This window comes from Halomonas lysinitropha (assembly GCF_902500215.1).
GTDB lineage: Bacteria > Pseudomonadota > Gammaproteobacteria > Pseudomonadales > Halomonadaceae > Halomonas > Halomonas lysinitropha.
In genome coordinates this window covers 243,406-299,161 of record NZ_CABVOU010000027.1, presented here as the reverse complement: position 1 = coordinate 299,161, position 55,756 = coordinate 243,406, and the positions used below count along the sequence as shown (strand labels likewise).

Here is a 55,756-nt window from a genome sequence, read left to right as displayed (position 1 = left end):
ACCTATCCGACAGCGGGCACTTCTATGACTTCATTGTGGTAGTAGCCAACCGCAGCACCTTCAATGGACTGAGCGACGAGCAGCAACAGGCAGTTCTTGAATCCATGGACGAAGCCGTGGCCTGGCAGCGGCAGACCGCTGCAGAGGAGGATCAAGCTGCACGAGAAACCCTGATCGAACGAGGCATGGAGTTCACCCCCATCAGCGACGAGACCCGTGCCGAACTGCGCAAAGCCAGCCAAGTCGTGGTGGACGATCTGCGCGAGAAGATCGGTGCCGAGATCGTTGATCAGGTTCTCGAGGAGCAGGCGTCGTGACACCTGCATGGAACCGGCTGGGGGCAACCGCCTCCAGCCCCTTCAAGCGTTCTTTCCTGCGCGGACTGATAATCCTGGATCGCAGCTCGTACTACGCGATTCTTGTGGCGATGGGCATGATGACGCTGCTCGTGTCAGCCCAGGTATTCAGCCGCTATGTTCTGTCGAGTTCCATCGACTCTGCCGATGAGCTTTCGCGGCTGTTCTTCGTATGGGCGATCTTCCTGGCCATTCCCCACGGCATTAAGGTCGGTATCCACGTGGGCATCGATGCCCTGGTGACTCATTTTCCGGAGTTCCTTCAACGCCGGCTCGCACAGCTGATGTCCTGGGTAGGTGCCGCCATGATGGCCGCACTGTTCTGGATCAGCATCGGTGCCGTGGCCAGCAAGTGGCAGGAGATGATGCCGACCCTGCCGGTCACTGCCGCCCTCTTCTATATTGCTGTGCTGGTCTGCGCAGCACATAGCTGCCTGCATCTTGTGGCTCAGGCCCTGGGCCTGGAGCCGCTACCCAGCGCCCCGGAACGTCACGGAGGAACCCCGTCATGACGCCGGCCATCATCTTCACCTTCTTGAGCTTCGCGCTGTTGCGCATGCCCCTGGCCTTTGCACTGGGCGTCGCTTCTCTGGTCGGCCTCCATGTCGGCGGCTTGGACTTCTCGATACTGCCTCAGCGCATGATGCACTCGGTCAATAGCTTCCCGCTGATGGCCATCCCATTGTTCATGTTGGCAGGCGAGCTGATGGTGGCGGCGGGCATACTTCAGCGCCTGGTGGACTTTGCCAACTCACTGGTGGGCCGCGTGCACGGTGGGCTAGCCCACGTGGCTATCGTCGCCGGCATGGTGCTCGCAGCAGTGAGCGGGGCCGCCGTCGCCAGCGCCAGTGCCCTGGGCAGCTCGCTGGTGCCGTCCATGCGCCAGCAGTATGGCACCGGCTACAGCAGTGCGGTGGTAGCTTCGGCGGCAAACCTTGGCGCCATCATCCCGCCGAGTAATGCCATGATCGTCTACGCCCTGATGGCTGGCTCCTCAGTCTCGGTTGGTGGTCTGTTCATGGCAGGTGTGGTGCCGGGCATCATCCTGGCGCTTGGCTTCATGGGGCTGGCCACCTTTATCTCCATGCGGCGCCGATATCCACTGGTCGGCGGCGAGCTCGGTCTTAAGCATGTGCTGATTCAAACCTGGCGCGCTCTGCCGATACTCCTGATGCCCTTCGTGGTGGTCGGCGGCATTGTTGCCGGGGCCTTCACTCCTACCGAGGGAGCGGCGATCGCTGTGGTGTACGCCTTGCTCATAGGCTTCTTCGTGACACGCCAGTTGCGCCTCAGTGACCTGCCACGGGCAATGTTCAATGCCGCTGTCACCGCCGCCATGGTAGGCGCGCTGATAGCCTTTGCCTCGACCATGACCTTCGCTTTTACTCTCGACCTGATTCCCATGCAGTTGACTAGCTGGCTTCAGGACTTCACTCAAGATCCGCTGGTATTCCTGCTGCTAGTGATGGTGCTACTGATCGGGGTGGGGATGTTCATCGAGTCCAACGCAGCCTACATCATGCTGGTGCCGCTGCTTGCCCCAATCGCGCTCACCTACGGAATTGACCCGCTTCTGTTCGGCTTCCTGTTCGTGATGAACCTGGTAGTGGGCATGATGACGCCTCCGGTGGGGGTGCTGCTGTTCGTGATGTGCGGCATCTCCCGGATCAGCCTCAACGAGCTCATGAAGAGTGCATGGCCCTTCATCGCCTTCCAGTACGCCATGCTGTTTGCCTGCATCGCCTTCCCGGGCATCGTCACCTGGCTTCCCCGCGCCTTGGGCTATTGAGCCGACCTACATAATCATAACGATTGAAGGAAAACGCCATGAAACTCCTGGTCATCAACCCCAACATTTCAGGCGATGTGACCGATCTGATCGAGTCCGAGGCACGCCGTAGCATCCGATCGGGGACCGAACTGACCATGGCCACCGCTCCGTTCGGGGTGGCCTATATCGAGACGCGAGCCGAAGCACAGATCGGCGGCTATGCCGCCATGCAAATTGCCGCCGAGTGCCATGCTGACCACGACGCAGTGGTAGTCGCTGCCTTCGGCGACCCCGGCCTCTCCGCCTTGCGAGAGATCCTGAGGATTCCGGTCGTGGGAATGACCGAAGCAGCCCTGGTCAGTGCCTGCCAGGTCGGCAGCCGGTTCTCCGTCATTGCCATCTCCCAGCGCATTCAGGCCTGGTATCGGGAGACCATTGCAGCCTGCGGGTTCAGCGACCGCCTGGCCAGCATTCGTGCCCTGGACGAGCCGCTGGCGCACATAGGACGGATCCAGGAGGACCAGGGCGAGAGACTGGTTGCCCTGGCGGAACGCGCCGTACAGGATGATGGCGCCGATGTATTGATCCTCGCCGGTGCCCCGCTGGCGGGGCTGGCCCGCAGCGTAGCCAGCCGCCTGCCGGTACCCGCCCTTGACGGTGTCACCTGCGCCCTGCACCAGGCTCAGGCACTGGTTGACCTCGGCGCCGCCCCCCCCACCGCTGGCAGCTTCGCCCTGCCTCCCGAGAAACCCTGCAAGGGACTTCCCGTGGCGTTGGCACGCCTGGTCGGACGAGATATTGCCAGGTCTGTGACTCCGGTCGGCTGATTGTGTATTTACCAAGTGTTCGGAGACAATCACTGCGTCTCCCCAGCAAAGAAGAATGGATGACATGACGATGGAAGGAGCGGCCCTGCTCGGGCGAAGACGCATCACGACCCCCTCACTGGCCGAGGAGGCATACCAGGCGCTGCATGACCTGATCGTTCACGGGCGCCTGGCACCAGGTCAGCGGCTGATCGAGCCGGAACTGTGCGAACAACTCGGTATTTCCCGCACACCGCTGCGCGAAGCCCTGAAGATGCTGGCTACCGATGGCCTGGTGACTCTGAGGCGCAACCGCAACGCTCAGGTATCGCTGATCGACTCTCAGGAGCTGGAGCACCTCTTCGAGGTGGAAGCCGGTATCGAGAGCCTGGCAGCGAGCCTTGCCGCTCAACGCATGACGAATACCGAACTCAAGCGACTGGAGACACTGCAGGAGCGCCTGGAGCGCCTGCTGGAGAAAGGAGATCGGAATGCCTACTTCGAGCTCAACCAGCGAATTCACGGTCTGATCGTGGCCGGTGCCAAGAACCCAGTCCTCACAGAGACCCACCGAAGCCTGCTGGGGCGGCTAGAGCGAGCACGCTACCTGGCCCTGGATCGCCTTGGCCGCTGGAGCGAATCTACCCAGGAACATCGCCAAATCCTTGAGGCCCTCAAGGTCCGGGACAGTGACCAGGCACGACGCCTGCTGGCCGATCATGTGCAGCATACCGGCGATGCAATCGCCGCCATCAATCGACCGCTTCCCTGACCTCGCGGCAAGACGCCCTCCTTTATGGAGCGTACAAGATGCCAGCTCCTTGGGCCCTCGGCTTCCACCGATGGGCACTTATACCAGGGTCACGCGAACCGCCAGCGGATGCTCGTCGCAGTTGTTCCCTTCGCCGCCGCGGTCGACCACCAGGAACTCCCCTTTCCGCTCCAGCACCGACTGGATGGCGTGCCAGGTGCCGGCACGGTAGTTGACCCCCTGGCGACCGTCGGTGACGAAGGCGCGCACCTCGGCGGGATCAATCTTGTCGCCCGATGGTGCAACAACTACCACAAACCTTTCTTCATGGAGCGGCATAAAGGCCTGGCTGCCCAGCGGATGGCGCTCCAGGAAGTCTAGCTCCAGCGGTATCTCCACCGGCTGGCTGACGAAGATGCTGATCAGCGTCCGCGCGCCCTCCCCCAGGGTCTCGACCGTCGCCAGGTCGTGATAGCGCCGGGTGCGCCCGGCGTTGATGGGAAACCAGTCTGCCGTTCGCGTATCGATGACGTCGCCGAAGGGGGCGAAGGCCTCGGCGGTCAGCGGCTCGGCTTTCAGTTCCAGCATGTCGACCTCCTAGCGACCACCAAGGCGCAGCTTCGGGTGGCGATTGACGTCCTTGTAGAGCAGGTAGCGGAAGGGGCCCGGGCCACCGGCGTAGCAGGCCTGGGGGCAGAAGGCGCGCAACCACATGAAGTCACCAGCCTCGACCTCTACCCAGTCCTGGTTGAGGTGGTAGACCGCCTTGCCCTCCAGCACATAGAGGCCGTGCTCCATGACGTGGGTCTCGTCGAAGGGAATCACCGCGCCGGGCTGGAAGGTGACGATATTGACGTGCATGTCATGGCGCATGTCGGCCGGGTCGACGAAGCGGGTGGTGGCCCAGCGCCCCTCGGTGTCGGGCATCTCGTTGAGCGCGATATCATTCTCGTTGACCACGAAGGCCTCGGGCACCTCGATGCCTTCGACCCGCTCGTAGGCCTTGCGCACCCAGTGGAAGCGCACCGGGGAGTCGGCCTCGTTCCTGAGCTGCCAGTCACTGCCCGGCGGGAGGAAGGCGTAGCCACCGGGCTGCATCTGATAGCGCTCGCCGGCCACCGTCAGGGTCATCTCGCCCTCCACCACGAAGAGCACGCCCTCGGCCTCGGGGTCGGGCTCGGGGTGTTCGCTGCCGCCACCGGGGGCGACCTCCATGATGTACTGGGAGAAGGTCTCGGCGAAGCCGGAGAGCGGGCGTGCCAGCACCCACAGCCGGGTGCCCTCCCAGAACGGCAGATTGCTGGTGACGATGTCGCCGAAGACACCCTTGGGGATGACGGCATAGGCCTCGGTGAACACCGCCCGGTCGGAGAGCAGCTGGGTCTGGGGCGGATGGCCGCCGGCGGGGGCATAGTAGGTACGTTGGTTCATGGGGCGTCCTGAAAAACGTTGGGGCCGAAAGCCCGGATTTGTACGAGTGACCCGCAAAGGTCAGGGCGAGAGGCGCCGGGTGCAGGCTGAAGAGGGGGTCCTATGCCAGGGATGGCATCGGTAGCGCCCAGGGAGGGGTTCACAGCGCCCCCTCGCAAGCCTGTCGCCGGATCAGCCTCGAGCGGTACGGCTGCTCAAGGGAGTCAGCTACCCGGCGCCGGATGATGCTTCGCCCAATGGCGAGCGATATCCACACGGCGCGCCACCCAGACCCGGTCGTGGGCCTCGATATGGTCGAGGAAGCGCTGCAGGGCACGAAAGCGACCCGGCCGGCCCAGCAGGCGACAGTGCATGCCCACCGAGAGCATCTTCGGCGACTCCTCGCCTTCGGCATAGAGCACATCGAAGGCGTCGCGCAGGTAGGTGAAGAAGTGATCAGCAGTGTTGAACCCCTGGGGGGCGGCGAAGCGCATGTCATTGCTGTCCAGGGTATAGGGCACGATCAGATGATCATGCTCACGGCCCTGGCTGTCCGCCTGGCGGGTCCAGAACGGCAGGTCGTCGCCGTAATAGTCGCTATCGTAGAGGAAGCCGCCCTCATCGAGCACCAGCCGCCGAGTGTTGGGGCTGTCGCGACCGGTGTACCAGCCCAGCGGCTTTTCGCCATAGAGGCGCTGGAAGATCGCCATCGCCTTCTTAAGGTGCTCACGCTCGATCTCTTCTGGCACCTCCTGGTAGTGGATCCAGCGATAGCCGTGACAGGCGACCTCGTGGCCCAGCTCCCTGAAGGCATGGGCCACCTCGGGGTGGCGCTCCAGGGCCATGGCCACGCCGAACACCGTGAGCGGCAGGCCGCGGCGCTCGAACTCGCGCAGGATGCGCCACACTCCGGCCCGCGACCCGTACTCGTAGATCGACTCCATGCTCAGATGGCGATCGGGGAAGGCGGGGGCACCGATGATCTCGGAGAGGAACTGCTCGGAGCCCTCATCGCCATGCAGCACGCAGTTCTCGCCGCCTTCCTCATAATTGAGCACGAACTGCACGGCGATCCTCGCCCCACCCGGCCAGTTGGCGTGGGGCGGAGTGCGGCCGTAACCGACCAGGTCGCGGGGATAATCGGTCGAGGGAACGTGCGTCATGGCTGAGCTTCCTGATTGTTCTGGCGCCTTACACCGACGGAACGCCGGGACGTGGCATAACGTGTATACAATGAAAAGATAGAGTGTGCTCACTCAGTCCGCAACCCTCCAGCAAAGTCCAAGCCGACGTGGGTCAGGGTTGGGTCCTGGAAACCTCTTATTGTATACATTATTGATGGGTTTTTGTCTTCACTTGAGGTGGAATCGTGTGCCATTGCCGGTTGCTGCTTGCGGTGACATTTCTGAAGAATGCTCATGAAAACGCTAAATTATTAATTTTAAAGAATATTTTTTATATTCCAGGTTGTATTTCCGCACTTGCAGACTGTGCCCTCGGGAGCTATTTTGTGTACAAAGATAAAATTTATTGTCCACGAAGCTAACCTCCGAGAGCCCTCACCATGCATATCCGCGTCATCAACCCCAATACCACTGCCGGCATGACGGCCACGATCGGCGAGGCGGCGAGCCGCATCGCTTCCCCCGGCACCCGCATCTCTGCGCGCCATCCCGACCATGGGCCGGTCTCCATCGAGAGCCACTTCGACGAGGCCGTCAGTGCAGTCGGCGTGCTCGAGGAGGTGCTGGCCGGCGAGCGGGAGGGCGCGGATGCCTACGTGATCGCCTGTTTCGGCGACCCCGGTCTGCTGGCCGCTCGCGAGTTGACCCGCGCACCGGTGATCGGGATCGCCGAAGCCGCCTTCCATATGGCGACGCTGATCAGCACCCGCTTCTCCATCGTCACCACTCTGGGACGCACCGGCATCATCGCCGAGCACCTGCTGGAGCAATACGGTTTTCACCAGCACTGCCGGCGGGTGCGCGCCGCGGAGATCCCGGTGCTGGACCTGGAAGCGGATGATGACGCGGCCCTGAACCGCATCATTGACGAGTGCCGACAGGCCCGCGACGAGGACAACATCGGCGCCATCGTGCTGGGCTGCGGCGGCATGGCCGACCTGACCGACACCATCAGCCGCGAGGTCGGCCTGCCGGTGGTCGAGGGGGTAACCGCCGCCGTCAAGCTGGCCGAGGCCCTGGTCGGTCTGGGGCTTTGTACCAGCAAGCATGGCGACCTCGCCTTCCCCCGGCCCAAGCCCTTCACGGGGCGCTTCGAAGGCTTCTCCCAGTTGACGCCGCAGCGCTGAACGGCACGCTTCGTGCATCAATAGCCGTAACGAACAACCAGAACGCATCGCGCCACCGGCGCGTGCCACGCCGCAAGCCTTCCACGGCAGCCCCCTGCCGGAAGACAACCACAAGCACAGAAACGACTTGCGAGGACATCACCATGACTCATCCCACTCCCGACAGCACGACCGCGGCCGCGGGGATCGCCGCTGCCCCTTCGCCCACCAGCGACAAAAGCACCAAGGCTCCGGGTCAGGAGAGCCTGGCTCCCCAGCAGACCCGAATCATGGGCCGGCCCTCCTATTTCCTGGCCTGGTTCGGCGGCTGCGTCTCCATCGGCACCTTCGCCATGGGCTCCAGCGTGGTCGGCACCTTGAACCTGATCCAGGCCACCCTCGCCATCGCCATCGGCTGCTTTGTTATCGGCATTGCCCTGGCCATCAACGGGGCGGCCGGCTACAAGTACGGCATCCCCTTCATGGTCCAGGCGCGCAGCGCCTTCGGCTTTGCCGGCACGCGCATCCCCGGGCTGGTGAGGGCAGTGCCCGCGGTGGTCTGGTACGGCTTCCAGAGCTGGATCGGTGCCGGCGCCCTGAACATGGTCTCGGCCACCCTGTTCGGCTTCGACAACCTGGTGTTCTACTTCATCGCCTTCCAGTTCCTGCAGATCGGCCTGTCGGTGATGGGTTTTCAGGGCATCAAGTGGCTGGAGAACATCGGCAGCGCCTTCATCCTTGCCTCGCTGATGTACATGTTCTACGCCACGGTGCAGCGCTACGGTGACGAGCTCTCCGCCAGCCTGCTGACCATGGAAGGCTCCTGGGGCATGCCCTTCTGGGGCGCGACCATGCTGTTCTTGGGCATTTACAGCACCATGATGCTCAACGTCAGCGACTATTCCCGCGAGCACAAGCACGGCACCGGCCCAACGCTGCTGACCACCATCTACGCCATGTCGATCCTGCCCTGCACCCTCTTCATGGGCCTGATCGGCTACATGGTGTCCGAGGCCACCGGCACGGCTGACCCCATCCAGGTGTTCGCCAACGCCGTGGACAACACCCCGCTGCTGATGACCACCCTGCTGTTCATTGCCTTCGCCCAGGTCACAACCAACGTACTCAACAACGTGGTTCCGCCGACCTATGTGCTGATGGACGTGTTCAAGCTGAAGTTCCCGGTGGCCACAGTGATCGTCGGTCTGCTGGCCTTCGCCACCTTCCCCTGGAAGCTGGTGCAGCCCGAGTCCGCCGCCGGCCTGCAACTCTTCGTGCAGACCTACTCGGCCTTCCTCGGCCCGATCTTCGCCATCCTGGTGGTCGACTACTACATCATCCGTCGCCGCACCCTGGACATCGGCAAGCTGTATGACGAGACCGGCCCCTACCAGGGCGTCAACTACGCCGCATTGATCGCCACCCTTGTGGGCATCGCCGCTGCCCTATCGTTCTCGGCTGTTTCCTGGTACGCCAGCTTGATACCGGCCGGCCTGACCTATTTCCTGCTGATGAAGCACTGGACCCCCTGCCAGCGCTTCCGTCAGTAAGCCCGACACGAAGGCTCGACCGAAGCCGGTCGAGCCCCTTCCACAACAATGACAATGGTGACTTCGATGAAAGAGAGCGAGCTGGATATCCAGAACATCGACCCCACGCTCTATAACGAGGACCTGGCGCCGCTGAAGCACAGGGACCGCAGCTGGGGCGCCTTCGAGATCTTCAACGTCTGGTCCAACGACATCCAGAGTCTGTTCGGCTACACCCTGGCGGCCTCGCTGTTCCTGACCTACGGGCTGAACGGCTGGGCGGTGATGGCGGCCATCATCCTTGCCGGCGTGATCGTGATGTACCTGGTCAACCTGACCGGCAAGCCCAGCGTGAAGTACGGCATCCCCTTCCCGGTGATGGTGCGCGCCAGCATGGGGGTGCGCGGCGCCAATCTGCCGGCGATGCTGCGGGCCATCATCGGCATCTTCTGGTACGGCGTGCAGACCTACTTCGCCTCCACGGCCGTGGCCCTGCTGATCACCGCCTTCGTCGGTGACGGCGACGGCAGCACCTTCCTGGGCCTCTCCGCCGTGGCCTGGGTCTCGTTCGTGATCGTCTGGCTATTCCAGATCGCGATCTTCTGGCAGGGCATCGAGCGCATCAAGCACTTCCTCAACTGGGCCGGCCCACTGGTCTACGTGGTGATGGTGGTGCTGATGATCGTGGTGTGGTTCCAGGCCGGCAGCGAGCTGCTCCCCGCGGTGAGCACCATCTTCAGCGCCGATACCGAACGCTCCGGCAGCGCGGTGGGTGCCTTCCTCGCCATCGTCGGCACCATGGTCGCCTACTTCGCCGCGGTAGTGATCAACTTCGGCGACTTCACGCGCTTCGTGAAGACCGAACGCCAGATGAAGCTCGGCAACCTGCTTGGGCTGCCGCTCAACGTCGCCTTCTTCTCGTTCATCGCCCTGATCATCACCGCCGGCACCCTGGTGCTGTTCGGCGACGCCCTGACCAACCCGGCGGACATCGTCGAGAGGGTCGACTCCCTGCCGCTGACCATCGTCGCGGCGCTGACCTTCTTCGCTGCGACAGTGGGCATCAATCTGGTGGCCAACTTCATTCCCCCCGCCTATGACCTGGCCAATCTCTTTCCCAGCAAGATCAGCTTCAAGGTGGGTGGGCTGATCACCGCCGTACTGGCCTTCTTCGTCGGCGCCCTCTGGGTCTCGCTGATCAGCCAGATTGGCGTGCCCGGGTTCGTCAATGCTCTGGGTGCGGTCATCGCTCCCTTCTACGGCATCATCGTGGTGGACTACTACCTGGTGAAGCGCCAGCACCTGGACATGCAGGAGCTGTTCTCCTCCGCACCGGGCAGCGCCTACTACTACGTCAAGGGCTGGAACCGGCGCGCACTCATGGCCTTCGGCGGCGCCGCCCTGTTCTCGATTTCCACCGTGCTGGTGCCGGCGCTTTCCGGCCTCAATGGTTACGGCTGGATGATGGGGGCTGCTCTGGGCGGGCTCTTCTATTATGGCCTGATGTCGAGCCAGCGGTCGGTCAGCATAGCCCGCGACGCCTGAGACGCATCCGCCCTGACGACACGCCCCGAGCGATGGCCCGGGGCGTGTCGTTTCCTGCAATCTGCCGCTGTACTGGCGCATCTCCTCCGGGACCACCGGGTGTACCAGAGAGGCGAGAGAGGGACCCCCGCCTGGCCGGACATCGCCTCAGCCGGAGAAGATCCGATGGAGGTCCGGCGCCTCCGCTTCCTCCTCGACGATGGAAAGCGAGGCCTCGATGGCCTTGAGATGGCGTCCCATGAAGGCCTGGGCGCGTTCACCGTTGCCGGCCTCCAGGTGGCCGATCAGGTCGTCGTGATCATGGGACTCGCAGCCCAGGTGGCCGGGGTTGCCATAGACGGCCAGGATCAGCGAGGAGCGCGAGCAGAGCCGCTCGACGAAGTCGGCCAGAGTGGCATTGCCGGATATGCGCGCCAGGCGGGCGTGAAAGTCCGCGGAGAGCCGGATCGCCGTGCTCTGCTCACCGGACTTCAAGGCCTGGCGCTCGCGCCGGGCCATGTCGCGGAGCTCGCGCAGGTCCTCCTCGGTGATGCGCCGGGCGACCTCCGGCATCAGGCCGCACTCGACCATCTGGCGGGCGTCGAACACATCCTTGGCCTCGTCGGCCGTGGGCCGGGTCACGCTGGCCCCGCGGCGCGGCGTCAGCGTGACCAGCTGCTCCAGGGCCAGGCGCTGGAGGATCTTGCGGATGCCGGTACGGCTGATGCCGAAGACCTCGGCCAGGGCGTCCTCGCGCAGGCGTGCCCCGGGGCGCAGGCGATGCTCGATGATGGCGTCGCTGATCGAGCGGTGAATCTCATCGTGGCGCTCGGCACCGTCCCCGTTCTTGCCCGGTCGACTCGTGCCGCCGCGTTCGGCAACCGTCTGGCGCTGGTTCATCGAGTCACATCCTCCCCTGATCGTTACCGGCATGCATATTCATTGTATACATATCGGCGGCCTGCCGGCGACCGGTCGACTCACTCCTCCCAGGCAGCGATGATCGCGCGCTCCTCGTCGGTCATCCCGGTCATGTTGCCCAGCGGCATATAGCCACTCGCCACTACCTCCTTGATGTTCGCCTGCTGAGCTTCGAGCTGTTCAAGAGTGTCATAGGCCATGCCGGCCGGCGGCGCATTGAAGCCCGGCTGGGTCGGTTCACGGGAATGGCAGGTCACGCAGCGCGCCTCGATGATCTCGTGCACCTCCCCCAGTTCGGGGGCCACTGAGGCCGTGGAATTGGCCTGGCCACCGCCGGAGGGGGCCGCAATCCAGAAGGCCACCAGAAGCAGCGCCACCCCTGCCGCCGGATAGGCCGGACGCCTATGCCCGGCATGCATCAGCACAAAGTACTGGCGGATCAGGGCACCGGCAAAGATGAACAACGACATGATCACCCAGGCCAGCTCATGGGAGTAGGCGAAGGAGTAGTGGTTGCTGATCATCAGCAGCACCACCGGCAGGGTGAAGTAGGTGTTGTGCACCGAGCGCTGCTTGCCACGCTTGCCGTCCAGGGGATTCGGCGTCTCGCCGGCCTTCATCGCCTTCACCATGCGGCGCTGACCGGGAATGATCCAGAAGAAGACGTTGGCCGACATGGCGGTGGCCATCACCGCACCGGTAAGCAGGAAGGCGGCACGCCCCGAGAAGATCTGGCTGCTCAGGTAGGCCACCACCACCATCATCACCGCCACGGCGATGCTCAACAGGCCGTCGCGCTGCATGTCGGGGCTGATGCGCTTGCACAGCTCGTTATAGATCACCCAGCCGGCCAGCAGGAAGACCAGGGCCATGATGTTGGCCTGCCAGCCACTCATGTTCGCCGCCCAGGACCAGTCACTGCCCGGGTTCACCAGGTAGAAGCTCGGGTTGACCATGTAGAGGATGACGAACAGGCCAAAGCCGGTGAGCCAGGTGGTATAGGCCTTCCAGAACGACCAGTGAAGGTCCTCGGGCAGCTTGTCGGGAGCGCTGGCATACTTCTGGTTATGGTAGAAGCCGCCGCCGTGCACCGCCCACATCTCGCCGAAGACGCCCTTCTCCCGGTCCTCGATGGCCTTGGGCGTGCGCAGGCTGTTGTCCAGCATCACGAAGTAGATCGACTCGCCGATCCAGGCGATGGCGGCGATGACGTGCAGCCAGCGCAGCATGAAGTTGGTGAAATCCAGCAGGTAGGCTTGCATGAGGGCCTCGTCAAGCGTCTTGTTATGGGCGTATCGGGAGGGGAGGCCCCTCAGCTTCCACGGTAGGTGGAGTAGCCATAAGGCGAGAGCAGCAGCGGCACATGATAATGCTGGCCGGCATCGGCCACGCCGAAGCGCAGCGGGATCAGGTCGAGGAAGCGCGGCTCTTCGGCCTCGACGCCGCGTGCGCGCAAGTAATCACCGGCGTGGAAGAGCAGTTCGTACTCGCCGGTGGCGAAGTCCTCTCCCTCCAGGAGGGGGGCATCGCAGCGCCCGTCATCGTTGGTGACGAGCTCCTTGAGCCGGGTGCGATTCTCGCCCTCGAGGCGGAAGATCTCGATGCGGATGCCCTGGCCGGGGCGGCCCTCGGCGGTGTCCAGCACATGCGTGGTCAGGTATCCCATGGGGGTGCTCCTTTGCGTGTCGGTAGGTGCCTGGCGCTGCCCTTGGCGGGCAGGCATCATGAAATCCACACTGAAGACAGTTTTAGCCTCTATCGGACTACATTTCAAAGGTTTTTTGTATACACTTTGCGGTAAGGCACCGAAATCCCTCGATGCCCCCTCACGGCCTGCCCGCCGCTGCGTGCACCGTCAGGCCGCCACACCAAGCAGAGGAGTCTCCAGGATGACCGACAAGATCCTCATACCACGCCCCAGCCAGCTCGACCAGCAGGCCTTCGTGGCCCACTACGGCGACATCTACGAGCACTCTCCCTGGGTCGCCGAGCTCGCCTGGCAGCGCGGCCTGTCGCCCGCCGAGGACACGCCTCAGGGACTGGCCGAGGCGATGGGGGCCGTGCTGCGCGAGGCCAGCCCCGAACGCCAGCTCAAGGTGATCCGTGCCCACCCGGACCTCGCCGGCAAGGCGGCGGTTGCCGGCGAGCTGACCGACGACTCTACCCGCGAACAGGCCGGCGCCGGCCTCGACCAGTGCACGCCCGAGGAGATGGCCCGCTTCGAGCGCCTCAATGCCGCCTACAAGGCGAAGTTCGGCTTCCCCTTCGTGATGGCCGTCAAGGGCAGCGACCGCCATGCCATCCTCGCCGCCTTCGAGGCACGCCTGCCCAACGACCCGGCCGAGGAGCGCCGCACCGCCATCGAGCAGATCAACCGCATCGCCCGCTTCCGTCTCGAGGCACGTCTCGGCTGAGAGAAGCTCTTCCAGCACGATCGACATTCGCGCCGGACAGCCGTTTCGTACAGGCGGCGTGTCGATCTACACTTCAAGTGAATCTTTCCCGTCAGGAGAGCCATCATGTTCCGTGATCGCCTCGATGCTGCCGAGCGCATCGCCCAGCGACTCTCTCATCTGAAGGGGCAGGACCCCCTGATCCTGGCCATCCCGCGGGGCGCGGTACCCATGGGCCGGCTGATCGCCGATGCCCTGGAGGGTGATCTGGACGTGGTGCTGGTGCGCAAGATAGGAGCACCGGGCAACCCGGAATTTGCCGTCGGCGCGGTCAGCGAGGATGGCAGTGTGGCGCTGAAAGAGACGGCGCAACACTTCCGTGAGGAGGCGGTAACTCGCGAGACGCAGAAGCAGAAAGCGTTGCTCGAGGAGCGCCGCCAGCGCTACACCCCGGTTCGGGCACCTATCGACCCCAAGGGGCGTATCGTGGTGGTGGTAGATGATGGCAGCGCAACCGGGGCTACCATGGAGGCGGCCCTGAGCACACTTCACTCACGGAAGCCGCAGAAGCTGATAGCCGCCATGGGCGCGGCACCGCCCGATACGGTGGAACGGCTCGAATCCCTGGCCGATGAGGTGGTCTGTCTGGAGGTTGACCGGGACTTTCGTGCCGTGGGGCAGTTCTTTGCCGAGTTCGGACAAGTAGAAGAGGAAGAGGTTATTGAACTGCTCGGCAGTGAACACGGCTGAGCTGGCCGAAATGGTGTCCACCAAAAGAACACGGGCGCCACTCGAAAGTGACAACCCGTGAATGCCGGCCGCAGCCAGCGCTTGCCATGCTCGTTAGCCTGATGCCTTACTTGGCTGCCGTGGTGGCGGCCTTGACGCCTTCTTCAGCGAGCTTCTGGCTCTGCTGGACGTACTCCTGACTCAGACTCATGATCTTCTCGGCGTCGGCGCGCAGGCGCTCGCCCATGTCCTGGCCGGCCTTCTGCTGAGACTCGACGACCGCCTTGAGGCTGTCGGCATCGCGGACGTCCAGCAGGCCGCGAGCCTGAGCCATACCCATGTCGGCCAGGGCGCGGATCGCGTCGAACTGGGCGGCGACCAGCTTCTCGGTGTAATCGAGATTGAGGGCGCCAAGGTTGCGTGCGGGTGCCACGAACATGGACTCGAACTGTTCGGTAGCCTGTTGGGTGGTTGCCTTGCTCATGAAACACCTCCGTCTGTGGTAGAAACCGGGCCTATCGCCCGTGTTGCAATGCAACATAGCAGGCCTTTTTGTGCGGCGCAACATGCGGCGCATCAAAATCTCTACTGAGCGACAACGTAGCCCATGAACCGCGACGCCCGGCCGAAGCCGGGCGTCGCAAGGAACTGGCAAGACCGTTTCTCATAACGGTCCTGTTGGGTTTGGGCCCTTCACCTCAGCGATAGGCCCCCTCGATGTCGGTGATGCGCAGGGCCTTGCGCCCCAGGCCGCCGTGCTGATCAAGCATGCGCTCGATCCAGGCGTAAACAGGATCCGCATTGGAGACCAGGTCCGCACTGGAAACACAGCGCGCCCACATGAAGCTACCGAAGACCAGGTAGTCGGCACCGGCCGGGGTCTCACCGTCGAGGAACTCGGCATCCTTGAGTTGGCCACGCAATGGCGCCAGGGCGGCATCCAACTGGGCCAGCCCCTTGGCCGGCGAGTGGAACTCCTCGAGGGCCCGCCCGAAGCGCTTCTCGCGGGTCTCGCGGAAATAGGCTCGGTCGTCGGGATGGATGGCATTGAGCAGGTCCATGATGATGGTGCGCATCATCGCCGGGGCCAGAGCACGCTCGGCATAGTGCATGAAGAAGTGCCCGCGCGCCTCGGCGAACCCTTCGCCCAGCAGCGGCGCCTCGGGGTAGGTGTGATCGAGGTAGCGCAGGATCTCGTAGCTGTCGGTGACCACCTGGTCACCATCGACCAGCACGGGCACCTTGTCATGGTTGGCGAAGGCCAGGGCCTGCTTGTCGGAGAAGTGCCAGGGCTGTGTTTCCACTTCGAGCCCCTTGTGAGCCAGAGCATAGCGTACGCGCCAGCAGTAGGGAGAGAAGCGCAGCCCCTCATCGATACCGCAAAGATCATAGAGTACCCGTGTCATGCCAACTCCTGGTATCCGGTCATGGGTCTGCCCCGATAGTGCCAGCCTTTGCCGGACACCGCCACGCCATCGCCGGCGAATGGCCATACGCCTCGGCCTTGTCTATTGGTCTAACGATCCAAATTGACCGGAGAGGATCGAGTTTTCCTACTGGCCACGGAACCGCCTGAATCGTCAATCATTTCTGAAAACCTGACGCGTACCCGGCCCATTCATTTATTGGTAATACCAATTAACCAACAATGGTCAAGCTCTACACTTGCGCTTAAGGTGCTGAGCTTCCACTTGCCCCGTTGGCGAGAAGGGAAATTCCGTGACCGAACGTTCCCAACCGAAAGGAACCCATTCATGAACGAAACAATACTCGCGCTGATTGCTTTCGTGCCCCTGTTGCTAGCCGGGGTGCTGCTGATCGGCTTTCGCATGCCCGCCAGGACTGCCATGCCGGTGGTCTTCGTGGTCACCGCACTCATCGGCCTGCTCGCCTGGGAGATGACCTTCACTCGGGTCCTGGCCTCGACCCTCCAGGGCCTGATCCTGACGATCGCGATCCTGTGGATCATCTTCGGCGCCATCCTGCTGCTCAACACCTTGAAGCACTCAGGTGGAATCAAGGCCATCCGTAACGGCTTCTCGGGAATCAGCCCGGACCGCCGCGTCCAGGCCATCATCGTTGCCTGGCTGTTCGGCTGTTTCATCGAGGGCGCCTCCGGCTTCGGCACGCCCGCCGCCGTGGCCGCTCCGCTGATGGTGGCCTTGGGCTTCCCGGCCCTGGCCGCCGTGGTGGTCGGCATGATGATCCAGTCCACCCCGGTCTCCTTCGGCGCAGTCGGCACCCCGATCGTGGTGGGTGTCTCCGGTGGCCTGGACCGTGTCGGTATCACCGAGACGCTTGAAGCCGGCGGCGGCACCTGGATGGAGTACTTCCGCCTGATCGCCGGTGAGGTTGCAGTGATCCACGGCATCGTCGGCATCCTGATGCCGCTGATCATGGTGGTGATCATGGTGCGTTTCTTCGGCGCCAACCGCTCCTGGCGGGAGGGGCTCTCCATCACGCCTTTCGCCATCTTCGCTGGTATCTCTTTCTCGGTCCCCTACATGCTGGCCGGTGTACTGCTGGGGCCAGAGTTTCCGTCGATGATCGGCGCCATGGTCGGCCTGGCCATCGTCGTACCGGCGGCACGCAAGGGCTTCCTGATACCCAAGGACACCTGGGACTTTCCTGAGAGCACGTCCTGGCCCGACTCATGGATCGGCAAGCTCGAGATCAAGCTGGATGACGTCACCGGCAAGGCGCCGATCTCCACCCTGATGGGCTGGGTGCCCTATGTGCTGCTGGCGGTGATTCTGGTCGCCTCGCGCACCATCGAGCCCTTCAAGAATGCACTGACTTCCTTCGCCCTGGGATGGAGCAACATCCTGGGCGAGACGGGTATTTCCGGCGCCATCCAGCCGCTCTACCTGCCGGGGGGCATCCTGCTGATGGTGGTGCTGCTCACCGCACTGCTGCACCGCATGCGCATCGGGAAACTCAAGGCGGCCTTCAGCGAGTCCACCCGCACCATCTTCGGCGCCGGCTTCGTGCTGATCTTCACCATTCCCATGGTGCGGATCCTGATCAACTCCGGCGTCAACGCCGCCGACCTGGTGTCAATGCCGGTGGCCATGGCTCAGTTGGTGGCCGACGGAGTGGGCGGGGTCTACCCGTTCTTCGCCCCGGCCGTGGGTGCCCTGGGCGCCTTCATCGCCGGCTCCAACACCGTCTCCAACCTGATGCTCTCTGACTTTCAGTTCAACGTCGCCCAGCAGCTTGGCCTCTCCACCGCCTTGATGGTGTCACTGCAGGCCGTGGGCGCCGCGGCGGGCAACATGATCGCTATCCACAACGTGGTAGCCGCCTCGGCCACCGTGGGCCTGCTGGGCCGAGAAGGCGAGACCATCCGCAAGACCATCCTGCCGACGATCTACTACCTGGTTGCCTCCGGGATCATCGGGCTGGTGGCCATCTACCTGCTGGGCATCGGCGATCCGCTGCTCCGCCTGGGCTGAACGCCGCCACCCGCTACAGTGACAACAGCCCCCACGGTCCTGCCGTGGGGGCTGCGCCCTTTGGCCCGGGGGGATTTCATCCCACAACACAAGAGTATATATTGGAAATACTTTCCATTATTATATCAGCAATTGGTCTGACCAGAAGCCCACGGTCTGGACACGCCCGACAAGAAAGCACAGATTGGGAACCACAACCGGTCATCTGCCCGGCCCAGGGAGGCCATGGGCTACCAGCGAGGAAGCCATATGAACATCCTCTATGACGAGCGGCTCGACGGCGAGCTGCCGGCAACCGACAAGGCCGACGTACTGGCCGACCTGCAGCAGGCGGCGCCCGGGCTCACCCTGCTGTACCGCGAGGAGGACCTGCGTCCCTTCGAGTGTGACGGGCTCGCCGCCTACCGCGTGCTGCCCATGCTGGTCGCCCTGCCCGAGACCCTCGAGCAGGTCGAGACACTGATGAAGCGCTGCCGCGCCCTGGGCGTGCCGGTGGTGACCCGCGGCGCCGGCACCGGCCTCTCCGGTGGCGCCCTGCCCCTGGAGAAGGGCGTGCTGCTGGTGATGTCCCGCTTTGACCGCATCCTCGATGTGGATCCGGACGCCCGCATCGCCCGGCTCCAGCCCGGCGTGCGCAATCTTGCCATCTCCGAGGCGGCGGCCCCCTATGGCCTCTACTATGCCCCGGACCCCTCCTCGCAGATCGCCTGCTCCATCGGCGGCAACGTGGCCGAGAATGCCGGCGGGGTTCACTGCCTGAAGTACGGGCTGACCGTGCACAACGTCATGAAGGTGGAGGTCATCACCATCGAGGGTGAGCGCATGACCCTGGGCAGCGAGGCGCTGGATGCCCAGGGCCTCGATCTGCTCGCCCTGTTCAACGGTTCCGAGGGCATGCTCGGCGTGGTCACCGAGATCACGGTCAAGCTGCTGCCCAAGCCCGAGACCGCCAAGGTGCTGATGGCCAGCTTCGACGACGTCGAGAAAGCCGGGCGCGCGGTGGGCGACATCATCGCCGCCGGCATCATCCCCGGTGGGCTCGAGATGATGGACAAGCTTGCCATCCGCGCTGCAGAAGACTTCGTCAAGGCGGGCTACCCGGTGGAAGCCGAGGCCATCCTGCTCTGCGAGCTGGATGGGGTGGAAGCCGATGTCGACGACGACTGCGCCACCGTGCGCAAGGTGCTCGAGAAGGCCGGCGCCACCGGCATCCAGCAAGCCCGCGACGAGGCCGAGCGCGCCACCTTCTGGGCCGGGCGCAAGAACGCCTTCCCGGCGGTGGGGCGCATGTCCCCCGACTACTACTGCATGGACGGCACCATCCCGCGCCGCGAGCTGCCGCGGGTGCTCAAGGGCATCGCCGACTTCTCCGAGGAGTATGGCCTGCGGGTCGCCAACGTCTTTCACGCCGGCGACGGCAACATGCACCCGCTGATCCTCTTCGATGCCAATCGTCCCGGCGAGCTGGAGCAGGCCGAGGAACTCGGCGGCAAGATCCTCGAGCTGTGCGTGGAGGTCGGCGGCTCGATTACCGGCGAGCACGGCGTGGGCCGCGAGAAGATCAACCAGATGTGCGCCCAGTTCAACCCGGGCGAACTGACCACCTTCCATGCGGTGAAAGCGGCCTTCGACCCCGACCGCCTGCTCAACCCGGGCAAGAACATTCCCACCCTCGCCCGGTGCGCCGAGTTCGGTGCCATGCATGTGCACAACAACGAACTTCCGCACCCCGAGCTGCCCCGATTCTGAGGATTCCCCATGGCCCAGACACGACCCCAACCGACCGACCAGGACATCAGCGAGGCCCTCGGCGACCGCGTTCGCCGGGCCACGGCCGAGGGCAGCCTGCTGCGCATCGCCGGGGGCGATACCAAGGCCTTCTATGGCCGCCCCGTCGACGGCGAGACCCTGTCCACCCGCGAGCACCGCGGCATCACCTACTACGACCCGGTGGAGCTGATCGTCTCGGTGCGCAGCGGCACGCCGCTGGCCGAGCTCGAGGCCACCCTGGCCGGCAACGGCCAGATGCTCGGCTGCGAGCCGCCCCACTTCGGCGCCAACGCCACCGTGGGCGGCATGGTCGCCACCGGCCTCTCCGGCCCCCGGCGGCCCTGGGCCGGCAGCGTACGCGACTTCGTGCTGGGCACTAGAGTGATCAACCACGAGGGTTACCAGCAGCGCTTCGGTGGCGAGGTGATGAAGAACGTCGCCGGGTACGACCTGTCGCGGCTGATGGTCGGCGCCCAGGGGACCCTGGGGCTGATCACCGAGGTCTCGCTCAAGGTGCTTCCCCGGCCCGGCGCCAGCCACAGCCTGCGCCTCGAGATACCGCTGGCGGATGCCCAGGCGAAACTCGCCGAGTGGGGGCGCCAGCCGCTGCCCATCACCGCCGCCGCCTGGCACGCCGGCGCCCTGCACCTGCGCCTGGAGGGCGGGCCCAGCTCGGTCGCCGCCACTCGCGAGCGCCTCGGCGGCGACGAGCTGGACGCGGGCTTCTGGACGGCGCTACGTGAGCAGACGCTGGACTTCTTCTCCCGGGACGACGCCCGCCCCCTGTGGCGCCTGTCGCTGCCCCACAACACGCCCTCGCTGGCGCTTTCCGGCGTCGAGGAGGCGGACCTGCTCCACGACTGGGCCGGCACCCAGCGCTGGCTGCGCAGCGACCTGGCCGCCGACACCATTCGCGAGGCCTGCGCCCGCGCAGGCGGCCACGCCACCTGCCTCGGGTCCCGCGAGGGACCGGGCCAGCCCGACCCCTTCATGCCGCTGGAACCGGTGGTAGCGAAGTACCATCGAAACCTGAAGGCCCAGCTGGATCCCAAGGGCATCTTCAATCCGGGACGACTCTACGCGGAGCTCTGAGATGCAGACGCACTTTACCGAGGAAGACCTCAAGAAGCCGCATATCCGCGAGGCCGATCGCGTCCTGCGCAGCTGCGTGCACTGCGGCTTCTGCAATGCCACCTGCCCTACCTACCAGCTGCTGGGAGACGAGCGCGACGGGCCGCGCGGACGTATCTACCTGATGAAGGAGATGCTCGAGAGCCCGGAAGACGACACCCAGGTCACCGAAGAGACGCGGCTGCACCTCGACCGCTGCCTTACCTGCCGCAACTGCGAGACCACCTGCCCCTCCGGCGTGGAATATCACAAGCTGCTCGATATCGGCCGCGCCGAGATCGAACGGCGGGTGCCGCGCAAACCCGCCGACCGTGCGCTGCGCTACGGGCTGCGCAAGGCGCTGGTGGAGCCCAGGCGCTTCAAGGCGCTGCTCAAGCTGGGCCAGACCTTCCGGCCGCTGGTACCCGGGGCCCTCAGGGACAAGATGCCCCCGACGCCGGTGGATGCAGGCACTCGCCCCGAGGGCAAGCGCCAGGCGCGCCAGATGCTGATCCTCGAGGGCTGCGTGCAGCCCGGGCTCTCGCCCAACACCAACGCCGCCACCGCGCGCGTGCTGGACCGCCTCGGCATCGGCCTGACGCCAGCACCGGAAGCCGGCTGCTGCGGCGCCATCGACTTCCACCTCAACGCCCAGGACGATGGCCGCGACCGCATCCGCGCCAATATCGACGCCTGGTGGCCCCAAGTGGAGGCCGGTTGTGAGGCCATCGTGCAGACCGCCAGTGGCTGCGGCGCCTTCGTCAAGGAGTATGGCGAGATGCTCGCCGACGACCCCGACTATGCCCACAAGGCCGAGCGCATCAGCGCGCTCGCCAAGGATCTGGTGGAGGTGCTGCGCGATGAGGACCTCGCAGCCCTGCAGGTGCAGGAGCGCCGCCGGCTCGCCTTCCACTGCCCCTGCACCCTGCAGCACGCCCAGAAGCTCGGCGGCGCCGTGGAGCAGGTGCTCGGCCGGCTCGGCTTCGCCCTCACCCCGGTGCAGGACGCCCACCTCTGCTGCGGCTCGGCGGGCACCTATTCCATCACCCAGCCGGAACTCGCCACCCAATTACGCAACAACAAGCTCGACAACCTCGAGGCCGGCAATCCGGAGGTCATCGTCACGGCCAATATCGGCTGCCAGACCCACCTGGCCGGCGCCAACCGCACTCCGGTGAGGCACTGGATCGAGATCGTCGACGAAGCACTATCCCCCTAAGGAGAACACCATGCAGACCAAGCCCGTACTGACCCTGGATGACGTCAACGCCATCCTCGATGCCGCCCAGCAGGAAGCCCAGACCAACGGCTGGGCCGTGACCGTGGCCGTGGCCGACGACGGCGGCCACCTGCTCGGCCTGCGCCGCCTCGACGGTGCCCCGCCCTTCAGCGCCGACGTCGCCACCGAGAAGGCGCGCAACGCCGCCATCGGGCGCAAGGAGACCCAGGTCTTCGAGGACATGATCAACAACGGTCGGACCGCTTTCGTGACGGCCCCGATGCAGGCCCTGCTGGCCGGTGGTGTCCCGGTGCTCGTCGATGGCCAGGTGGCCGGCAGCGTCGGCATCTCCGGCGTCAAGCCTGACCAGGACGTCCAGGTCGCCAAGGCCGGCGTCGCCGCTATCGCCTGATTCCGACGGGTACGATACGCTGTAAAGCCCCCGCCACGTGCGGGGGTTTTCATTGGTTCAAGGGTCCCTCGATGCCGCTACTGTATTTCCTGCCCCCGCTGGGTGCCGTGCTGATCTGGTCGGGCAACATGACCATCAACCAGCTGACCGTGGGCACCATCGCCCCCAGCAGCATCGCCTTCCTGCGCTGGTTGCTGGCGCTGGCACTGCTTACCCCCTTCCTGGCGCCCGCCGCCTGGAAGCATCGCGCCACGATTCGCCGAGAGTGGCCGAAGCTGGCCTCGCTCGGCCTGCTTGGCATGGGGTTATGGCAAGGGCTGGCCTATGTCGCCGCGGAGACCACCTCGGCCACCAACATGGGCATCCTGGCGGCCATGGTGCCGCTGCTGACGGTGCTGCTCAGCGCGCTTATCCTGCGCGAAGCCCCGAGCCTCGGCGGCATCCTGGGCGGCATACTGGCACTGGTCGGGGTATCGGTGCTGCTGGGGCACGGCGACCCGCGGTCGCTGCTGGAGCTGACGGTCGCCAGGGGGGATGCGCTGATGCTGGTGGCCGCCACCTGCTACGCCCTCTACGGGGTGATGCTCAAGCGTTGGCCCATTGCCCTGCCCCCCTGGGTGCTGCTCTACGCCCAGGTGATCTTCGCCGTGCTCTTCCTGCTGCCACCCTACCTGATAGGGCCCATGACGCCGGTGGATGGCAGCAACATCGGGCTGATCCTCTACGCCGGCATCCCGGCCTCGATCATCACCACCTTCCTGTGGATGCTGGCGATACGCCAGATCGGTGCCAGCCAGGCCAGCATCTTCATCAACCTGATGCCGCTGTTCAGTGCGCTGATCGCCATGGCCTTCCTCGGCGAGCGGATCGCCCTCTTCCACCTGATCGGCGGGGCCCTGGTGCTGAGCGGGGTCATGATGGCTCAGACCCTGACACGACCGCTTGTCCGGCGCGTTTCAGCGAGACCCTCAGAATGAGACTCCCCCATCCCGGCGTAGCCGATCGTCCTCGCTACCTCAGCTTTCCGCGAAGACCCGACCTTCCGCCATCGTCATCCTGTTCCCTGCGGATGACGCCGCTGCGCCAGACTCAGCGAATCCCCGCGCGCAGGAAGGACTGCACGAACTGGCGCTGGAAGAGCAGGAAGGCAACAAGCAGGGGGGCGATGCTGAGCAGGGTGGCGGCGCTGACAGTGGCCCAGTTTACGCCGGTCTCCGGGGCCGAAAAGACGCCCAGGCCCACCGTGAGCGGACGGCTCTCCACCGAATTGGTGACCACCAGCGGCCACAGGAAGTTGTTCCAGTGGTGGCTGATGGAGACCAGGCCGTAGGCCAGGTAAGTGGGCTTGGCCAACGGCACATAGACCTTGAGCAGAATCGCCATCCAGCCACAGCCCTCGACCCGGGCGGCATCCTCCAGTTCCCGGGGAATCGTCTTGAAGGTCTGTCGCAGCAGGAAGATGCCGAAGGCGCTCGCCACGTAGGGCAGGCCGATACCGGCGATGGTATCGACCAGTCCGAGGCCGCTGGCGATACGGTAGTTCTCGACGATCAACACCTCGGGAAAGACGAACAGCTGAATCAGCACCAGCATGAAGAGCACGTCCTTGCCGGGAACCGGGAAGCGCGCGAAGGCGAAGCCGGCCAGGGTACAGACCACGAACTGCGCCAGCACCACGCCGGTCACCAGCACGAAGGTGTTCAAGTAGTAGCGGGCAAAGGGCGCCTGCTCCCAGGCATCGGCGAAGTTCTCCAGGGTCAACGGCGCCAGCAGGTCGAAGCGCACCATGAACTCCGAGGGATGGAAGGCCGCCCAGAAGGCGTAGAGCAGCGGAAAGATCCAGATGATCGCCAACAGCCAGGCGGCAATGGTTTCCAGGCGCGGCAAGGAAAATCGACGACTCGCCCGCGCCGGGGAGGCAGTGGAAGTGTTCATTGATAATGCGTCCTGCGGTCGAGCACCGTGAACTTCACCGTGGCGACCACCGCCAGCACCAGCAGGATCACTACCGTGATGGTGGCCGCGTAGGTGCGGTCGAAGAAGGAGAAGGCATTCTCGTAGACATAATAGAGCAGCAGGTTGGTGGCGTTGTTGGGACCGCCCTTGGTCATGATGAACAGATGGTCGACAACCCGTACCGCATTGATCAAGGCATTGATCAGCACGAACAGGGTGGTCGGCATCAATAGCGGGAAGGTCACCCGCCAGAAGAAGCTCCAGCGACTGGTGCCCTCCAGGTTCGAAGCTTCCTCGAGCTCCGGGGGGATGCCCTGCAGCGCCGCCAGATAGAAGATCATGAAAAAGCCGGCCTCCTTCCAGACCGTCATCACGATTACCGAGGAAAGCGCTACGGCAGGGTCGCCCAGCCAGTTGACACCGGGTACGCCGATCCCCTCGAGAAGGGTGTTGAACAGACCGATCTGGGGGGCGTAGAAGAACATCCAGATATTGGCCGCCGCGATCATCGGCAGGATGGTGGGCGTGAAGTAGGCCATGCGCACGAAGCCGCGCCCCGGCAGCCGGGCGTTGACGAAGAGCGCCATGCCCAGCGCCAGGGCGATGGAGGTGGGAATCGTGCCGACGGCGTAGAAGAGGTTGTTGCGCGCCACCTGCCAGAAGGTATCGTCCTCGATCAGCAGCGCATAATTCTCAAGCCCGACGAAGGAGGCGGGCTCACCGCGAAAGCCGGGCAGGAAGAGGCTGTTGATCAGGGTGGCGATGGTGGGGAGATAGGCGAAGGTGGCCAGCAGCACGGCCGCCGGCAACATCAGCAGCGCACCATAGATCTGCATGCGCCGATCGGGATTCAGGCTGGCCATGCCCGCTCCTCGCAATCAGTGTGAAGTGGCTTTCGTGATGCCCTGCCACCCGGGCGGGATATAGCACTGTCCGGGTGGCAGGATCCATTTCAGCGCGCGTAGCGCCTCAGGGCTGCATCCGCCTCGCGCTGGGCCTGGGCCAGGGCCTCGGCGGGTGTCATCTGGCCGGTCAGGGCCGCCTGGACGGCATTGTCCAGCGCACGGCGCACGCGGCCCCCCTGGTAGGTGGCGAGTTCGGCGGTGCTGTGTTCCAGCTGATCACGCGCCACGGCCGCGGGCGGGAAGGTCTCGATGTAGTCCCGCAGCGCCTCGGTCTCGTAGGCCGCGGGACTCACCCCCATGTAGCCGGTCTCGATGGACCAGGCGGCGGCGCGCTCCGGGGCGGTCATCCAGCGGATGAAGGTCATGGCGGCCTGCTTCTCTTCCGCGGAGGTGTCCTTGAAGACATAGAAGTTGCCGCCGCCCGTGGGGCTGCCGCGCTGGGTCTTCATGGGCAGCATGGCCACGCCGAAATCGAACTCCGCGGCATTGCGCACGGCCGTGAGGTTACCGGTGCTGTGCCAGATCATGGCCGTGGACTGCTCGAGAAAGTTCTGACGCAGCGTTCCCCACTCGATGGTGCCATCGGGCATGGCCTCGTGCTCCTCGGCCAGCGACACCCAGTATTCCAGTGCCTCGACGGCCGCCGGATCGTCGAAGTAGACCTCGGTACCGTCCTCGCTCATCAGGCGATGGCCGTTCTGGAAGGCAAAGGCCTGGAACATCCAGTAGGGATAGCCGGTGGAAGGCACCATCACGCCCCACTGCTCGCCGTCGGTGGCCTCATGCACGGCGGCGCCCATGGCGGCCATCTCCTCCCAGGTCTCGGGTGGCTGGTCGGGGTCGAGGCCCGCCGCCTCGAAGGCGTCCCTGTTCCAGTAGAGCACGATGGTCGAGCGCTGGAAGGGAATGCCGTAGGTCTTGCCATCGAGACGGCCATTCTCCATCAGCCCCGGGTAGAAGCTGTCGAGCCAGGCCTGCTCTGCCTCGGTCTCGACCAGGTCGTCGAAGGGCACGATGACGTCCTGCTCGATGAGATCGAACAGATCGATGGAGAACATCACCGAGAGCTGCGGCGCCTCGCCGGCCTCGATGGCCGACATGGCACGCACCCGGGTATCGTCGTAGTTGCCGGCATAGATGGCCTCGACATCGATGTCGGGGTGCTCGGCCTCGAAGTCCTCGACCAGGTCGTCGACAACATCGGTAAGGGCACCACCAACGGCGACCGGGTAATACATGGTCAACTGGACGGGATCTTGAGACGCGTCCTGGGCGAGGGCCTGGCCGGCACTCAACAGCCCGGCGGTCGCGAGCAGGCCAATATGCAGGGGGAGACGGGGCTTCATGGAGAGACTCCTGGATCAGAGGTGGCGACTCGGGGGTTGCCTGGTGGATTGCCGGCCTTGGACGCCGCCCTTGAGCCAGCGTCACTGCCGTGCGGGGTCTCGCTTGCCGTGAAGGCGAGCAGCGACAGATCATCGCGACGTTCGCCATCGGCGTCGAAAAGGTGGGCCTTGTCCAGAGGCCAGGAGAGCCGACAGGGCGAGCCTCGCGTCACCTCCGGCCTGCCGGGGAGGCGCGCCCGCAGCACCTGATTGCCTACGGCCAGCCGCAGGATGGTGTCGGCACCCAGGTACTCTTCGTCGAGCACTTCGGCAGACACTCCCGAGGCACCTGCGTGCACCTCGATCTCCTCGGGACGAATGCCCAGCAGACCGCCCCCCGCGGCACTCTCCGCCACCGGGACTCGAGGCTCGCCCTCGATGACGGCGCCCTCCTCCGCGGCGACCAGACGCACCAGGTTCATGGCGGGGCTGCCAATGAAACTGGCGGCGAAGGCCGAGGCGGGGCGCTCATAGAGTTCGTCGGGGGTACCGTCCTGCACGATTCGGCCGGCCTGCATCAGGATCACGCGATCGCCCATGCTCATGGCCTCGACCTGATCATGGGTGACATAGATCACCGTCATGCCCAGGCGCTCCTGCAAGGCCTTGATCTCGCGTCGCATCTCGCCGCGCAGGCGGGCATCCAGGTTGGAGAGCGGCTCATCCATGAGGCAGATGGGATGCTCGGAAATGATCGCCCTGGCCAGCGCCACCCGCTGGCGCTGGCCACCGGAGAGCTGGGCGGGCTTGCGATCGAGATAGGCCTCGAGATCGACCAGGTTCGCGACCAGGTTCAGGCGCTCGCGTCGCTCCGGCTTCGGCACCTTGCGGCTGCGCAAGCCGAAGACGATGTTGTCGGCCACGCTGAGGTGGGGGAACAGCGCGTAGGACTGGAAGACCATGCTGATGCCGCGATCCCCGGGAGGCAGCCAGGTGACGTCGCGATCACCGATAAGGATGTTTCCACTGCTGGCCTGCTCGAGCCCGGCGATCATTCGCAGCGTGGTCGACTTGCCGCAGCCGGAGGGGCCGAGCAGGATCACGAACTGCCCCGGCGAGACATCGAAGGATATCCCGTCCACCGCGGGCGGGTCGTCCCAGCGCTTGGTGACCGTCTCGAGGCGGATGCGCTTGTCGAGATCCCCTTCGTCCCGCTCGCTGTCCTTTTCGTGGGCGCCGTCAAGATTCATAGCATGCCTGTTGCCGTGTCTCGTGAACCGTTCATGCCTGACGAGAGCGTAGCTCGTGTTTCGACTCTTTGGGGTCATCCTTACCGGAAAGGATGACAGGGACATGACATTGACTCGACGTCGTGAGGGGCAACGCCCTCACCGGAGCTCATGCTAGACTTGGCCATTCATACTGATCGGGAACCGACGCTTCATGTCCCTCGACGACCTGCACCTCAACCTGCGCAACCTGACGCCTGACGACTACCCGCAGCTCCAGACGCTGATGGATCGGGTCTATGACGACATCGGCGGCGCCTGGCCGAAACCCACCATCGACAAGCTGATCAATGAGTTCCCCGATGGACAGATCGTCATCGAGGATGACCAGACCATCGTCGGCGTGGCCCTGACCGCGCTGGTCGACTACGACACCTTCTCCAACCCTCACCGCTACGATGACCTCATCGGCAAGCGCGAGACCATCCTCAACGAACCCGATGGCGACGCCATGTACGGGCTCGATGTGCTGATCCATCCGGACTATCGCGGCTACCGGCTGGGTCGGCGCCTCTACGAGGCGCGCAAGGAGCTGTGCCGCTCCATGAACCTCAGGGCGATACTGGCCGGCGGGCGCATCCCCCAGTATCACGAGCATGCCCATGAGCTCTCCCCGGCCGAGTACCTCGACAAGGTAGCCCGCAAGGAGATTCACGATCCCATCCTCTCCTTCCAGCTGGCCAACGATTTCCAGGTCAAGCGCCTGCTACGCAAGTACCTGCCGGAAGACGAGAAGTCTCAGGGCTACGCCACCCTGCTGGAGTGGAACAACATCCTCTTCGAGCCGGCGGAACGGGTGCTGGAAAATCGTCCCACCCAGGTGCGGGTCGGTGCGGTTCAGTGGCAGATGCGCGAGTTCGACTCGGTGGAAGCGGTGCTGCAGCAGGTGGAATATTTTGTCGACGCGCTCTCCGACTACAAGAGCGATTTCGCGATCTTCCCGGAGCTGTTCAACGCCCCGCTGATGGGGCTGCAGGACCGCGCCGCCCAGCAGGACCAGATGGCCGCCATCCGCTTCCTGGCCGGCTTCACCGAGCGGTTCAAGACCGAGCTGTCGCGCATGGCAGTCTCCTACAACATCAACATCATCGCCGGCTCGATGATCGAGATGGGCGAGGACGACCTCCTCTACAACATCGCCTACCTGTGTCATCGCGACGGCACCATCGAGCGCCAGGCCAAGCTGCATATCACGCCTCAGGAGCGTCGCGACTGGGTGATCGAGGGCGGCGACGAACTGCTGGTGTTCCAGACCGATGCCGGCCGGGTGGGCATCCAGATCTGCTACGACGTGGAATTTCCGGAGCTCTCGCGCCTGCTCGCCGACCAGGAGATGGATATCCTCTTCGTACCCTTCTGGACCGATACCAAGAACGGCTACCTGCGGGTACGCCACTGCGCCCAGGCCCGGGCCATCGAGAACGAGTGCTACGTGGTGCTGTGCGGCAGCGTCGGCAACGTGCCCTCCGTCGAGAACATGGAGATTCAGTACGCCCAGTCGTCGGTCTTCTCGCCCTCGGACTTCGCCTTCCCCCACGATGCCGTGCTTTCCGAGACCACGCCCAACACCGAGATGATCATGTTCTCGGACCTCGACCTGACCCGATTGACCGTGGTGCGAGCCGAAGGCTCGGTGACCAATCTCAAGGACCGCCGCAAGGATCTCTTCGACCTGCGCTGGCGGGACTGGTCCTGGAAGTCCGGGGCCGATCTGGAGGAGAGCTGAGGCAATGCTCGGCCGCCTGCGCCGCTGGCAAGCGGAGCGCTTCGAGACCCGCCACCCGCTGCCTGACGCGGAGTGGCGGGAGGCTCGCGACCGCCTGCCCCTGCTTGCCGCCCTGTCCGACACCGAAGCGGAGCGCCTGGGCTGGCGAGCCTGGCGTCTGCTGCACACCAAGCGCGTCAGCCTGCATCCGGAGCTCGCCGAGACTACACCCTTCGACGAGCGCGCCCGGCTGGCGCTGGCGGCTCAGGCCTGCCTGCTGACATTGGGCTGGGAGGAAGAGGAACACCAGGAGGCATTCGCCAACGTCCACGAGATTCTCATTCTGCCGGAGGCCTTTCGACGCCGCGTGGCGGATATGGACGAGGCTGGCGTGGTCCACGAGTATATCGACGAGCGGGCCGGCGAGACCTCTTCTCAGGGCCCGGTGGTGGTCTCCTTTCCCGACCTGATGGAGAGCGGCGACTTCACCGGCTTCAACGTGCTGATCCACGAGCTGGCCCACAAGCTCGACCTGGGCAACTCCCTGGATGTGGACGGTTTCCCGCCCTTGCCCCGGGAGATCGACGCGAAGGAGTGGTATCGGGTCTTCATGGGCGTCTGGGAGGACCTGCAGTCCCGCCTGGCCCGCGGCGAACCGACACCCATCGACGACTATGCGGCAACCCATCCCGGCGAATGCTTCGCCGTCTGCTGCGAGCATTTCTTTACCGCCCCGGACGCGCTCGAGCGTGCCTACCCCGAACTCTACGCGCTGCTCGGGCGCTACTTTCGGCAGAATCCGCAGGCCCGGCTGCCCACCCCGACGCACGAGCACTCCGGGTCGAGAGACCCGGCACGCCACTGACCCGGCACCATCATACAGAGGAGGCATTGATGATCGACTTGCGCAGCGACACCGTCACTCGCCCCGGCACCGCCATGCGCGACGCCATGTACGCCGCCCCGGTGGGTGACGACGTCTGGGGCGACGACCCCAGCGTGGCGAGCTTCGAGGCCGCCGTCGCCGAACGTGCCGGCAAGGCCGCCGCCCTGCTCTTCCCCAGCGGCACCCAGAGCAACCTGGCCGCCCTGCTTGCCCACTGCCAGCGCGGCGACGAATACATCGCCGGCCAGAAGGCCCATACCTACAAGTACGAGGGCGGTGGCGCCGCCGTGCTGGGCGGCATTCAACCCCAGCCAGTGGAGAATGCCGCGGACGGCTCGCTGCCATTGGAGAGTATTCGCACCGTCATCAAGCCGGGCGATTTCCACTTCGCTCGTACCCGGCTGCTGGCGCTCGAGAATACCATCGGCGGCAAGGTGCTGGATGCCGACTACACGAAGGCGGCCACCGACCTGGCCCGGGCGCATGGCCTGGCCACCCACCTGGATGGCGCCCGCCTGTTCAACGCCAGCGTCGCCACGGACACGCCACTGGCGACGCTGTGCGAGTCCTTCGACACCGTTTCGCTGTGCTTCTCGAAGGGACTCGGTGCACCGATCGGCTCGACCCTGGTGGGCTCGCCGTCGCTGATCGATTCGGCGCGACGCTGGCGCAAGGTGCTCGGCGGCGGCATGCGCCAGTCCGGCATCATCGCTGCCGCCTGCCACTATGCCCTCGACCACCAGGTGGCGGACCTCGCCGACGACCACCGCCGAGCCGCCCGCCTGGCCGACGGGATCAGTGCGCTGCCGGAGCTGGATGTCGACCACCAAGCCACCAATATGGTGTTTATCCGAGTCCCGAAACACCATCTTGTACCGCTGCGCGCCTGGCTGGCCGAGCGCGATATCCTCATCGAGGTGCTCTACGTCACTCGGCTCGTGGTCCACCGCGACCTGAACGACGACGCCATCGAACAGGTACTCGAGGCGTTAGGTGACTACTTCGCCAGCCGCTGATATTGCATTCAGCGAACAGTCACTGCCATCAACGTTCGGCATTCCCGCTAGGCTCGCGGCGGCTGGGGCGCACCAGCCAGAAGCGCTCTTCGCTGACCAGACCGTAGGTGAAGGGAGTCACCAGGTCAGGACGGGCAGCCAGCAGCAGCCGATGGGCCAGGGCGATGCCCACGCCCTCGGCCGCGAGTGCCAGCGTCATCACCTGATTGTCGCAGCTCAGCGTATGGCATCTGGCCTCCAGCCCTGTCACGCCGGCGGCCTCCAGCCACGCCGGCCAGCCGGCGCCAAATCCCAGGGCATGTAGCAGGGTATGCCCGGCGAGATCGCCCGGCGCACCCAGCTCCCGTGCCAGGACGGGAGAGCAGGCCGGTACCGGCCACTCATCACCCAGCGCCAGCGTCTCTACCCCCGACCAGTCACCGTGACCGTAGCGAATCTCGATGTCCGCTCCCTCGGGGCCAAAATCAGCCGACCAGATGGCGCTGACCACACGTATCGCGAGCTGCGGGTATTCACGCTGCAGCTGCGCCAGCCGCGGCGCCAACCAGTTCTGCTGTATCACTTGCGTGGTGCGCAGCGTCACTGAATGGTCCGCCGCACCGCCAAACACCTCGGCGACCCCCTCGGCCAGGAGCGAAAAGGCGTCGTTGATGCTCGGCAGCCAGGATTGACCCGCAGGCGTCAGGCTGAGGCTGAGTGGATGGCGAACGAACAGCTTGTGACCCAGCCGGTCCTCGAGCAGGCGAATGCGCTGGCTGATCGCCGCCTGGGTCACCCCAACTCGCGGCCAGCGGCGGTGAAGCTCAGGGTTAGGGCCGCGGCCTTGAAGGCCTGCAGCCAGATCAAGGGAGGCAGAGCGCTCATGGGAAAGTCATCCATAAATCGTGCTTGGGCATAGCCTCCAGATTAATCGTTTGTCAGCCGCCCGGCGACTCCCCATCCTTGTAGGCCCGATTCCCCATGCCCACTGCAGGAGGCCCGGATGTTCACCGCCTCATCCCCCGAAACCCAAACGACGCCGGTGGAGATGCACGAACTCGCTCCCTACGACCAAGCCCCCCGGCTGGTCGAGGCCCGCCCCGAGTCGCGGGGAGTGGTGCTGACCTGGCGGGATGGTGCAGAGTCTCGCCCGCCTTGGGTGTGGTTGCGTGACCACTGCGCCTGTAGCGAGTGCCGCCACCCGCAAACCCGCGAGCGTCTGGTGCTACCCTGCGCCAGGAGAGTCCGGACGCCTTTCGCCTGCTGGCAGAGCCCCCGTCGACTTTCGCTTCCAAGACGAGACACACGATATCCCCGTGCGCGAGCCGATCCTGCGCTGCGATGCCCAGGGGCGCGTGGTGGAAGTCCGATTCAACAACTGGATCCGAGAAACCATGCAACTGCCACCAGAAACCATCGAGGCCTGGTATACCGCCTACCAACGTTTCTGGGCGCTGCTTCATCAACCACGTCACAGGATCGAGTTCGCTCTGGCGCCAGGCCAGATGGTCGCCTTCGGCAACCGCCGCATACTGCACGGCCGCGGTGCCTTCAACCCTGCCAGCGGACGCCGCCACCTGCAGGGGACCTATCTCGACCGCTACATGCTCGAGTCGCGCCTGCGGGTACTGGCGCGTCAGCCCTGAGGCACGACACGAACGGGAGAAGTCTTGCTGACCAGCAATCTCACTGAAAGAGATCGCTGCCTCAGAGGGCCTCGCGGGAGCGACCTAGTTGCACGCGGCCACAGGCCAGGTCGACGACCAGGCGAACCAACGGCCGTTGACCGAGCAGCGTCGCCTGAACCACCTCCAGTTGGGTATGAGAGGCTGCATCAGGGAAAGTAGCAGTTTACAAAACCGCTTCAGTCATTGCCCTCACGCGAAGGGGGTGCCATGAATTCGGGGCCAACCGGATCCTTGATGCAACGGCTGAGTATGTCGTCAATTTCCTTGAACGCCTGGGGATCCAGTGACCAGCCCTCGACCTCACTGACGGGGTCGAGCTGCTCCGGCCGGCGAGCACCCCAGAGCGAGGTGGTGACCTGGGGTTGGTCGATCAGCCAGCGCAAGGCCAGAGCGAGAACGTTCTTGCCATAGCGTTCCCGGGCGAAACGGTCCAGCTCAGCCACGGCATCCAGATACTGGCGATAGCGCTCCCCCTGGAACTTGGGATCATTCTTTCGCAGGTCATCACCGCTGAACTGCGTGTCTTCTCGCATCTTCCCTGTCAGCATCCCCCGGCAAAGACCCCCATAGGTGATGGTGGCAATTCCGTGCTCACGGCAGTAGGGGAGTATCTCGTCCTCTATCTCCCGCTCAAAAAGGTTGTAAGGGGGCTGCAGGCTGTGCAGGGGCACAGTTTTACGGAATTCATCCATCTGGGCGGGGCTGAAGTTCGAAACGCCGATTGCACGGATCTTGCCCGCCTTGAAAAGATTCTCCATGGCTCGGGCCGTTTCCTCCATGGGGGTTACGGGGTCGGGCCAGTGTACCTGGTAAATATCAATGGTCTCGGTCTGCAGACGTCTCAGCGAGTCTTCCACTTCCTTCTCGATACGGCTGGCCGTGGCCTCCCGCCAGACCTTGTCATGATCCGCATTCCAGTTCAGGGCAACCTTTGTGGCGAGCGCAACCTTGTCACGGCGACCGCCCGCCAGCGCCTTGCCAACAATTTCCTCCGAACGCCCAAAGCCATAGACGGGAGCGGTATCAATCAGACCGATCCCCTTGTCGATAGCGGCATGGATGGTATCAATGGACTGGCCTTCATCGGTGCCTCCCCACATCCAGCCACCAATCGCCCAGGTGCCCAGGCCAACCGGTGTAACCCTGATATCGCTGTTTCCAAAGAGCTGAGTGTCCAAAATGCCTCCCGAAAGTCAGATTGTGAGCGTGGTCGCTGACAGCATAGTCAAGAAACCGTTACCGGAAAGGCCGGCCATCTCAACCGATCACTTATCCTCTGATCCGCCTTATTTTTTTCAGCATACTTCGGCCATGGGCTAGGTGGTGGACATGGATAGTGCGCAAGGCTCTCTCGCTGTGAACACGCTGGGTGCCATTGGCTGACACGGGAACCCGCGGGGCCCGTATGCTTTAGCTTTCCTCAGCAGCCAAGCAGGGCGTGGGTAGCGCCAGGGAGGGGTTCTCAGCTCCTCCTCGATGGTCCTGCACTCGGGACCTGTCGCCGGAACAGCCTCGAGCATTACTTCCATCGGCGATAGCCCTGAGTAGCCAAGGACCAGGCTTGCATTCCCCATCTGCTCCTGCTTCCGCGGATCGCCCTCACCTTGCTCGCCAACTGGTAGTAGCTATTCCCTCGGCAACTCGCTTTCGTCATCCTCCCGGTGGCCTGGCCACCAGGTGGGTCGCTCCTGCTCCCACTCCTCCTGCACCAGATGGCGCAACAGGCGGCCGCGGTAGCAGAGCATCTGCCACTCGGCTCCCAAACGGTAGCGCACCCGCTCCCAGCCCCCCTCATCGGCATGGGTGAAGGGGCCGCCCCGGGCAATCGCGCGGCGATAGACGGCCAGGCAACGCTCGGCACAGCGTACCTCGTCATAGTCGGCGGCGGTCTCGAGGGCGTCCTCGGCCAGCGGCAAGCGGATATCGGGGTCCGCCAGGGAAACCAGTGCCTCGGCCATGGCATCGACGTCATCCTCGGCAAGCAGCCGACCGTTGCGGCCATCGACCACCACTTCGCGCACCCCGGGGGCATCGATGGCCACCACGGGCAGAGCGGCCGCCATGGCCTCGGCCACCACCATCCCCTGAGTCTCGCTGTGGGAGGCGAAGGCGAAGACATCCATGGCATGGTAGGCATCGATCAGGGCCTGGCCCTGCAGGCGGCCGGTGAAGTGCAGGCGCCCCTCCACGCCCCTGGCCTTGGCCAGTGCCTGGATGTCGCTGCGGGCCTCGCCCTCCCCCACCACCAGGAAGTGGGCCCCGGTCTCGCGCGCCAGCGCCTCGGCCACCGCCTCGGCCAGGAACGCCAGGTTCTTCTCCAGCGCCAGGCGCCCCAGATGGCCGATCACGAAGGCCCCGCCAGGAATGTCGAGTCGCGCGCGCCAGTCTCGGCCGTCGCCAAGGGCAAACCGCGCGGTGTCCACGCCGCTCGGCACCACGCTGATGCGTGGATTGGCCTCGCGCCGAAGCAGCAGGTCACGGATGCTCTCGCTGGGCGCGATCACCTCGTCGCACAGCCAAGTGTACTGGTTGGCGAGCGCCACCGCGAAGCGCTGCATGCGCGGCGAGTCGCCGGGCACGTAATGGGTGTAGTGCTCGTAGAGGGTGTGATGGGTGAAGATCAGCGGCAGGCCGTAGGTCTCCGCCGCCCGCGCGGCCGTATCACCCAGCAGGAAGGGGTGGTGGGCATGGACGACATCGGGATCGAAGGCCTCGATCGCTTCATGGAGCTGGCCGGGAATCGGCACCGGCAGCGAGAAGTCGCTGCCGTTGAAATGCTGTACCGCCACCACCCGTACCACGTCGCCCTCCTCCCGGGGCTGCCCCTCCAGGCGCGGCGCCACAACCAGCACACGGTGGCCGGCGGCCTGCAGCTGGCACTTGAGGCGCTGTACCGACTCGCTGACCCCGCCGACGATGGGCAGGTAGGTATTGGTGAACATCAGCACATTCACTGGCACAAGGCTCCTCGACTCACGGTGGCGACATTCTGCCGGGAAGGCTCGCTACTGGCCATGTCCTTTCAAGCAAGAACGAACTGAAAGAAATGGTACTCGGATTCCCTTTCCTTCGTGCATGGCTAGAATGGCAGGCACAACCCAGGTATCCCACATGCGCCCCCATGCATCCCAGAGGAGGAGTTCCATGTCCCATCGTATCGCCGTCATTCCCGGCGACGGCATCGGCAAGGAAGTGATGCCCGAGGGGCTCCGCGCCCTCGAGGCCGCCGCCGCACGCTTCAGCATCAACCTGAATCTCGAGCACTTCGACTTCGCCAGCTGCGACTACTATCTCGAGCACGGCCAGATGCTGCCCGACGACTGGTTCGAGCAGCTCAAGGATGCCGATGCCATCTTCTATGGTGCCGTGGGCTGGCCGGATACGGTTCCCGACCACGTATCCCTGTGGGGTTCGCTGCTGCAGTTCCGCCGCCGCTTCGACCAGTACGTCAACCTGCGCCCCTGCAAGCTGCTGCCGGGCATCAAGAGTCCACTGGCCGACCGCAAGCCGGGCGACATCGACTTCTACGTGGTACGCGAGAACACCGAAGGCGAGTACTCCAGCGTCGGCGGCAAGATGTTCGAGGGCACCGACCGCGAGGTGGTGATCCAGGAAACGGTGATGACCCGCACCGGGGTCGACCGGGTGCTGAAGTACGCCTATGAGCTCGCCCAGTCACGCCCGCGCAAGAAGCTCACCTCGGCCACCAAGTCCAACGGCATCGCCATCACCATGCCCTGGTGGGACGAGCGGGTAGTGGCGATGTCAGGGAGCTATCCCGAGGTGAGCGTCGACAAGTTCCATATCGATATCCTCACCGCCAACTTCGTCATGCACCCCGACTGGTTCGACGTGGTGGTGGCCAGCAACCTCTTCGGCGACATCCTCTCCGACCTGGGGCCGGCCTGCACCGGCACCATCGGGGTTGCCCCCTCTGCCAACATCAATCCCGAGGGCACCTTCCCCAGCCTGTTCGAACCCGTTCATGGTAGTGCCCCGGACATCTTCGGCAAGGGTATCGCCAATCCCATCGGGCAGATCTGGTCCGCCGCCATGATGCTCGAGCACCTCGGCCACCCGGAAGCCGGCCAGGCCATCGTCGATGCCTTCGAGGCAGTGCTCGCTGAAGGTGACGAGGCGATACTCACACCGGATGTCGGCGGCCATGGCACCACCGAGTCCCTGGGCCGCGCCATCGCCGAGCGGATCACCGGCTGACGCGACAGGAGCCCGACACGACGACACACACGCTGGAAGAGGAGCCGACATGCAAGATAACGAGAAGCGCCTGGGGCCCTACCGCAGCAAGCGTGATTTTCGCGAGTCACCCGAGCCACGGGGCAAGGGGTCCAGCGGCTGGCGGCAGAAAGGCAACCCCCTCTTCGTCATCCAGCATCACGACGCCTCTTCCGAGCACTTCGATTTTCGCCTCGAGATCGACGGCACCCTGACGTCCTGGGCGGTACCCAAGGGACCTTCTACCGATCCTGCCGAGAAACGCCTGGCGGTGAGGGTGGAGGATCATCCTCTCGACTATGCGGATTTCGAGGGGGTGATCCCGCCGGGCCGCTATGGGGCAGGCACTGTACTGGTCTGGGATGCAGGGCCCTATCGCAACTTGAAACAGGACGAGAAGGGAAATTCCCTCTCCATGAGGGAGTCGCTGGAGAAAGGCCAGATCGAGGTCTGGCTGGAAGGCAGGAAGCTACGCGGTGGCTATGCGTTGATCCACAGCAGGATGGGGGGCAGGGAGGAGAACTGGCTGCTGGTCAAGATGGACGACGAGGGCGCCGATGCCCGGCGAAAACCGACCCACACCGAACCCGAAAGCGTGCTCAGTGGCCGCACCCTCGACCAGATCGCCGATGAGGAAGATCCCTGATTTTCACAGTCCGCTGAGCCCTGGCGTCGAAGCCGGTAACGCAGCTACCCCAGAAACTCCTGGACCTCCTCGAGGACCCGGCAGGCGTTGTCCTTCTGATCGACGAAATGCCTGAGGATGACACAGAGCTCTTGGGAGCTGCAGGAATCCAGAATCAGACGATAGAACTGCCAGGAGTTGCAGGCAGCAAGCAGCACTTGGGCCAGGGTCAATCGCGCGATGCCGTCATCCACCACGAAGAAATGCTCTCGACGCAGTTCCGCCTGCAATTCAGGGCTGAGGCCGCGATGCCTGAGTTTCTCGCCCAGCCCCAGACCCTCGGCCGACGCCAACAGGCTGTCCAGACGTTCTTCACACTCGATGCCCAGGGCCACCATCAGGCGACTGATGGAAGGGTGGGTGGGCAGGAAGCACAGGGCGAACCCGCGGTAACGGTGCATCTCCTCTAACTCGTGATCCCAGGCCAGGAGAAATTCCTCTTCCGGCAGACAGCAGCGGATCGGGCTTTCAAGCATGCTGTTTGACATTGTATCGCACCCCCGTGTTGTCGAGCCTCGTGCACTCTAGCCGTGACGTAACCATGGGATGCCCATGGAACGCCTTGATCCAGGTTAAGCAAACCCAAAAAACTCGAGAACGGTGTCCGTGTGATCCGGCAGCTGAGTCACAGCGACGAAAAGGCCCCATCCGCTTTCCCGTCGGGGAAGCCCGGATGGGGCCTTGTCTGTCGCGAGATTCCCCGTGTGTAGCGTCAGCCGGCCAGCTTGGCGGCGATGCGTGCCACGTGCTCACCCTGGAAGTGGGCGATCTTGAGTTCGCGCTCGTCGGGCTGGCGCGAACCGTCGCCGCCGGCGATGGTCGAGGCGCCATAGGGATTGCCACCGCCGGCCTGATCGAAGATGTACTGCTCGCCGATACCATAGCCCAGCGGCACGATCACCATGCCGTGATGGGCCAGGGTGTGCCAGAAGGAGGTGATGGTAGTCTCCTGGCCACCGCCGGTTCCGGTGGAGGTGAAGACGCTGGCCACCTTGCCACGCAGCTTGCCGTTCGCCCAGAGGCCGCCGGTCTGATCGAGGAAGGTCCGCATCTGGGCGGACATGTTGCCGAAGCGGGTCGGGCTGCCGAAGAGGACGGCATCATAGTCGGCCAGTTCGTCGGGGTTCGCCTCGGGGGTATCGAAGGATTGACCACCGGCCTTGGCAAAGGCATCGGCAGGCATGGTCTCGGGCACGCGCTTGAGAGTGACTTCGACACCCTCGACACTGCCGGCACCTTCGGCCACGGTGCGGGCCAGGGTATCGATATGGCCATACATGGAATGGTAGAGCACCAGTATCCGTGTCATTGCAATGCCTCCTTCTAGGTTCCGTTGTATAACGGCACCCAGTATAAAATCGACGGAAACGAAAGGAAGCGAAGAAAATCGACGCGATCAGCCAACCTGATCGAAACGTCACGCCTTGCGCCACACCCCTTCGAGGATCCGCACCCGGTCCGCGGCCAGGTTGTCGCGCAGGTTCCGCCCCATCTCGGCAAAGACCTCGCCGAAGATCAGTGCCGGCCCGGGCAGGGTTGGCGGCGACGTTGCGACGGAACCCTCCCGACGGCTGTGCTTGCGTCGCCAGGCAAGGGCTTCCTCGGTGACGTCCCGCACCACCACCGGGGCGAAACCGCTCTCGGCCAGCACTGCTTCCAGGGACTGCCGAGGGCGAAGATGGCTGGTCTCGATGCTCCGTGCCCAGGGAACCGGCAGGCTGAGCGGCAAGCGGTCGTCACCGGCCACCACTTCGTGGAGCAGCAACGTGCCGCCGGACACCAGCACTCGCTGCCACTCGGCGAGTACCGCGGCGATATCTGGCATGTTCATCAGCGCGTGCTGGCACCACACCACATCGAAGGTGCCATCCGCGAGCGGCATGTGAGCCGCATCGGCGCAGAGGAAACGTGTACTCTCGTCGAGTCCGGTGGCACGACTCAGCCAGCCGGCCACTTCCACGAAGGCGGCGGTGATATCCAGCCCGGTCGCCTCGGCGCCGAACTCAGCCGCCAGCAGTCGGCTCGCCCCGCCGGTGCCACACCCCACGTCCAGCACCCGGCTGCCGGCGGCGAGGCGCCCCAGCACCGCCAGGGAGCGGCTGGCCCGTCGTCCGCCCAGGTGCAACTGGTCGATGCCGGCGATCTCTTCCAGGCTGAGGTGGTCGGGGTCGCACCCCGCCTCGCGGAAGGCCGCTCGCAGTCGCGTCGACAGGCTTTGCTCGCCTCGCTCGGCAGGCGCATCGTAGTGGGCATCGAGGTGACGGGCCTGGTCGGGCATGATGATCTCCTGGTGGCAGGCGACGATGCCAGTCTAGTCGCAGAAGGCCCTGTTCCCCATCGTGCAAAGGTCACGGCAGCTGCTGAATTCCGGTCAGCCCGCCGCTGATCGAGATTTTCACTCCGGGCCCCACCATTTTCATCTGACCGACCTTCGTCCTTGAGTTCACCAGCGACGAACGGGATGGTGTCACCAATTACCACAACATCGACAACAGGTGCCCGCATGCCTTCCGACATGAGCCTCGAGCAGTTCTTCTCGCGCCTCTGGGACGACTACACCGCCATGACGCCCCAGGCGAGTCGCATCCATGATGCTCTGGTCGCCGATGGCGAGACCATCGTCAACGACCATGTGGCCTTCCGCACCTTCGACCGTGGCCCCATTCGCCTGGCCGACCTCGAGCCGCACCTGCTGGCACTCGGCTACACCCGGCTGGAGCCGTACGACTTCGAGGCCAAGAAGCTGCGTGCCTGGGGCTACCTGCCGCCGCGTGAGGACCAGCCCAGGGTGTTCCTCTCGGAGCTGAAGTGCCGAGAGCTATCGGCACCTGCCCAGGAGATCATCGACGAGCTGGTGGACCAGATCGATCCTGCCCGGATCGCCTCGCCCGAGGTGATGTGGGCCGGCCGTCTCTGGGAAGCACCGACCTGGGGGGAATACTGCACCCTGGCGAAGGAGAGCGATTACGCCGCCTGGCTGTCGATCATCGGGCTGCGAGCCAACCACTTCACGGTCAGCGTCAACCACCTGCGCTACCACGACACCCTGGAGAAACTGCTGGCCAAGGTCGAGTCGTTGGGATTGGCCATCAATGCCTCCGGTGGACGCATCAAGGGTTCCCCCGAGGTACTGCTGGAGCAGGCCTCGACACTCGCCGACCGCATGCCCTTCACCTTCTCCGGCGGGCGGGTGGAGGAGATCCCCACCTGCTACTACGAGTTCGCTCGCCGCTACCCGGATGCCGAGGGCCAGCTCTACCAGGGCTTCGTCGCCGCCAGCGCCGACCGTATCTTCGAGTCCACCGACGCCCATCCCGGCCATGCTGGCTGAGTGGTTCGACCAGGGTCTGAAAGGCCACACCTGCTCTCCCACCGAAGGCAGGGTTCCGGGTGGGCGTTTCCGGATAGTCGCTTCGGGAGTGCTCGAACTCGTGCCGGACTCCCTCGCCATCGAGGCGAGGGCCTGTGTGCTCTCGGTCGGCGTCCACGGCAACGAGACGGCTCCCATGGAGATGCTGGGCGAGTCCCTCGCCCGCCTGGAAGCCGGGCTGCTGCATCTGGGAGCGCCGCTGCTGGTGATCCTGGGAAACCCCGAGGCCATCCGGCGCGGCCAGCGCTATGTCACCACCAACCTCAATCGGCTGTTCCGCCGCGATCTCGCGGAGACGGGTGACGAGCCCGACCGAGCCCGGGCGCTGATGGCCGCGGTAGACGCCTTCTACGCCCGCCATGCCGGCCTCTCCCGCCTGCACTACGACCTGCATACGGCGATCCGCGACAGTCGCTTCCCGCGTTTCGTGGTCGAGCCCTTCGCAGACGCGCCGACGCCCCACGAGCATTGGTGCTGGCTGGCGGCCGCCGGCATCCAGGCGGTGCTACACCAGCACCGTCACAGCTGGACCTTCTCGCACTATTCGAAGCACTACCATGGTGCGGCGACCTTTACCCTGGAACTGGGGCGTGCCCTGCCGTTCGGCCACAACGACCTGGCGCCGCTGGCCCCCATGGGCCGGTTGCTCGAGGCGCTGGTCGAGGGTCGTGAGCCAGACGCCGGCGACCCCCGCGCCATGACCTTCTTCCGCGCCGAGCACGAGCTGCTGCGACACAGCGAGGCGTTTCGGCTCTGCTTTCCCGATGATACCCCCAACTTCACCGAGTTCCCGCCAGGCACACGGCTGGCAGAAGACGCCGTCGCCGGCGAGACCCGGGTCGGGGAGACTCCGCTATCGGTTGTCTTTCCCAACGCCGAGGTCGAGATCGGGGCCCGGGCGGCGCTGCTGGTCGTTCCGAGCCCACCGCCGGACTGACCCCCTCACCTCGGCACCTCACAACAACAACCGCCAGGAGAATCCCCATGCCCCATGCCATCCCCCTACCGGACCAAGGTAGAATGCCCGGCTCGTCGCGGCCCCCCTCCGGAAATGCTCCGGCCTGTTAGAATCATCTATTTTCGATCCCCGGTCTTGATCCCGAACCGCGCCGACCGACCCTCGATGCGGCGGACCGCCCACGATCTGGAGCCCGTTACATGGCCGATACCCCGATTCCGCTGGAAGTGCGCAATATCACCAAGCGCTTCGGCGACGCCGAGGTCCTCAAGGGCCTCTCCCTGAAGGCGCACAAGGGCGATGTGATCACCCTGATCGGCGCCTCCGGTTCCGGCAAGAGCACCTTCCTGCGCTGCATGAACCTGCTCGAGCAGCCCGACGAGGGCGATGTGATCGTCCACGGCGAAGAGATCCGCTTCAAGCAGACGAAACACGGCCGCGAACCCGCCGACTGGAAGCAGGTGGTGCGCATGCGCGCCAAGCTCTCCATGGTCTTCCAGAGCTTCAACCTCTGGGCCCACATGACGCTGCTGGAGAACGTCATCGAGGCCCCGATCCATGTGCTCGGCAAGCCCAGGAAGGAGGCGATCGGCCACGCCCGTCAGCTGCTCGAACGGGTGGGCCTGGGAGAGCATGCCGACTACTACCCGGCCCAGATGTCCGGTGGCCAGCAGCAGCGTGGCGCCATCGCCCGGGCACTGGCCATGGACCCGGAAGTGATGCTCTTCGACGAGCCGACCTCGGCACTGGACCCGGAACTGGTCGGCGACGTGCTGAAGGTGATGCGCGACCTCGCCGAAGAGGGCCGCACCATGATCGTGGTCACCCACGAGATGTCCTTCGCCCGTGACGTCTCCTCCCAGGTGATCTACCTGCATCAGGGACGAGTCGAGGAAGCCGGCCCGCCGGATGAGGTCCTGGGCAACCCGAGCTCCGAACGACTCAAGCAGTTCCTGGCGCCCAAGCACTGAGGCGACCCGGACGAGGAGACATCCATGATCGACCTGCACGGCTACGGCCCGCGTCTCGCGGAAGGGGCCCTGATCACCATCGAACTGGCGGTACTTTCGCTGATCCTTGCCATCGTGCTGGGCCTGCTCACCGCCAGCGCCAAGATGTCGCGCAACTGGCTGGCCCATCGCATCGGCACCGTCTACACCACGGTCATCCGCGGCGTGCCCGACCTGGTGCTGATGATGCTGATGTTCTTCGGCGGCCAGATCGGCATCAACATGGTCACCGACCAGCTCTACGAGCGCTTCGGATGGGATATCTTCATCAACGTCAACGAGTTCGTCGCCGGCGTGGTCACCATCGGGCTGATCTTCGGCGCCTACATGGGCGAGACCTTCCGTGGCGCCTTCCTGGCAGTGGACAGCGGCCAGATCGAGGCCGGGCGTGCCTACGGCATGAACCACTGGCTGGTGTTCCGGCGCATCCGTTTCCCGCAGATGATGCGCCATGCCATTCCGGGACTCTCCAACAACTGGATGGTGCTGCTCAAGACCACCGCTCTGGTCTCGGTGATCGGCCTAACCGACATGGTTCGCGTGGCCGCCGAGGCCTCCAAGGCCACCCGTGAACCCTTCACGTTCATGATCATCGTCGCCGCCGTCTATCTGCTGATCGCCACGGTCTCGGAGTGGGGCTTCGCACGGCTGCAGAAGCGCTATGACGTCGGCTACCGGGAGGCAGACTGATGGAAGCCCTGATGAACTGGCTGGAAACCCAGCTCGCCGACAACAGTATCTTCACCCTGCAGACCCTCGGCTTCTACGGCGAAGGCCTGGTCACTACCGTGCAGCTGGTATTCCTGTCGCTGATCATCGGCCTGGTCATGGCGGTACCGCTGGCCATCGGCCGCGGCTCGAAGCACCGCTGGATCAGCCTGCCGATCTTCCTCTACTGCTACGTGTTCCGCGGCACGCCACTGCTGGTCCAGCTCTATCTGATCTACTACGGCGTGGTGTTCGTCGAGGGGATCCAGGAGACCTGGCTGTGGGTGATCCTCGAGAAACCCTTCGTGCCGGCGCTGATCGCCTTCACCCTCAACACCGCGGCCTACACCACCGAGATCTTCCGCGGCGCCATCAAGTCCACGGCCCGCGGGGAGATCGAGGCCGCAAGGGCCTACGGCATGTCCCGGGGGCTGATGCTGCGTCGTATCGTGCTGCCCAGCGCCTTCCGGCGCGCCCTGCCCGCCTACGGCAACGAGGTGATCTTCATGCTCCACGCCAGCGCCATCGCCAGCGTGGTCACCATCATGGACCTGACCGGGGCAGCCCGTTTCGTCTATGCGCGCTACTACGCGCCCTTCGAGGCCTTCCTGTTCGTCGCGGCCATCTATCTGTGCCTGACGTTCGCCATTCTCTACCTGTTCCGCTACCTGGAACGGCGCCTGCTGGCACATCTCAAACCGGCCAGCGGCTGACAGGCACCGCCGATGAGCGTAAAACAAGCGTTGGGAACCGGCGTTTGAAAGCGACTGGCTCCCCTTTCAGACGGACCCCGGCATCCGCTATGGTGGGCCCGTCATCACCCACGAGGTGAAACCACCAACAACACGGGAAGACACCCATGAAGCTACACAAGATCCTGAGCCTCGGCGTGTTCGGCGCCGCCCTGGTCGCCGGCAGCGCCAATGCCGAGGTACGCGACATCCGCATCGGCGTCGACGTGCCCTACGAGCCCATGGAGTACCGCACCCCCGACGGCGAGCTGACGGGCTTCGACATCGACCTGGGCAACGCTCTGTGCGCCGAGATCGGCATCCAGTGCGAGTGGGTCGTGCAGGGCTGGGACGGCATCATCCCCGGCCTCCAGGCGCGCAAGTACGACGCCATCATGTCCTCGATGACCATCAACGAGCAGCGTCGCGAGCAGGTACTCTTCTCCGACCCCTACATCACCCCGCCGTCGGCCTGGTTCGCCCCCAGCGACGTGGAGATCGGTACCCCGTCTGAAGAGACCCTCGAGGGCATGACCCTCGGCGTGCAGCGCGGCACCCTGCAGGACAACTACGTGACCGACATGTACGGCGACGTGGCCGACGTCAATCGCTACGCCACCGCCGACGACATGGTGCTGGACATGGATTCCGGTCGCCTCGACGCGGTCTTCCTCGACTTCCCGATCGGCAAGTCCACCCTGCTCGACAGTGACGCCGGAAACTACAAGCTGGTCGGCGAGAAGATCACCGAGCCCAAGGAGTACTTCGGTGAAGGCTTCGGCATCGCCTTCCGCCAGCGCGACCAGGAACTGGCCGAGGCTTTCAACGTGGCCCTGGAGACGCTGCAGGACAACGGCACCTACGAGGAGATTCACGAGAAGTACTTCGGTACGGAGTGAATCGAACGATAAAGCGTCAGCCGATACGACCGGGGCCTCAGGGCCCCGGTCTTGCGTTCGGTCCCGGCCATCGTGGCGAGGCCTGATGATCGTTCTGGCGGATCTCGATGGCTCGATTCACGAAGGCCAGGATCCAGCGCACAATCAGGATGTCGTCCGCCGGCGCCGATAGCGATGACACTCCCTCACGCACCCGATGGTCACCGATCAGATCGGCACGCAGCGCCATCAGGTCACGCGAGTACGCGCTGGTGAACTCGGGGTGGCCTTGAATCCCCAGGAAGTGCTCACCGAGCTGCATCAGGTAACTGGGACAAAAGGCACTGCCACCCAGCACCCGGGCACCCTCCGGCAGGCGCTCGACCTGGTCCTGATGACTCACCACCAGGTCGAGTTTCGGCTGCCAGGGGGCCATCCAGTCGGCCCGCTCGGTGACCCGGTTGAATGACAGCCCCACGCCCCAGCCCTTGCGGCTCTTCGCCACCTCGCCACCCAGGGCCTTCGCTATCAGCTGATGGCCGAAGCAGATGCCCACCAGCGGCTTTCCGGCGGCCCAGAGCTCGCGCACGAAGGCCTCGAGTTCGGCGATCCAGGGCAGGTCATCATTGACCCCGAACTTCGCTCCCGTGGTCAGCCACGCATCTACCGCCTCGACATCCTCGGGAATCTCGCCGTCCAGGCAGCGCCAGACGCGAAACTGCAGGGTCGGGTCCACGCGATGGAACAACGCCTCGAACATTTCGGGATAGTTGCCGTGGGTCCCACGTAGCTCCGGCGCCACGTCATCACACTGCAGCAGTCCGATCACCATGCTCTTTCCTCTCCCTGTCATCTCGCCTTACTCTTGATGCCCACCGCCATGTCACAGCCTGGCAGGGTCCATCAGCGCAGCACCCGCTTGACCAGCAGCGGCCCGAGGATCTCGAAGATCACGGTCGAGGCCACGACCGCCGACAACAGCATGGGGCCGTGCTCGGGAAAGCGTTCGGCGGCGAGCAACGCCATGCCCATCGCGACGCCGGCCTGTGGGGTCAGCGCCAGACCGAGGTTGCCGGGCAATTCGGCCTGGCGTTTACGAGCCAGATGCACACCGAGCAGGCCGCCCAGGTAGCGCCCCGCCAGGCGGAGCAGGATGTAGGCAAGTGTCAGGCCGACGGCATCTCCCAGGCGATAGAGATCAATACTGGCCCCCGACAGCACGAAGAAGAATACCAGGAAGGGCCACTCGATCAGCTCGATTTCATTGAACGAACGCGTGTGGTGGCTGGAAAGATTGGCCACCAGGGCACCGGTGACCATCGCCGCCAGCAGGGACGAAACTCCGAGCCAGGAGGAGATCCCGGCCAGCAACAGGATCAGCGCCAGGGCTTCCACCTGGGTCGGCTCGCCCGGCGCCAGGCGCCCCGTCAACCAGGCCGCGGGCAATCCGATCCCTGCCCCCAGCAGCAGGGCACCCCCCAGTTCCCAGCCTGCCTCGATCAGCGCCTGCTCACCCTCACCCGACAGCATCCACCCCAGCACGGCCATGGCAAACCCGAAGGCCACGATCCCCCAGCCGTCATCGATGGCAACGATCCCCAGCAGCAGACGAGCCCGTAATCGGGTATCACCACTGGTACGCACCGTCTCCTGCACGGCTGCAGGGTCGGTCGCCACCGAGATGGCCGCCAGTGATACCGCCACCACGATGGGGAACCCCAGTGCCAGCAGACCGGCACCCACCGCCAGCGCCCCTACACCGATCACCGAGATCGATACGATCAGGATCAAGGGCCCGATGCTACGCAGGCGATCCAGGGTCAGTTCGCCACCGAGCAGGAAGGCCACCATCACCAGGGCCACCTGGATCAGCGGCTCGGCCAGGCCGTCCAGCGGCCGGCCACCGGTCTGATCCAGGCCCCACTGCTGGACAACCGCCACCCCGACCCCTACCAGCACCAGCAGCGAGATACGCGGCAGGCGGGTTCGGCTGGCCACCGCGTCGGCCAGGATGCTGATGGACAGGATCACGCCCAGCAGTATCAGGCTGACCGAAGAAAAGGTCGGGTCGATAGGCAGCCAGGAGAGTGCGTCGGGCAGATTCACCTTGCAGTTCCTCGTCGGTCATGGGCAAGTCGAGTAGAAAGCCGACAGCCTAGCATGGAGACGCCAACCATCGACCCCGAATCATGGAGCCATCACGACCGCATGGCCGACCGGCCGCCTTATCAGGAGGCCATCGGCTGTGGCGCCTTGTCGCACCTGACTTGATTCATGTCATACATGGATAGCCATCAGGGTCCATACTGAAGATGCGTTACATTATTTCATTTTATGTTTCAGGAGTTCACATGACACAACAAGACAAGGGCTCCCTCCCCTGGCTGGTCCTCGGACTGCCCGTCGCGCTGGCGCTCGCCTGGGTCACCCAGGGCAGCGGGGTGATCGAGGACGACCCGACGCGCAACATCTCGATCCCCGACGAGCTGACCATGCCGCTGCAGGTCCAGGCCGCTTATAACGATGAGCAGATCTACTTCAGGTATCGCTGGCCCGCAGAACAGGCCCATGTCTACCATGACATGCTGCGCTACACCGATGGTGAATGGGTCCGCCACGGCAGTTCCCGGCCGGGTCCCGACCCCGATGGCACCTACGAGGATCGGGTCGCCATGCTGGTGGACGACGGCGGGGTTCCCAACTTCGGTCGCTATGGCGGCTATATCACCGTGGGCGACCAGATGCGCTTTTTCAGCGACTCGGCGAGCCCGGCAGAGGTCTCGGAGCACCCTTACCTAGGGCAACAGATGGGCAAAAGCGACGTTCGCAAGTACCTGCCGGCCACCCGCACCGACCAGAACGACTGGCGCAGCGTGGCGGATGCCGACGTCCTCACCGCTCAACGTGAGGCAGGCTATTTCCTCGATCTCTGGCACTGGCGCGCAGGGCGCTCCAACCCTATCGGCGCCTCGGACGACCAGTGGATCGGCGAGTATCGCAACAGCGATGCCGGCTCGGGTCCTTATACCACCAACTGGGATGGCGACAACAACCAGCCACGCTGGATGCTCGATCCTGAACAGACCGGCCAGCGCGCCCTGCGCTGGGAGGAGGTGGAGTCCGGCGAGGTCGATTTCGACGGTCTCTACTACCTCTCGGAAGACAACCGGACCGACTTCGATCCTGACCACGATTGGCAAGAGGGCGACGTGATACCGCGCCGGCTGCTGAGACAACCCGAGGGCTCGCGGGGCAGCATTGCCGTCCACGGCCAGGCACGCTGGGAGGATGACTACTGGGACGTGACCCTGGTGCGCGACCTGGACACCGGCAATCCCCTGGACGACAAGATCCTCGCCGAGCAGGGAATCTACGACATCGCCATCGCCGTCTACCGCAATGCCACCGGCAGCCGCTGGCACTATGTCTCCCATCCCTATTCCCTGGGGCTTGGGCGTGATGCCGACCTCCAGGCCACCAATTTCTCGGGCAGATCGCCCAACTGGAGCGATGACTGGTTCGACATGACCCTCTTCTACCCCGGCCAGGTGGACTGGCCACTGTTGATCAGCCGCGCCCATGCCGGCGCCGAGGACATCGCCGAAGGCACCCCGGTACGTGCACGCCATAGCGAGCAGCAGCTTGCCCTGTATGGCGTGGAGATGGAGTTCAATGACGCCATCACCTCACGCTGGATGATGACGCTGATAGCGGGCCTGGTCACCATGCTGGGGGTAACGATCGCCCTGTTCCCGGCCTTCCGCAAAACCTCCACCCACCGCAAGGGAGAAACATCATGACCGGCCTGCACCATATGCTTGTCCACTTCCCGCTGGGATTCTGGGCACTCGCCACACTGATGATCCTGGTCGGCGCCTTCCTGACCGGTCGCATGGCAGAGCTCAGCCGCGCGGCACTGCTGCCAGTGCTGGTGCTCAGCCTGCTCGGGGCCCTGGCTGCCATCGTCACGGGGTTTTTGATCTGGCCACTGGAGGCCAGCACGCACAGCGCCCTGACCCGCAACCATATCCTGATGGCGTTCTGGTCGCTTGGGATCTTCACGATGATCACCGTGCTGGTATGGAAAGCCGGCGATGCCGCCTTCGAGGGTAACCGCCGCTGGGCCCTGGTGATCCTGGCGCTGGTCGGGGGCCTGTTCTTCGCCGCCACCGGCACCCTGGGCGGACACCTGGTGGGTGCCCCGACGATGTTCTCCGATGTGCTCGGCCTGATGGGTTGGGAGGTCTACACCACCTTCTATAGTCCCCTCTGGGCCATCGCCGTGATGGTGCTCATCGGGGTCGCCTGTGCCATCGTGGGGCTCAAGGGACGCCATACGGCCAACTGATCCGCCATCCTGCCCTGCACCATTGAAGAAGGCCCCGCTCCTGCGGGGCCTTCTTCGTATGTTCAGAGAACAAACCCTTCTACTCGAAGCTGAAGCGCGGCGTCGGGGCATCCGGCAGCAAGGCCGCGCAGGCGAGCACCCGCTCCAGCAGCAACTCATGGGTGGGCGCCAGCAGGTTGACGTGGGCCAGCTTACGGCCGGGGCGCTCACTCTTGTCATAGCGATGCAGGTGGGCGTCCGGCAGGGTCAGGATCTCTGCCACCTCCCCTTCCCGACCGATGACGTTGACCATGCAGGTCGGCATGCGTGCCGAAGTGTCGCCCAGCGGCAGCCCCTGGATGGCGCGCAGATGGTTCTCGAACTGGCTGGTCACCGCGCCGTCGATCGACCAGTGGCCGGAGTTGTGCACGCGCGGCGCCATCTCGTTGGCCAGCAGGCTCCCGTCGCGGCTCTGGAACAGCTCCAGGGTCAGCACCCCCACGTAGTCGAGCTCGTCGAGCAGGGCACGGATGTAGCCGTCGGCGGCCTGCTGGACCTCCTTGTCGAGGTCCGGCATAGGGGCGATGGAGTAGCGCAGGATGCCGTCCACATGCTGGTTCTCGGCCATGGGGTAGAAGGCCACCTCGCCGTCGCGTCCGCGCACGGCGATGATCGACACCTCGCGCACGAAGTCGACGAAGGCCTCCACGACCAGCCGCGGATGGTTGATCGTGCGCCAGGCTTCATGGGCCTCGACCGGGTCCCTGAGCACCGCCTGGCCCTTGCCGTCGTAGCCCTCGGTGACCGACTTGGCCACCACCGGGCAGCCCAGCTCGCGGGCCGCCGCCTCCAGTTCGTCGGCGTGCTCCACCAGCCGGTAGGCCGGAGTGGGAATGCCCAGGCGGTCGAACAGCGCCTTCTCCTCGGCGCGGTTCTGGCAGATTCGGATCGCCTCGCTGGACGGGAAGACCGGCCTGACTTCCTCGATGGCCTGGACCAGCGAGACCGGCAGGTGCTCGAACTCGTAGGTCACCAGGTCGACCTTCTCCAGAAAGCCATCAAGATGCTTCCTGTCGGTGTCGATCATCACGTCACCAATGCCGGCACTGGGGTGGCCGGTGGTGTCGAGGAAGGTGAAGCGGTTGGCCAGGGGATAGCCGGCGAGGGCCAGCATGCGGCCCAGCTGGCCGGCCCCCAGGACGCCGATATTCATGATGTCTCTCCTCTCACTCGCTTTCGGGACGCGGATCGGGCCGGGGATCAGGATGGTCCAGCACCGTCTGCGTCTGCTCGGCGCGGAAGGCCTCCACGGCGGCGCGTACCCTTGCATCCTGCAGGCCGACGATCTGCGCGGCCATCAGCCCCGCATTGGTGGCGCCGGCCTTGCCGATGGCCAGCGTGCCCACGGCGATGCCGCCGGGCATCTGCACGATGGAGAGCAGCGAGTCCAGGCCCTTGAGCGCCTTGGACTCCACCGGCACGCCGAGCACCGGCAGCGCCGTCTGGGAAGCCACCATGCCCGGCAGGTGGGCCGCCCCGCCGGCACCGGCGACGATCACCGAAAGGCCCCGCTCGGCCGCGCCCTTGGCGTAGTCGAAGAGCAGGTCAGGCGTTCGGTGGGCGGACACCACCCGGGTCTCGCAGGGCACGCCGAGCCGCTCGAGCATGGCCACGGCATGCTCCATGACGGGCCAGTCGGACTTCGACCCCATGATCACGCCGACCTTCGGCGCCTGTGTATCGGACTGCATGGCCTGCTCCTCGGCGAGTGCCTCTGTGCGGGAATAGAGTGCGGAAAGGAAAGCCGCACATTCTAGCCGTGCGGCTGCCCCGAGTCATCTTGCCCATCCCGGCAAGCGACAAGGCTTGTCGCCGGAATCGGCTCGGACGCTACCCGACCGCTGCCGCCTCACGCCGACTGGCCAGCCAGTTGCCGGCCAGCGCCAGCACCATCACCGCCACCCCGGCCACTTCCACCATCAGGCCGGGATAGAAGGCGGCGGCGATCGCCGGCAGCAGCACCAGTCTTACTGGCCAGGACATCCAGGTGAAGAGAAAGCCTTCCAGGGACGCGGCGAATGCGCCCAAAGCCAGGAAGCCGATGAACGCCGTCCAGACCAGCACCGGCACCGATCCACCCATGATGATCTCCGGGTTGTAGACCATGAACAGCGGGATCAGGTAAAGGCCCTTGGCGAACTTCCAGGCCTGAAAGCCGGTCTCCATGGGCTTGGCACCGGCGATCGCCGCGCCGGCGAAACCCGCCAGGGCAATGGGCGGCGTGACGTTGGAGTCCTGGGAGTACCAGAACACCACCAGGTGGGCGATCAGCAGCGGAACGCCGAATTCGGCGGTCAGGGCCGGCCCCACCAGCACGATCAGCACGATGTAGCTGGCGGTGACCGGCAACCCCATGCCGAGCACCAGACTCGCCAGCAGCACCATCACCAGCGCCAGCAGCAGGTTGCCGCCGGAAAAGGCCATCATCATGGAGGAGAACTTGAGTCCCAGACCGGTCAGGCCCACCACACCGACGATGATGCCGGCCACGGCACAGGCCATGGAGACGGCCACGGCATTGCGCGCGCCCAGTTCCAGGCCACCGACCAGCTTGATCACCCCGGCCTTCAGCGCCTCGACAAGCGTCTCCGCGGTCACCTTCTGCCCCTCACGCGGGGCGATGAACAGGAACCACACCGCAAAGCGCAGCACCGCCACGACCAGAATGGTGAGAATGGCGTAATAGCCCACTCGCATCGGCGACATGTTCATCACCAGGAGCCAGATCAGCACCGCCAAGGGCAGCAGGAAATGCCAACCGGCGCCCATCACGTCGCGCATCTGCGGCAGCTCGGAGCGTGCCAGGCCCTGCATGCCCTGCTTGAGGGCGATGATGTGCACAAGGAGGTAGACGGTGGCGAAGTACATGATCGCCGGCAGGATGCTCACCTTGACCACTTCGAGGTAGGGCATCCGGGTGTACTCGGCGATCAGGAAGGCCCCGGCGCCCATCAGCGGCGGCATGATCTGCCCGCCGGTGGACGCCGCCGCCTCGATACCGCCGGCCTGGTGGGGCTTGTAGCCCAGGCGCTTCATCAGCGGGATGGTGAAGGCCCCGGTGGTCACCACGTTGGCGATGGCGCTGCCGGAGATCGAGCCCATGCCGGCGGAGGCGATGACCGCCGCCTTGGCCGGGCCCCCACGCTGGCGGCCGGTGGCCGCATAGGCCAGGTCGATGAAGAACTTGCCCGCGCCGGTGATCTCCAGGAAGGCGCCGAACAGCACGAAGATGAAGATATAGGTGGCCGCCACGCCCATGGGCAGGCCGAAGATGCCCTCCTGGCCCAGGTAGAGCTGGCCCACCAGTCGGTCCAGGTTGTAGCCGCGGTGCTCGAGGATACCGGGCAGGAACTGACCCAGCCACGGCAGCTCGCCGCGGGGGCCGGCGAGGGCGTAGAGGATGGCGACCATGCCGATGAGGGTCATGCCCAGCCCCACCGCCCGGCGTGCCGCCTCGAGCACGGTGACGGTGGCGATGCAGCCGATCACGATGTCGGTCTGGCTCCAGAAACCGGCGCGGTTGATGATCTCGTCGAGGAACAGCACCAGGTAGCCCCCCGTGAGCAGCGCTCCCAGGAGAAAGATCGTATCGACCAGCCCGGTGATCGGCCCACGATCACGTTTGGACCCCGGCAAGGGGAACATCAGGAAGGCCAGCATCATGATCAGCATCAGGTGGATGCTGCGCTGGTAGAAGAGGCCCAGCGGCTGGATGCCGGCGGAGTAGAGCTGGAACAGTGACAGGCCCACCGCCACCAGGGTGATCAGCCACAGCACCGGGCGGGAATGGTTCGCCTGGCTGCCGGGGATGACGGGGGAGTTACCCGAATCGCTCATCGTGGTGTTCTCGCTGGATTGTCGTTCACTCGGGGGAGGCGGCGGGCCGGGTCAGGCGGATCGTCACTCGCCGGTTCTCGGCCAGGCGGCTCAGGCTGATCCGGGTATCGTCGATCACCAGGCGGTGGTCGACGCGCATGGCGCCCACCCGCAATCGATAGGCGTTACCCGGCACCGGCTCGTCGATCGCCTCGATCCAGTAGCCGCCCTCGCCATCGGAGACCTGGCGGCCGCGCCCGGGGATATGGTCGAGGCCGGCAGCGAAGTCGGGCAGGTGGCTACGCACGAGCACCATGCGCCCCTCCCGATGGCGGTAGCAGTCCCGCACCGGGAAGCCCTCGACCGAGTGGTTCCACTCCAGGCACCAGCCCTCACCCTCGGGCATCGGCAGGCTCACCAGGCGTTCGCCCTCGACGCCCAGCACCTCCAGCCGCGCCTCGTCGGCCGCGAGCGCCGGAGGGGCGGCCACGGTCGCCAGGCCCACACAAAGCAGCAGGGCGGGCAGCCAGGCCCGCCCTGCCGTCAGGCACGAATCATCCATTGCCTCAGGGGCGCTGGTGGTCGGCGATATCGGCACCCACCTCCTCGTAGTAACGCAATGCGCCCGGATGGAAGGCGATCGGCGTGGACTCGATGCTGAACTCCACGGTGGTGTCGTTGGCCGCCGGATGGATATCGATCAGCTCGTCGGTCCGCTCGAAGAGCATCTTGGTGACCTGGTAGGCCAGTTCCTCGTCCATTTCACTGCTCACCGCCAGCACGTTGGGAACACCGATGGTCTGCACGGCTTCGTCCATGCCCTCGTAGAGGCCCTCGCGCAGGCTGTAGCGGGCGAACACCGGCGACTCTTCGCGGGCATTGGCTACCTGCTCATCGGTCAGGCCGATCAGGCGGATGTCGCGAGTGGTGGCCAGGTTCATGATCGAGCTGGTGGGTGGCCCCACGCTCCAGAAGCCGGCAGCGATGTCACCATCACGGATAGCATCGGCCGTCTCGTTGAAGTTGAGGCGGCGCGGATCGATGTCGTCGTAGGTGATGCCGTTGGCCTCGAGCACCGCGCGGGCGTTGAGCTCGGTGCCGCTACCCGGCGCGCCCACGGAAATCGTCTTGCCCTCCAGGTCGGCGAGCGTCTCGACGCCGGAATCGGCCAGAGTCACGATCTGCACCGCGTTGGGATAGACAGATGCCAGGGCGCGGATGTTCTCCAGCTGACGGCCCTCGAAGTCACCGGTACCGTTGTAGGCCTGATGGACGGTATCGGCCAGGGCCAGCGCCATATCGGAATCACCGCGCCACACCAGCCCCATGTTTTCCACCGAGGCACCGGTCACCTCGGCCACGGCGTCGTAGCTCTCGATGTGCTTGCCGATCATCTCGGCCAGACCACCACCCAGCGGGTAGTAGGTACCGCCGGTACCGCCGGTGGCAATGGAGAGCTGCTGAGCAGCAGCCAGGGGAGCTGTGGCCATCAGCGTGGCGGCAGCGGCGTACTTGAGAAATCGCATGGCAATCCTCCGGTCCTGAAACCAGGTTTGTTGTGAGTTGTTTCGGCGCTCGCATTCCTTGGCGCCCCGGACCACGCTAGCACGGTCGCTGCGTGAGAGCCCAATCCCCCGATTTCTACGTTCACCTGGCCGTTCGGCAATTCATATGGGCCCCCCCCCCGGGGGGGGGGGGGGGGCGGGGGGGGGGGGGGGGGGGGGGGGGGGGGGGGGGGGGGGGGGGGGGGGGGGGGGGGGGGGGGGGGGGGGGGGGGGGGGC

General features: G+C 64.9%; 55 protein-coding genes and 1 pseudogene (1 of these 56 cut by a window edge). 31 read left to right on the top strand and 25 right to left on the bottom strand.

Annotation, left to right across the window (positions count from 1 at the left end):
* From HALO32_RS05915 to HALO32_RS05895, 5 genes are all read left to right on the top strand, one after another.
* Window positions 1–317: the 3' portion of a TRAP transporter substrate-binding protein gene (locus HALO32_RS05915; protein WP_151442849.1), read on the top strand. The gene continues 682 nt to the left of window position 1, outside the view; 317 of the gene's 999 nt are visible here — the last part of the coding sequence; its start codon lies beyond the left edge, outside the window; it ends in the stop codon at window positions 315–317.
* Window positions 314–868: a TRAP transporter small permease gene (locus HALO32_RS05910; RefSeq protein WP_151442848.1), complete on the top strand. Its 555-nt coding sequence runs from the start codon at window positions 314–316 to the stop codon at window positions 866–868. Before HALO32_RS05915 ends, HALO32_RS05910 begins: the two co-directional genes overlap by 4 nt.
* A complete protein-coding gene (locus tag HALO32_RS05905) occupies window positions 865–2,145 on the top strand; it encodes a TRAP transporter large permease (protein WP_151442847.1) in 1,281 nt (426 codons plus the stop codon). The genes HALO32_RS05910 and HALO32_RS05905 overlap by 4 nt, the downstream gene beginning before the upstream one ends.
* A gap of 38 nt (window positions 2,146–2,183) precedes the next feature.
* On the top strand, window positions 2,184–2,954 hold the full coding sequence (locus HALO32_RS05900) for an aspartate/glutamate racemase family protein (RefSeq protein ID WP_151442846.1): 771 nt from the start codon (window positions 2,184–2,186) through the stop codon (window positions 2,952–2,954).
* Between the two features lie 64 nt (window positions 2,955–3,018).
* A complete protein-coding gene (locus tag HALO32_RS05895; protein WP_225809776.1) occupies window positions 3,019–3,705 on the top strand; it encodes a GntR family transcriptional regulator in 687 nt (228 codons plus the stop codon).
* 78 nt (window positions 3,706–3,783) lie between these two features.
* Here the strand turns inward: HALO32_RS05895 and HALO32_RS05890 are convergent, their stop codons facing one another.
* From HALO32_RS05890 to puuE, 3 genes are all read right to left on the bottom strand, one after another.
* Window positions 3,784–4,272: an ureidoglycolate lyase gene (locus HALO32_RS05890; protein ID WP_151442845.1), complete on the bottom strand. Its 489-nt coding sequence runs from the start codon at window positions 4,270–4,272 to the stop codon at window positions 3,784–3,786.
* A gap of 9 nt (window positions 4,273–4,281) precedes the next feature.
* Window positions 4,282–5,115 (bottom strand): bifunctional allantoicase/(S)-ureidoglycine aminohydrolase, encoded by an 834-nt coding sequence (locus tag HALO32_RS05885; protein ID WP_151442844.1) that lies wholly within the window; start codon window positions 5,113–5,115, stop codon window positions 4,282–4,284.
* A gap of 203 nt (window positions 5,116–5,318) precedes the next feature.
* Window positions 5,319–6,257: an allantoinase PuuE gene (puuE, locus tag HALO32_RS05880; RefSeq protein WP_151442843.1), complete on the bottom strand. Its 939-nt coding sequence runs from the start codon at window positions 6,255–6,257 to the stop codon at window positions 5,319–5,321.
* Between the two features lie 401 nt (window positions 6,258–6,658).
* On the opposite strand from puuE, the gene HALO32_RS05875 reads away from it, so the two are divergent.
* From HALO32_RS05875 to HALO32_RS05865, 3 genes are all read left to right on the top strand, one after another.
* The gene (locus HALO32_RS05875; RefSeq protein ID WP_151442842.1) at window positions 6,659–7,405 is read left to right on the top strand and encodes an aspartate/glutamate racemase family protein; all 747 of its coding nucleotides are present in this window, start codon (window positions 6,659–6,661) and stop codon (window positions 7,403–7,405) included.
* A 143-nt stretch (window positions 7,406–7,548) separates the two neighbouring features.
* On the top strand, window positions 7,549–8,934 hold the full coding sequence (locus HALO32_RS05870; protein WP_225809774.1) for an NCS1 family transporter: 1,386 nt from the start codon (window positions 7,549–7,551) through the stop codon (window positions 8,932–8,934).
* 66 nt (window positions 8,935–9,000) lie between these two features.
* The gene (locus HALO32_RS05865; RefSeq protein ID WP_151442841.1) at window positions 9,001–10,458 is read left to right on the top strand and encodes an NCS1 family nucleobase:cation symporter-1; all 1,458 of its coding nucleotides are present in this window, start codon (window positions 9,001–9,003) and stop codon (window positions 10,456–10,458) included.
* 147 nt (window positions 10,459–10,605) lie between these two features.
* On the opposite strand, the gene HALO32_RS05860 is transcribed toward HALO32_RS05865, so the two are convergent.
* The 3 genes from HALO32_RS05860 to uraH all read right to left on the bottom strand — a co-directional run bounded on the left by HALO32_RS05860 (window position 10,606) and on the right by uraH (window position 13,024).
* Complete coding sequence (locus HALO32_RS05860; protein WP_151442840.1) at window positions 10,606–11,337, bottom strand: GntR family transcriptional regulator; 732 nt, start codon at window positions 11,335–11,337, stop codon at window positions 10,606–10,608.
* An 80-nt stretch (window positions 11,338–11,417) separates the two neighbouring features.
* Entirely contained in the window at window positions 11,418–12,620 is a 1,203-nt protein-coding gene (locus HALO32_RS05855) for a urate hydroxylase PuuD (RefSeq protein ID WP_151442839.1), read from the bottom strand.
* Window positions 12,621–12,670: 50 nt separating this feature from the next.
* Complete coding sequence (uraH, locus tag HALO32_RS05850; RefSeq protein ID WP_151442838.1) at window positions 12,671–13,024, bottom strand: hydroxyisourate hydrolase; 354 nt, start codon at window positions 13,022–13,024, stop codon at window positions 12,671–12,673.
* Between the two features lie 223 nt (window positions 13,025–13,247).
* Between uraH and uraD the strand changes: the two genes are divergently transcribed.
* Together uraD and HALO32_RS05840 are read left to right on the top strand one after the other, a co-directional pair.
* Window positions 13,248–13,772, top strand: coding sequence for a 2-oxo-4-hydroxy-4-carboxy-5-ureidoimidazoline decarboxylase (gene uraD, locus HALO32_RS05845; protein ID WP_151442837.1), 525 nt, complete (start codon window positions 13,248–13,250; stop codon window positions 13,770–13,772).
* 105 nt (window positions 13,773–13,877) lie between these two features.
* Window positions 13,878–14,501 (top strand): phosphoribosyltransferase, encoded by a 624-nt coding sequence (locus HALO32_RS05840; protein WP_151442836.1) that lies wholly within the window; start codon window positions 13,878–13,880, stop codon window positions 14,499–14,501.
* Window positions 14,502–14,607: 106 nt separating this feature from the next.
* On the opposite strand, the gene HALO32_RS05835 is transcribed toward HALO32_RS05840, so the two are convergent.
* Window positions 14,608–14,964: a phasin family protein gene (locus HALO32_RS05835; protein ID WP_151442835.1), complete on the bottom strand. Its 357-nt coding sequence runs from the start codon at window positions 14,962–14,964 to the stop codon at window positions 14,608–14,610.
* A 214-nt stretch (window positions 14,965–15,178) separates the two neighbouring features.
* Complete coding sequence (locus HALO32_RS05830; protein ID WP_151442834.1) at window positions 15,179–15,886, bottom strand: glutathione S-transferase N-terminal domain-containing protein; 708 nt, start codon at window positions 15,884–15,886, stop codon at window positions 15,179–15,181.
* A gap of 348 nt (window positions 15,887–16,234) precedes the next feature.
* On the opposite strand from HALO32_RS05830, the gene HALO32_RS05825 reads away from it, so the two are divergent.
* From HALO32_RS05825 to HALO32_RS05800, 6 genes are all read left to right on the top strand, one after another.
* A complete protein-coding gene (locus tag HALO32_RS05825) occupies window positions 16,235–17,935 on the top strand; it encodes an L-lactate permease (protein WP_151442833.1) in 1,701 nt (566 codons plus the stop codon).
* A gap of 249 nt (window positions 17,936–18,184) precedes the next feature.
* A complete protein-coding gene (gene glcD, locus HALO32_RS05820) occupies window positions 18,185–19,684 on the top strand; it encodes a glycolate oxidase subunit GlcD (RefSeq protein ID WP_151442832.1) in 1,500 nt (499 codons plus the stop codon).
* 9 nt (window positions 19,685–19,693) lie between these two features.
* Window positions 19,694–20,797, top strand: a complete 1,104-nt coding sequence (glcE, locus tag HALO32_RS05815; RefSeq protein ID WP_151442831.1) for a glycolate oxidase subunit GlcE — start codon at window positions 19,694–19,696, stop codon at window positions 20,795–20,797.
* Between the two features lies 1 nt (window position 20,798).
* Window positions 20,799–22,034 (top strand): glycolate oxidase subunit GlcF, encoded by a 1,236-nt coding sequence (gene glcF / locus HALO32_RS05810; protein WP_151442830.1) that lies wholly within the window; start codon window positions 20,799–20,801, stop codon window positions 22,032–22,034.
* A 10-nt stretch (window positions 22,035–22,044) separates the two neighbouring features.
* Window positions 22,045–22,446: a GlcG/HbpS family heme-binding protein gene (locus tag HALO32_RS05805; RefSeq protein ID WP_151442829.1), complete on the top strand. Its 402-nt coding sequence runs from the start codon at window positions 22,045–22,047 to the stop codon at window positions 22,444–22,446.
* 71 nt (window positions 22,447–22,517) lie between these two features.
* Window positions 22,518–23,423 (top strand): DMT family transporter, encoded by a 906-nt coding sequence (locus HALO32_RS05800; protein ID WP_151442828.1) that lies wholly within the window; start codon window positions 22,518–22,520, stop codon window positions 23,421–23,423.
* A 112-nt stretch (window positions 23,424–23,535) separates the two neighbouring features.
* Here HALO32_RS05800 and HALO32_RS05795 read toward each other — a convergent pair whose 3' ends face one another.
* The 4 genes from HALO32_RS05795 to HALO32_RS05780 form a co-directional block, all read right to left on the bottom strand.
* Window positions 23,536–24,381: a carbohydrate ABC transporter permease gene (locus HALO32_RS05795; protein ID WP_151442827.1), complete on the bottom strand. Its 846-nt coding sequence runs from the start codon at window positions 24,379–24,381 to the stop codon at window positions 23,536–23,538.
* Window positions 24,378–25,265, bottom strand: a complete 888-nt coding sequence (locus tag HALO32_RS05790) for a carbohydrate ABC transporter permease (RefSeq protein ID WP_151442826.1) — start codon at window positions 25,263–25,265, stop codon at window positions 24,378–24,380. Before HALO32_RS05790 ends, HALO32_RS05795 begins: the two co-directional genes overlap by 4 nt.
* An 89-nt stretch (window positions 25,266–25,354) precedes the next feature.
* Window positions 25,355–26,653, bottom strand: coding sequence for an ABC transporter substrate-binding protein (locus tag HALO32_RS05785; RefSeq protein WP_151442825.1), 1,299 nt, complete (start codon window positions 26,651–26,653; stop codon window positions 25,355–25,357).
* On the bottom strand, window positions 26,650–27,882 hold the full coding sequence (locus HALO32_RS05780) for an ABC transporter ATP-binding protein (RefSeq protein ID WP_151442824.1): 1,233 nt from the start codon (window positions 27,880–27,882) through the stop codon (window positions 26,650–26,652). The genes HALO32_RS05785 and HALO32_RS05780 overlap by 4 nt, the downstream gene beginning before the upstream one ends.
* Before the next feature lie 193 nt (window positions 27,883–28,075).
* On the opposite strand from HALO32_RS05780, the gene HALO32_RS05775 reads away from it, so the two are divergent.
* From HALO32_RS05775 to ltaE, 3 genes are read left to right on the top strand one after another with little or no spacing between them, the layout of a single operon-like run.
* The gene (locus tag HALO32_RS05775; protein WP_151442823.1) at window positions 28,076–29,647 is read left to right on the top strand and encodes a bifunctional GNAT family N-acetyltransferase/carbon-nitrogen hydrolase family protein; all 1,572 of its coding nucleotides are present in this window, start codon (window positions 28,076–28,078) and stop codon (window positions 29,645–29,647) included.
* A 4-nt stretch (window positions 29,648–29,651) separates the two neighbouring features.
* The gene (locus HALO32_RS05770) at window positions 29,652–30,491 is read left to right on the top strand and encodes a M90 family metallopeptidase (RefSeq protein WP_151442822.1); all 840 of its coding nucleotides are present in this window, start codon (window positions 29,652–29,654) and stop codon (window positions 30,489–30,491) included.
* 29 nt (window positions 30,492–30,520) lie between these two features.
* Entirely contained in the window at window positions 30,521–31,528 is a 1,008-nt protein-coding gene (gene ltaE / locus HALO32_RS05765) for a low-specificity L-threonine aldolase (RefSeq protein WP_151442821.1), read from the top strand.
* A gap of 28 nt (window positions 31,529–31,556) precedes the next feature.
* Here ltaE and HALO32_RS05760 read toward each other — a convergent pair whose 3' ends face one another.
* A complete protein-coding gene (locus HALO32_RS05760) occupies window positions 31,557–32,303 on the bottom strand; it encodes a LysR substrate-binding domain-containing protein (protein WP_325063450.1) in 747 nt (248 codons plus the stop codon).
* Window positions 32,304–32,510: 207 nt separating this feature from the next.
* Between HALO32_RS05760 and HALO32_RS18285 the strand changes: the two are divergent.
* Together HALO32_RS18285 and HALO32_RS18200 are read left to right on the top strand one after the other, a co-directional pair.
* Window positions 32,511–32,672, top strand: a pseudogene (locus HALO32_RS18285) (hypothetical protein); the annotation flags it as partial.
* 151 nt (window positions 32,673–32,823) lie between these two features.
* Window positions 32,824–33,153, top strand: coding sequence for a TauD/TfdA family dioxygenase (locus tag HALO32_RS18200; protein ID WP_233279905.1), 330 nt, complete (start codon window positions 32,824–32,826; stop codon window positions 33,151–33,153).
* Window positions 33,154–33,371: 218 nt separating this feature from the next.
* Here HALO32_RS18200 and HALO32_RS05745 read toward each other — a convergent pair whose 3' ends face one another.
* Both HALO32_RS05745 and HALO32_RS05740 read right to left on the bottom strand, forming a co-directional pair.
* On the bottom strand, window positions 33,372–34,373 hold the full coding sequence (locus HALO32_RS05745; RefSeq protein WP_151442820.1) for an aldo/keto reductase: 1,002 nt from the start codon (window positions 34,371–34,373) through the stop codon (window positions 33,372–33,374).
* A gap of 447 nt (window positions 34,374–34,820) precedes the next feature.
* Entirely contained in the window at window positions 34,821–36,149 is a 1,329-nt protein-coding gene (locus HALO32_RS05740; protein ID WP_151442819.1) for a glycosyltransferase, read from the bottom strand.
* A 190-nt stretch (window positions 36,150–36,339) separates the two neighbouring features.
* Between HALO32_RS05740 and HALO32_RS05735 the strand changes: the two genes are divergently transcribed.
* Together HALO32_RS05735 and HALO32_RS05730 are read left to right on the top strand one after the other, a co-directional pair.
* Window positions 36,340–37,413, top strand: a complete 1,074-nt coding sequence (locus tag HALO32_RS05735) for a tartrate dehydrogenase (protein ID WP_151442818.1) — start codon at window positions 36,340–36,342, stop codon at window positions 37,411–37,413.
* A 49-nt stretch (window positions 37,414–37,462) separates the two neighbouring features.
* Window positions 37,463–38,077 (top strand): DNA polymerase ligase N-terminal domain-containing protein, encoded by a 615-nt coding sequence (locus tag HALO32_RS05730; protein ID WP_151442817.1) that lies wholly within the window; start codon window positions 37,463–37,465, stop codon window positions 38,075–38,077.
* Window positions 38,078–38,121: 44 nt separating this feature from the next.
* Here HALO32_RS05730 and HALO32_RS05725 read toward each other — a convergent pair whose 3' ends face one another.
* From HALO32_RS05725 to HALO32_RS05715, 3 genes are all read right to left on the bottom strand, one after another.
* Window positions 38,122–38,604 carry a hypothetical protein gene (locus tag HALO32_RS05725; protein WP_151442816.1) on the bottom strand — a complete coding sequence of 161 codons (483 nt, stop codon included), beginning with the start codon at window positions 38,602–38,604 and terminating at the stop codon, window positions 38,122–38,124.
* 224 nt (window positions 38,605–38,828) lie between these two features.
* Window positions 38,829–39,425 carry an NAD(P)H:quinone oxidoreductase gene (wrbA, locus tag HALO32_RS05720; protein WP_151442815.1) on the bottom strand — a complete coding sequence of 199 codons (597 nt, stop codon included), beginning with the start codon at window positions 39,423–39,425 and terminating at the stop codon, window positions 38,829–38,831.
* Window positions 39,426–39,533: 108 nt separating this feature from the next.
* Window positions 39,534–40,394 (bottom strand): class I SAM-dependent methyltransferase, encoded by an 861-nt coding sequence (locus tag HALO32_RS05715; RefSeq protein WP_151442814.1) that lies wholly within the window; start codon window positions 40,392–40,394, stop codon window positions 39,534–39,536.
* 225 nt (window positions 40,395–40,619) lie between these two features.
* Between HALO32_RS05715 and HALO32_RS05710 the strand changes: the two genes are divergently transcribed.
* The 6 genes from HALO32_RS05710 (at window position 40,620) to HALO32_RS05685 (ending at window position 45,792) form a co-directional block, all read left to right on the top strand.
* A complete protein-coding gene (locus HALO32_RS05710) occupies window positions 40,620–41,447 on the top strand; it encodes a DUF1338 domain-containing protein (RefSeq protein ID WP_225809772.1) in 828 nt (275 codons plus the stop codon).
* A complete protein-coding gene (locus tag HALO32_RS05705) occupies window positions 41,437–42,423 on the top strand; it encodes a succinylglutamate desuccinylase (RefSeq protein WP_151442813.1) in 987 nt (328 codons plus the stop codon). The genes HALO32_RS05710 and HALO32_RS05705 overlap by 11 nt, the downstream gene beginning before the upstream one ends.
* A gap of 221 nt (window positions 42,424–42,644) precedes the next feature.
* A complete protein-coding gene (locus HALO32_RS05700; protein WP_151442812.1) occupies window positions 42,645–43,415 on the top strand; it encodes an ABC transporter ATP-binding protein in 771 nt (256 codons plus the stop codon).
* Between the two features lie 24 nt (window positions 43,416–43,439).
* The gene (locus tag HALO32_RS05695; protein ID WP_151442811.1) at window positions 43,440–44,144 is read left to right on the top strand and encodes an ABC transporter permease; all 705 of its coding nucleotides are present in this window, start codon (window positions 43,440–43,442) and stop codon (window positions 44,142–44,144) included.
* The gene (locus tag HALO32_RS05690) at window positions 44,144–44,875 is read left to right on the top strand and encodes an ABC transporter permease (protein WP_151442810.1); all 732 of its coding nucleotides are present in this window, start codon (window positions 44,144–44,146) and stop codon (window positions 44,873–44,875) included. Before HALO32_RS05695 ends, HALO32_RS05690 begins: the two co-directional genes overlap by 1 nt.
* A gap of 146 nt (window positions 44,876–45,021) precedes the next feature.
* The gene (locus tag HALO32_RS05685; RefSeq protein ID WP_151442809.1) at window positions 45,022–45,792 is read left to right on the top strand and encodes a transporter substrate-binding domain-containing protein; all 771 of its coding nucleotides are present in this window, start codon (window positions 45,022–45,024) and stop codon (window positions 45,790–45,792) included.
* 37 nt (window positions 45,793–45,829) lie between these two features.
* Here HALO32_RS05685 and HALO32_RS05680 read toward each other — a convergent pair whose 3' ends face one another.
* Complete coding sequence (locus HALO32_RS05680; protein ID WP_151442808.1) at window positions 45,830–46,603, bottom strand: glutamine amidotransferase-related protein; 774 nt, start codon at window positions 46,601–46,603, stop codon at window positions 45,830–45,832.
* Window positions 46,604–46,674: 71 nt separating this feature from the next.
* Window positions 46,675–47,877, bottom strand: a complete 1,203-nt coding sequence (locus HALO32_RS05675) for a cation:proton antiporter (RefSeq protein WP_225809770.1) — start codon at window positions 47,875–47,877, stop codon at window positions 46,675–46,677.
* Window positions 47,878–48,122: 245 nt separating this feature from the next.
* Here HALO32_RS05675 and HALO32_RS05670 point away from each other — a divergent pair, with 245 nt between their 5' ends.
* Both HALO32_RS05670 and HALO32_RS05665 read left to right on the top strand, forming a co-directional pair.
* Window positions 48,123–49,571, top strand: coding sequence for an ethylbenzene dehydrogenase-related protein (locus HALO32_RS05670; RefSeq protein WP_151442807.1), 1,449 nt, complete (start codon window positions 48,123–48,125; stop codon window positions 49,569–49,571).
* Window positions 49,568–50,119 carry a DUF2231 domain-containing protein gene (locus HALO32_RS05665; RefSeq protein WP_151442806.1) on the top strand — a complete coding sequence of 184 codons (552 nt, stop codon included), beginning with the start codon at window positions 49,568–49,570 and terminating at the stop codon, window positions 50,117–50,119. The genes HALO32_RS05670 and HALO32_RS05665 overlap by 4 nt, the downstream gene beginning before the upstream one ends.
* 79 nt (window positions 50,120–50,198) lie before the next feature.
* Here the strand turns inward: HALO32_RS05665 and HALO32_RS05660 are convergent, their stop codons facing one another.
* The 5 genes from HALO32_RS05660 to HALO32_RS05640 form a co-directional block, all read right to left on the bottom strand.
* Window positions 50,199–51,311: a 5-(carboxyamino)imidazole ribonucleotide synthase gene (locus tag HALO32_RS05660; protein WP_151442805.1), complete on the bottom strand. Its 1,113-nt coding sequence runs from the start codon at window positions 51,309–51,311 to the stop codon at window positions 50,199–50,201.
* A gap of 13 nt (window positions 51,312–51,324) precedes the next feature.
* On the bottom strand, window positions 51,325–51,849 hold the full coding sequence (purE, locus tag HALO32_RS05655; protein ID WP_151442804.1) for a 5-(carboxyamino)imidazole ribonucleotide mutase: 525 nt from the start codon (window positions 51,847–51,849) through the stop codon (window positions 51,325–51,327).
* Between the two features lie 139 nt (window positions 51,850–51,988).
* Window positions 51,989–53,995 carry a TRAP transporter permease gene (locus tag HALO32_RS05650; protein WP_151442803.1) on the bottom strand — a complete coding sequence of 669 codons (2,007 nt, stop codon included), beginning with the start codon at window positions 53,993–53,995 and terminating at the stop codon, window positions 51,989–51,991.
* Window positions 53,996–54,020: 25 nt separating this feature from the next.
* Window positions 54,021–54,536, bottom strand: coding sequence for a DUF1850 domain-containing protein (locus HALO32_RS05645; protein WP_151442802.1), 516 nt, complete (start codon window positions 54,534–54,536; stop codon window positions 54,021–54,023).
* 4 nt (window positions 54,537–54,540) lie between these two features.
* Window positions 54,541–55,500 (bottom strand): TAXI family TRAP transporter solute-binding subunit, encoded by a 960-nt coding sequence (locus HALO32_RS05640; protein ID WP_151442801.1) that lies wholly within the window; start codon window positions 55,498–55,500, stop codon window positions 54,541–54,543.
* Between the last annotated feature and the right edge of the window lie 256 nt (window positions 55,501–55,756).

Bases quoted from the DNA above. Each gene is read 5' to 3' on its own strand.
- HALO32_RS05905 (WP_151442847.1), top strand. From the start codon at position 865: ATGACGCCGGCCATCATCTTCACCTTCTTGAGCTTCGCGCTGTTGCGC.
- HALO32_RS05900 (WP_151442846.1), top strand. From the start codon at position 2,184: ATGAAACTCCTGGTCATCAACCCCAACATTTCAGGCGATGTGACCGAT.
- HALO32_RS05895 (WP_225809776.1), top strand. From the start codon at position 3,019: ATGACGATGGAAGGAGCGGCCCTGCTCGGGCGAAGACGCATCACGACC.
- HALO32_RS05890 (WP_151442845.1), bottom strand. From the start codon at position 4,272: ATGCTGGAACTGAAAGCCGAGCCGCTGACCGCCGAGGCCTTCGCCCCC.
- HALO32_RS05885 (WP_151442844.1), bottom strand. From the start codon at position 5,115: ATGAACCAACGTACCTACTATGCCCCCGCCGGCGGCCATCCGCCCCAG.
- puuE (WP_151442843.1), bottom strand. From the start codon at position 6,257: ATGACGCACGTTCCCTCGACCGATTATCCCCGCGACCTGGTCGGTTAC.
- HALO32_RS05875 (WP_151442842.1), top strand. From the start codon at position 6,659: ATGCATATCCGCGTCATCAACCCCAATACCACTGCCGGCATGACGGCC.
- HALO32_RS05870 (WP_225809774.1), top strand. From the start codon at position 7,549: ATGACTCATCCCACTCCCGACAGCACGACCGCGGCCGCGGGGATCGCC.
- HALO32_RS05865 (WP_151442841.1), top strand. From the start codon at position 9,001: ATGAAAGAGAGCGAGCTGGATATCCAGAACATCGACCCCACGCTCTAT.
- HALO32_RS05860 (WP_151442840.1), bottom strand. From the start codon at position 11,337: ATGAACCAGCGCCAGACGGTTGCCGAACGCGGCGGCACGAGTCGACCG.
- HALO32_RS05855 (WP_151442839.1), bottom strand. From the start codon at position 12,620: ATGCAAGCCTACCTGCTGGATTTCACCAACTTCATGCTGCGCTGGCTG.
- uraH (WP_151442838.1), bottom strand. From the start codon at position 13,024: ATGGGATACCTGACCACGCATGTGCTGGACACCGCCGAGGGCCGCCCC.
- uraD (WP_151442837.1), top strand. From the start codon at position 13,248: ATGACCGACAAGATCCTCATACCACGCCCCAGCCAGCTCGACCAGCAG.
- HALO32_RS05840 (WP_151442836.1), top strand. From the start codon at position 13,878: ATGTTCCGTGATCGCCTCGATGCTGCCGAGCGCATCGCCCAGCGACTC.
- HALO32_RS05835 (WP_151442835.1), bottom strand. From the start codon at position 14,964: ATGAGCAAGGCAACCACCCAACAGGCTACCGAACAGTTCGAGTCCATG.
- HALO32_RS05830 (WP_151442834.1), bottom strand. From the start codon at position 15,886: ATGACACGGGTACTCTATGATCTTTGCGGTATCGATGAGGGGCTGCGC.
- HALO32_RS05825 (WP_151442833.1), top strand. From the start codon at position 16,235: ATGAACGAAACAATACTCGCGCTGATTGCTTTCGTGCCCCTGTTGCTA.
- glcD (WP_151442832.1), top strand. From the start codon at position 18,185: ATGAACATCCTCTATGACGAGCGGCTCGACGGCGAGCTGCCGGCAACC.
- glcE (WP_151442831.1), top strand. From the start codon at position 19,694: ATGGCCCAGACACGACCCCAACCGACCGACCAGGACATCAGCGAGGCC.
- glcF (WP_151442830.1), top strand. From the start codon at position 20,799: ATGCAGACGCACTTTACCGAGGAAGACCTCAAGAAGCCGCATATCCGC.
- HALO32_RS05805 (WP_151442829.1), top strand. From the start codon at position 22,045: ATGCAGACCAAGCCCGTACTGACCCTGGATGACGTCAACGCCATCCTC.
- HALO32_RS05800 (WP_151442828.1), top strand. From the start codon at position 22,518: ATGCCGCTACTGTATTTCCTGCCCCCGCTGGGTGCCGTGCTGATCTGG.
- HALO32_RS05795 (WP_151442827.1), bottom strand. From the start codon at position 24,381: ATGAACACTTCCACTGCCTCCCCGGCGCGGGCGAGTCGTCGATTTTCC.
- HALO32_RS05790 (WP_151442826.1), bottom strand. From the start codon at position 25,265: ATGGCCAGCCTGAATCCCGATCGGCGCATGCAGATCTATGGTGCGCTG.
- HALO32_RS05785 (WP_151442825.1), bottom strand. From the start codon at position 26,653: ATGAAGCCCCGTCTCCCCCTGCATATTGGCCTGCTCGCGACCGCCGGG.
- HALO32_RS05780 (WP_151442824.1), bottom strand. From the start codon at position 27,882: ATGAATCTTGACGGCGCCCACGAAAAGGACAGCGAGCGGGACGAAGGG.
- HALO32_RS05775 (WP_151442823.1), top strand. From the start codon at position 28,076: ATGTCCCTCGACGACCTGCACCTCAACCTGCGCAACCTGACGCCTGAC.
- HALO32_RS05770 (WP_151442822.1), top strand. From the start codon at position 29,652: ATGCTCGGCCGCCTGCGCCGCTGGCAAGCGGAGCGCTTCGAGACCCGC.
- ltaE (WP_151442821.1), top strand. From the start codon at position 30,521: ATGATCGACTTGCGCAGCGACACCGTCACTCGCCCCGGCACCGCCATG.
- HALO32_RS05735 (WP_151442818.1), top strand. From the start codon at position 36,340: ATGTCCCATCGTATCGCCGTCATTCCCGGCGACGGCATCGGCAAGGAA.
- HALO32_RS05730 (WP_151442817.1), top strand. From the start codon at position 37,463: ATGCAAGATAACGAGAAGCGCCTGGGGCCCTACCGCAGCAAGCGTGAT.
- HALO32_RS05725 (WP_151442816.1), bottom strand. From the start codon at position 38,604: ATGTCAAACAGCATGCTTGAAAGCCCGATCCGCTGCTGTCTGCCGGAA.
- wrbA (WP_151442815.1), bottom strand. From the start codon at position 39,425: ATGACACGGATACTGGTGCTCTACCATTCCATGTATGGCCATATCGAT.
- HALO32_RS05715 (WP_151442814.1), bottom strand. From the start codon at position 40,394: ATGCCCGACCAGGCCCGTCACCTCGATGCCCACTACGATGCGCCTGCC.
- HALO32_RS05710 (WP_225809772.1), top strand. From the start codon at position 40,620: ATGCCTTCCGACATGAGCCTCGAGCAGTTCTTCTCGCGCCTCTGGGAC.
- HALO32_RS05705 (WP_151442813.1), top strand. From the start codon at position 41,437: ATGCTGGCTGAGTGGTTCGACCAGGGTCTGAAAGGCCACACCTGCTCT.
- HALO32_RS05700 (WP_151442812.1), top strand. From the start codon at position 42,645: ATGGCCGATACCCCGATTCCGCTGGAAGTGCGCAATATCACCAAGCGC.
- HALO32_RS05695 (WP_151442811.1), top strand. From the start codon at position 43,440: ATGATCGACCTGCACGGCTACGGCCCGCGTCTCGCGGAAGGGGCCCTG.
- HALO32_RS05690 (WP_151442810.1), top strand. From the start codon at position 44,144: ATGGAAGCCCTGATGAACTGGCTGGAAACCCAGCTCGCCGACAACAGT.
- HALO32_RS05685 (WP_151442809.1), top strand. From the start codon at position 45,022: ATGAAGCTACACAAGATCCTGAGCCTCGGCGTGTTCGGCGCCGCCCTG.
- HALO32_RS05680 (WP_151442808.1), bottom strand. From the start codon at position 46,603: ATGGTGATCGGACTGCTGCAGTGTGATGACGTGGCGCCGGAGCTACGT.
- HALO32_RS05670 (WP_151442807.1), top strand. From the start codon at position 48,123: ATGACACAACAAGACAAGGGCTCCCTCCCCTGGCTGGTCCTCGGACTG.
- HALO32_RS05665 (WP_151442806.1), top strand. From the start codon at position 49,568: ATGACCGGCCTGCACCATATGCTTGTCCACTTCCCGCTGGGATTCTGG.
- HALO32_RS05660 (WP_151442805.1), bottom strand. From the start codon at position 51,311: ATGAATATCGGCGTCCTGGGGGCCGGCCAGCTGGGCCGCATGCTGGCC.
- purE (WP_151442804.1), bottom strand. From the start codon at position 51,849: ATGCAGTCCGATACACAGGCGCCGAAGGTCGGCGTGATCATGGGGTCG.
- HALO32_RS05650 (WP_151442803.1), bottom strand. From the start codon at position 53,995: ATGAGCGATTCGGGTAACTCCCCCGTCATCCCCGGCAGCCAGGCGAAC.
- HALO32_RS05645 (WP_151442802.1), bottom strand. From the start codon at position 54,536: ATGGATGATTCGTGCCTGACGGCAGGGCGGGCCTGGCTGCCCGCCCTG.
- HALO32_RS05640 (WP_151442801.1), bottom strand. From the start codon at position 55,500: ATGCGATTTCTCAAGTACGCCGCTGCCGCCACGCTGATGGCCACAGCT.